The 56727-nt window shown below is 63.8% G+C and carries 58 protein-coding genes (1 of these 58 only partly in view); 46 read left to right on the top strand and 12 right to left on the bottom strand.

Features of this window, described 5'->3' with window-relative positions:
* The 8 genes from ACN0X7_RS16120 to ACN0X7_RS16085 form a co-directional block, all read left to right on the top strand.
* Positions 1-506 carry the 3' end of a carboxyl transferase domain-containing protein gene (locus ACN0X7_RS16120; RefSeq protein ID WP_417519119.1) on the top strand. Its footprint begins 2866 nt before the window's first position, so 506 of the gene's 3372 nt are visible here — the last part of the coding sequence; the start codon falls outside the window, past its left edge; the stop codon is at positions 504-506.
* Between the two features lie 31 nt (positions 507-537).
* Positions 538-819 (top strand): ribbon-helix-helix domain-containing protein, encoded by a 282-nt coding sequence (locus ACN0X7_RS16115; protein ID WP_417519118.1) that lies wholly within the window; start codon positions 538-540, stop codon positions 817-819.
* Complete coding sequence (locus ACN0X7_RS16110) at positions 816-1124, top strand: type II toxin-antitoxin system RelE/ParE family toxin (protein ID WP_417519117.1); 309 nt, start codon at positions 816-818, stop codon at positions 1122-1124. The genes ACN0X7_RS16115 and ACN0X7_RS16110 overlap by 4 nt, the downstream gene beginning before the upstream one ends.
* A 69-nt stretch (positions 1125-1193) precedes the next feature.
* Positions 1194-2429 carry a bifunctional glutamate N-acetyltransferase/amino-acid acetyltransferase ArgJ gene (argJ, locus tag ACN0X7_RS16105; RefSeq protein ID WP_417519115.1) on the top strand — a complete coding sequence of 412 codons (1236 nt, stop codon included), beginning with the start codon at positions 1194-1196 and terminating at the stop codon, positions 2427-2429.
* Positions 2426-2836, top strand: coding sequence for an 8-oxo-dGTP diphosphatase MutT (gene mutT, locus ACN0X7_RS16100; protein ID WP_417519114.1), 411 nt, complete (start codon positions 2426-2428; stop codon positions 2834-2836). Before argJ ends, mutT begins: the two co-directional genes overlap by 4 nt.
* Positions 2837-2893: 57 nt before the next feature.
* On the top strand, positions 2894-3898 hold the full coding sequence (gene trpS, locus ACN0X7_RS16095; RefSeq protein ID WP_417519112.1) for a tryptophan--tRNA ligase: 1005 nt from the start codon (positions 2894-2896) through the stop codon (positions 3896-3898).
* A 46-nt stretch (positions 3899-3944) separates the two neighbouring features.
* Positions 3945-4952: a DUF2333 family protein gene (locus ACN0X7_RS16090; protein WP_417519110.1), complete on the top strand. Its 1008-nt coding sequence runs from the start codon at positions 3945-3947 to the stop codon at positions 4950-4952.
* A 53-nt stretch (positions 4953-5005) separates the two neighbouring features.
* Positions 5006-5488, top strand: coding sequence for a universal stress protein (locus tag ACN0X7_RS16085; RefSeq protein ID WP_417519108.1), 483 nt, complete (start codon positions 5006-5008; stop codon positions 5486-5488).
* A 5-nt stretch (positions 5489-5493) separates the two neighbouring features.
* Here the strand turns inward: ACN0X7_RS16085 and ACN0X7_RS16080 are convergent, their stop codons facing one another.
* A complete protein-coding gene (locus ACN0X7_RS16080; protein WP_417519106.1) occupies positions 5494-6510 on the bottom strand; it encodes a polysaccharide deacetylase family protein in 1017 nt (338 codons plus the stop codon).
* A gap of 95 nt (positions 6511-6605) precedes the next feature.
* Between ACN0X7_RS16080 and ACN0X7_RS16075 the strand changes: the two genes are divergently transcribed.
* The 21 genes from ACN0X7_RS16075 (at position 6606) to pnp (ending at position 27339) form a co-directional block, all read left to right on the top strand.
* A complete protein-coding gene (locus ACN0X7_RS16075) occupies positions 6606-7196 on the top strand; it encodes a malonic semialdehyde reductase (RefSeq protein ID WP_417519104.1) in 591 nt (196 codons plus the stop codon).
* Positions 7181-7879 carry a tRNA (adenosine(37)-N6)-threonylcarbamoyltransferase complex dimerization subunit type 1 TsaB gene (gene tsaB, locus ACN0X7_RS16070; protein ID WP_417519229.1) on the top strand — a complete coding sequence of 233 codons (699 nt, stop codon included), beginning with the start codon at positions 7181-7183 and terminating at the stop codon, positions 7877-7879. Before ACN0X7_RS16075 ends, tsaB begins: the two co-directional genes overlap by 16 nt.
* Positions 7876-8331, top strand: coding sequence for a GNAT family N-acetyltransferase (locus ACN0X7_RS16065; protein ID WP_417519102.1), 456 nt, complete (start codon positions 7876-7878; stop codon positions 8329-8331). The genes tsaB and ACN0X7_RS16065 overlap by 4 nt, the downstream gene beginning before the upstream one ends.
* A 31-nt stretch (positions 8332-8362) precedes the next feature.
* The gene (locus ACN0X7_RS16060; protein ID WP_417519100.1) at positions 8363-8803 is read left to right on the top strand and encodes a Fur family transcriptional regulator; all 441 of its coding nucleotides are present in this window, start codon (positions 8363-8365) and stop codon (positions 8801-8803) included.
* A gap of 3 nt (positions 8804-8806) precedes the next feature.
* The gene (locus ACN0X7_RS16055) at positions 8807-9601 is read left to right on the top strand and encodes a lysophospholipid acyltransferase family protein (protein ID WP_417519098.1); all 795 of its coding nucleotides are present in this window, start codon (positions 8807-8809) and stop codon (positions 9599-9601) included.
* A 98-nt stretch (positions 9602-9699) separates the two neighbouring features.
* Positions 9700-11058: a tRNA (N6-isopentenyl adenosine(37)-C2)-methylthiotransferase MiaB gene (gene miaB / locus ACN0X7_RS16050; RefSeq protein ID WP_417519095.1), complete on the top strand. Its 1359-nt coding sequence runs from the start codon at positions 9700-9702 to the stop codon at positions 11056-11058.
* The gene (locus ACN0X7_RS16045; protein WP_417519093.1) at positions 11048-12076 is read left to right on the top strand and encodes a PhoH family protein; all 1029 of its coding nucleotides are present in this window, start codon (positions 11048-11050) and stop codon (positions 12074-12076) included. Before miaB ends, ACN0X7_RS16045 begins: the two co-directional genes overlap by 11 nt.
* Complete coding sequence (ybeY, locus tag ACN0X7_RS16040; protein ID WP_417519091.1) at positions 12073-12576, top strand: rRNA maturation RNase YbeY; 504 nt, start codon at positions 12073-12075, stop codon at positions 12574-12576. Before ACN0X7_RS16045 ends, ybeY begins: the two co-directional genes overlap by 4 nt.
* A gap of 18 nt (positions 12577-12594) precedes the next feature.
* On the top strand, positions 12595-13545 hold the full coding sequence (locus ACN0X7_RS16035) for a hemolysin family protein (protein WP_417519089.1): 951 nt from the start codon (positions 12595-12597) through the stop codon (positions 13543-13545).
* Between the two features lie 12 nt (positions 13546-13557).
* Positions 13558-15099, top strand: coding sequence for an apolipoprotein N-acyltransferase (gene lnt / locus ACN0X7_RS16030; RefSeq protein WP_417519087.1), 1542 nt, complete (start codon positions 13558-13560; stop codon positions 15097-15099).
* Between the two features lie 249 nt (positions 15100-15348).
* Positions 15349-15804: a helix-turn-helix domain-containing protein gene (locus ACN0X7_RS16025; RefSeq protein WP_417519085.1), complete on the top strand. Its 456-nt coding sequence runs from the start codon at positions 15349-15351 to the stop codon at positions 15802-15804.
* Between the two features lie 167 nt (positions 15805-15971).
* The gene (gene metK, locus ACN0X7_RS16020; RefSeq protein ID WP_417519083.1) at positions 15972-17144 is read left to right on the top strand and encodes a methionine adenosyltransferase; all 1173 of its coding nucleotides are present in this window, start codon (positions 15972-15974) and stop codon (positions 17142-17144) included.
* Between the two features lies 1 nt (position 17145).
* Entirely contained in the window at positions 17146-17808 is a 663-nt protein-coding gene (gene trmB, locus ACN0X7_RS16015) for a tRNA (guanosine(46)-N7)-methyltransferase TrmB (RefSeq protein ID WP_417519081.1), read from the top strand.
* A 179-nt stretch (positions 17809-17987) separates the two neighbouring features.
* Entirely contained in the window at positions 17988-18548 is a 561-nt protein-coding gene (rimP, locus tag ACN0X7_RS16010) for a ribosome maturation factor RimP (protein ID WP_417519079.1), read from the top strand.
* Positions 18549-18553: 5 nt separating this feature from the next.
* Complete coding sequence (gene nusA, locus ACN0X7_RS16005; protein WP_417519077.1) at positions 18554-20122, top strand: transcription termination factor NusA; 1569 nt, start codon at positions 18554-18556, stop codon at positions 20120-20122.
* A 22-nt stretch (positions 20123-20144) separates the two neighbouring features.
* Positions 20145-20768: an RNA-binding protein gene (locus ACN0X7_RS16000; protein WP_417519075.1), complete on the top strand. Its 624-nt coding sequence runs from the start codon at positions 20145-20147 to the stop codon at positions 20766-20768.
* Positions 20761-23394, top strand: a complete 2634-nt coding sequence (gene infB / locus ACN0X7_RS15995) for a translation initiation factor IF-2 (RefSeq protein ID WP_417519073.1) — start codon at positions 20761-20763, stop codon at positions 23392-23394. The genes ACN0X7_RS16000 and infB overlap by 8 nt, the downstream gene beginning before the upstream one ends.
* 38 nt (positions 23395-23432) lie before the next feature.
* Entirely contained in the window at positions 23433-23834 is a 402-nt protein-coding gene (gene rbfA, locus ACN0X7_RS15990; protein ID WP_417519071.1) for a 30S ribosome-binding factor RbfA, read from the top strand.
* A 2-nt stretch (positions 23835-23836) separates the two neighbouring features.
* A complete protein-coding gene (truB, locus tag ACN0X7_RS15985) occupies positions 23837-24742 on the top strand; it encodes a tRNA pseudouridine(55) synthase TruB (protein WP_417519069.1) in 906 nt (301 codons plus the stop codon).
* Positions 24743-24779: 37 nt separating this feature from the next.
* On the top strand, positions 24780-25049 hold the full coding sequence (rpsO, locus tag ACN0X7_RS15980) for a 30S ribosomal protein S15 (RefSeq protein WP_417519067.1): 270 nt from the start codon (positions 24780-24782) through the stop codon (positions 25047-25049).
* A 118-nt stretch (positions 25050-25167) separates the two neighbouring features.
* On the top strand, positions 25168-27339 hold the full coding sequence (pnp, locus tag ACN0X7_RS15975) for a polyribonucleotide nucleotidyltransferase (protein WP_417519065.1): 2172 nt from the start codon (positions 25168-25170) through the stop codon (positions 27337-27339).
* A gap of 83 nt (positions 27340-27422) precedes the next feature.
* Here the strand turns inward: pnp and ACN0X7_RS15970 are convergent, their stop codons facing one another.
* The 3 genes from ACN0X7_RS15970 to ACN0X7_RS15960 all read right to left on the bottom strand — a co-directional run bounded on the left by ACN0X7_RS15970 (position 27423) and on the right by ACN0X7_RS15960 (position 29644).
* Positions 27423-27743, bottom strand: a complete 321-nt coding sequence (locus ACN0X7_RS15970; RefSeq protein ID WP_417519063.1) for a hypothetical protein — start codon at positions 27741-27743, stop codon at positions 27423-27425.
* Between the two features lie 57 nt (positions 27744-27800).
* Positions 27801-29201 carry a sensor histidine kinase gene (locus ACN0X7_RS15965; protein ID WP_417519061.1) on the bottom strand — a complete coding sequence of 467 codons (1401 nt, stop codon included), beginning with the start codon at positions 29199-29201 and terminating at the stop codon, positions 27801-27803.
* Between the two features lie 131 nt (positions 29202-29332).
* Positions 29333-29644, bottom strand: coding sequence for a hypothetical protein (locus ACN0X7_RS15960; RefSeq protein WP_417519059.1), 312 nt, complete (start codon positions 29642-29644; stop codon positions 29333-29335).
* Between the two features lie 134 nt (positions 29645-29778).
* Between ACN0X7_RS15960 and ACN0X7_RS15955 the strand changes: the two genes are divergently transcribed.
* From ACN0X7_RS15955 to ACN0X7_RS15945, 3 genes are read left to right on the top strand one after another with little or no spacing between them, the layout of a single operon-like run.
* A complete protein-coding gene (locus ACN0X7_RS15955) occupies positions 29779-30090 on the top strand; it encodes an integration host factor subunit beta (RefSeq protein ID WP_417519057.1) in 312 nt (103 codons plus the stop codon).
* 25 nt (positions 30091-30115) lie between these two features.
* Positions 30116-30463: a LapA family protein gene (locus tag ACN0X7_RS15950; protein WP_417519055.1), complete on the top strand. Its 348-nt coding sequence runs from the start codon at positions 30116-30118 to the stop codon at positions 30461-30463.
* Positions 30463-31410: an ornithine cyclodeaminase family protein gene (locus ACN0X7_RS15945; protein WP_417519053.1), complete on the top strand. Its 948-nt coding sequence runs from the start codon at positions 30463-30465 to the stop codon at positions 31408-31410. The genes ACN0X7_RS15950 and ACN0X7_RS15945 overlap by 1 nt, the downstream gene beginning before the upstream one ends.
* A gap of 4 nt (positions 31411-31414) precedes the next feature.
* Here ACN0X7_RS15945 and ACN0X7_RS15940 read toward each other — a convergent pair whose 3' ends face one another.
* From ACN0X7_RS15940 to ACN0X7_RS15930, 3 genes are all read right to left on the bottom strand, one after another.
* Positions 31415-33145 (bottom strand): hypothetical protein, encoded by a 1731-nt coding sequence (locus ACN0X7_RS15940; protein WP_417519051.1) that lies wholly within the window; start codon positions 33143-33145, stop codon positions 31415-31417.
* A 67-nt stretch (positions 33146-33212) separates the two neighbouring features.
* Positions 33213-34754 carry a glucose-6-phosphate isomerase gene (gene pgi, locus ACN0X7_RS15935; RefSeq protein WP_417519049.1) on the bottom strand — a complete coding sequence of 514 codons (1542 nt, stop codon included), beginning with the start codon at positions 34752-34754 and terminating at the stop codon, positions 33213-33215.
* Positions 34755-34758: 4 nt separating this feature from the next.
* Positions 34759-35406 carry a TetR/AcrR family transcriptional regulator gene (locus tag ACN0X7_RS15930; RefSeq protein ID WP_417519047.1) on the bottom strand — a complete coding sequence of 216 codons (648 nt, stop codon included), beginning with the start codon at positions 35404-35406 and terminating at the stop codon, positions 34759-34761.
* Between the two features lie 352 nt (positions 35407-35758).
* On the opposite strand from ACN0X7_RS15930, the gene leuA reads away from it, so the two are divergent.
* From leuA to ACN0X7_RS15905, 5 genes are all read left to right on the top strand, one after another.
* A complete protein-coding gene (gene leuA / locus ACN0X7_RS15925; protein ID WP_417519045.1) occupies positions 35759-37450 on the top strand; it encodes a 2-isopropylmalate synthase in 1692 nt (563 codons plus the stop codon).
* A 68-nt stretch (positions 37451-37518) separates the two neighbouring features.
* Positions 37519-39210, top strand: a complete 1692-nt coding sequence (locus ACN0X7_RS15920; protein WP_417519043.1) for an N-acyl-D-amino-acid deacylase family protein — start codon at positions 37519-37521, stop codon at positions 39208-39210.
* Positions 39211-39451: 241 nt separating this feature from the next.
* Complete coding sequence (locus ACN0X7_RS15915) at positions 39452-40357, top strand: TauD/TfdA dioxygenase family protein (protein ID WP_417519041.1); 906 nt, start codon at positions 39452-39454, stop codon at positions 40355-40357.
* 13 nt (positions 40358-40370) lie between these two features.
* Entirely contained in the window at positions 40371-41000 is a 630-nt protein-coding gene (msrA, locus tag ACN0X7_RS15910) for a peptide-methionine (S)-S-oxide reductase MsrA (RefSeq protein ID WP_417519039.1), read from the top strand.
* 98 nt (positions 41001-41098) lie between these two features.
* Positions 41099-42109: a hypothetical protein gene (locus ACN0X7_RS15905; protein ID WP_417519037.1), complete on the top strand. Its 1011-nt coding sequence runs from the start codon at positions 41099-41101 to the stop codon at positions 42107-42109.
* A 13-nt stretch (positions 42110-42122) separates the two neighbouring features.
* Here the strand turns inward: ACN0X7_RS15905 and ACN0X7_RS15900 are convergent, their stop codons facing one another.
* Positions 42123-42608 (bottom strand): flavin reductase family protein, encoded by a 486-nt coding sequence (locus ACN0X7_RS15900; RefSeq protein ID WP_417519035.1) that lies wholly within the window; start codon positions 42606-42608, stop codon positions 42123-42125.
* A gap of 179 nt (positions 42609-42787) precedes the next feature.
* Here ACN0X7_RS15900 and motA point away from each other — a divergent pair, with 179 nt between their 5' ends.
* The 3 genes from motA (at position 42788) to ACN0X7_RS15885 (ending at position 46131) form a co-directional block, all read left to right on the top strand.
* The gene (motA, locus tag ACN0X7_RS15895; RefSeq protein WP_417519033.1) at positions 42788-43645 is read left to right on the top strand and encodes a flagellar motor stator protein MotA; all 858 of its coding nucleotides are present in this window, start codon (positions 42788-42790) and stop codon (positions 43643-43645) included.
* 12 nt (positions 43646-43657) lie between these two features.
* Positions 43658-44692 carry a flagellar motor protein MotB gene (locus ACN0X7_RS15890; RefSeq protein WP_417519031.1) on the top strand — a complete coding sequence of 345 codons (1035 nt, stop codon included), beginning with the start codon at positions 43658-43660 and terminating at the stop codon, positions 44690-44692.
* A gap of 95 nt (positions 44693-44787) precedes the next feature.
* Complete coding sequence (locus tag ACN0X7_RS15885) at positions 44788-46131, top strand: ABC1 kinase family protein (protein WP_417519029.1); 1344 nt, start codon at positions 44788-44790, stop codon at positions 46129-46131.
* A 12-nt stretch (positions 46132-46143) separates the two neighbouring features.
* Here ACN0X7_RS15885 and ACN0X7_RS15880 read toward each other — a convergent pair whose 3' ends face one another.
* Positions 46144-46755, bottom strand: coding sequence for a flavin reductase family protein (locus ACN0X7_RS15880; RefSeq protein WP_417519027.1), 612 nt, complete (start codon positions 46753-46755; stop codon positions 46144-46146).
* Between the two features lie 293 nt (positions 46756-47048).
* On the opposite strand from ACN0X7_RS15880, the gene ACN0X7_RS15875 reads away from it, so the two are divergent.
* Complete coding sequence (locus ACN0X7_RS15875; RefSeq protein ID WP_417519025.1) at positions 47049-47480, top strand: GNAT family N-acetyltransferase; 432 nt, start codon at positions 47049-47051, stop codon at positions 47478-47480.
* Positions 47481-47492: 12 nt separating this feature from the next.
* Here the strand turns inward: ACN0X7_RS15875 and ACN0X7_RS15870 are convergent, their stop codons facing one another.
* From ACN0X7_RS15870 to rnd, 3 genes are all read right to left on the bottom strand, one after another.
* Positions 47493-48866: a cytochrome P450 gene (locus tag ACN0X7_RS15870; protein ID WP_417519022.1), complete on the bottom strand. Its 1374-nt coding sequence runs from the start codon at positions 48864-48866 to the stop codon at positions 47493-47495.
* A gap of 102 nt (positions 48867-48968) precedes the next feature.
* A complete protein-coding gene (locus ACN0X7_RS15865) occupies positions 48969-49727 on the bottom strand; it encodes a sulfite exporter TauE/SafE family protein (RefSeq protein ID WP_417519020.1) in 759 nt (252 codons plus the stop codon).
* The gene (gene rnd, locus ACN0X7_RS15860) at positions 49724-50989 is read right to left on the bottom strand and encodes a ribonuclease D (protein WP_417519018.1); all 1266 of its coding nucleotides are present in this window, start codon (positions 50987-50989) and stop codon (positions 49724-49726) included. The genes ACN0X7_RS15865 and rnd overlap by 4 nt, the downstream gene beginning before the upstream one ends.
* 23 nt (positions 50990-51012) lie before the next feature.
* On the opposite strand from rnd, the gene aspS reads away from it, so the two are divergent.
* From aspS to ACN0X7_RS15835, 5 genes are all read left to right on the top strand, one after another.
* Positions 51013-52806, top strand: a complete 1794-nt coding sequence (gene aspS / locus ACN0X7_RS15855) for an aspartate--tRNA ligase (protein ID WP_417519016.1) — start codon at positions 51013-51015, stop codon at positions 52804-52806.
* A 605-nt stretch (positions 52807-53411) separates the two neighbouring features.
* Positions 53412-54659 carry an MFS transporter gene (locus ACN0X7_RS15850; RefSeq protein ID WP_417519014.1) on the top strand — a complete coding sequence of 416 codons (1248 nt, stop codon included), beginning with the start codon at positions 53412-53414 and terminating at the stop codon, positions 54657-54659.
* A gap of 23 nt (positions 54660-54682) precedes the next feature.
* Positions 54683-55303, top strand: a complete 621-nt coding sequence (locus ACN0X7_RS15845; RefSeq protein ID WP_417519012.1) for a pyridoxamine 5'-phosphate oxidase family protein — start codon at positions 54683-54685, stop codon at positions 55301-55303.
* A gap of 39 nt (positions 55304-55342) precedes the next feature.
* Positions 55343-56242: a 3-hydroxyisobutyrate dehydrogenase gene (mmsB, locus tag ACN0X7_RS15840; RefSeq protein ID WP_417519010.1), complete on the top strand. Its 900-nt coding sequence runs from the start codon at positions 55343-55345 to the stop codon at positions 56240-56242.
* Positions 56242-56655: an EVE domain-containing protein gene (locus ACN0X7_RS15835; RefSeq protein ID WP_417519008.1), complete on the top strand. Its 414-nt coding sequence runs from the start codon at positions 56242-56244 to the stop codon at positions 56653-56655. Before mmsB ends, ACN0X7_RS15835 begins: the two co-directional genes overlap by 1 nt.
* Positions 56656-56727 lie beyond the last annotated feature (72 nt).

The following is a 56727-nucleotide window of genomic DNA, read 5'->3' as shown; positions in this document are numbered from 1 at the left end:
CCTTCGACATCCCCGTCATGTTCCTGGTCGACACGCCCGGCATGATGGTCGGCCCGGAGATCGAGAAGACCGCGCTGGTCCGCCATTGCAGCCGCCTGTTCGTCGCCGGGGCCAATCTGACCGTTCCGTTCTTCAGCTTCGTGCTGCGCAAGTCCTATGGGCTGGGGGCACAGGGGATGGCCGGCGCGAGTTTCCATGCACCACTGTTCACCATCGCCTGGCCGTCGGGTGAATTCGGCGGCATGGGACTGGAAGGCGCGGTGAAGCTGGCTTACCGCAAGGAACTGGCCGCCATCGAGGATCCGGAAGAGCGCGCGGCCAAGTTCGATCAGATGGTCGCGGACTCCTACGAACGCGGTAAGGCGCTGTCGACGGCGACCTATTTCGAGATCGACGATGTGATCGATCCCGCCGATACCCGCCACCGCATCGTCGCCGCCCTGAAAGCGGCTCCTCCGCCGGTTCCGCGCGAAGGCAAGAAGCACGCGTGGATCGATACGTGGTGAGCGCCTGCCGGTGATGTGATAGACTGGGCGCATGACGAAGCACGAAAAGATCACGGTCGAATTGCCCGAAGAATTGGCTTCCGAGGTGCGGCGGCTTGTCGCCGATGGCTCTTTCGAGAATGAGAGCGCGGCACTGCAACAGGGTATCCAGCATCTGCTGGACCATGAGGCGGGGGTCGACGACTGGCTGCGGCGTGAGGTTCTTGCCGGACACAGCGAATATACCAGCGATCCGCGTTCGGCTGTGGACGGGGACCGGTTGCTGCACGCGGTACGCGAGGAGGCAGCGAACCTGAAGCGCAAGCGCGCGTGAAACTGGTCTACACGCGCCGCGCGACGCGACATCTGGCGGAGATCTGGAACTGGATCACCGAGAATGCCGATGAACGTACTGCTGATGGCTATGTCGATCGCATTCACCGACATTGCGAAACACTGATACCATTCCCGCAACGCGGCGATCGGAAGGACCATATCCTGCCCGGCCTTCGCACAATCGGTTTCGAACGACGCGTGGTGATCGCATTTGTGGTAATCGACGAGATGATTGTGGTTGAGGGGATCCTGTACGGCGGTCGCGACATCGAAACCTCCTTCCAGTCGCGGGACGATACCTGAGCGGCCTTGACCCCCGGTGCCCGATGCGGCCAATTGTGGTTGGCCCGTCATTGAGCGAAAGAATCTGCCATGCCTCTCCCCGTCTCGCCCCTCGCCCCTGAGAGTCAGCCCGATCTGCCAGCCATCGCAGGGTGCAAGGTCGGCGCGGTCGCGGGCGGCCTGCGCTACAAGGGCCGTCACGACATGACGCTGTTCCGGTTTGCGCCGGGCACGACCGTCGCCGGGGTGCAGACCACCTCGACCACATGCGGCGCGCCGGTGACGTGGAACGCAAAGCGTCTGCCCGGCGGCACGGCGCGCGCGGTGATCATCAATTCCGGCAATGCCAACGTCTTCACCGGTCGGCAGGGTGACGAGGATGTTGCCGCAACGGCTGCTGCGGTGGCCGAAGCCATAGGGTGTGCTGCCGAGGAGGTGCTGGTCGCCTCGACGGGCGTGATCGGCGAGCGGCTGCCCATCGAGAAGCTGGTCGCCTCCGTACCGGTGCTGGCCGAGCACGTTTCTCCCGAGGGCTGGGCCGAGGCCGCGGCAGGAATCCTGACAACCGACACGTTCGAGAAGCGCGCCACGGCGACGGCGAAGATCGGCGATGCGACCGTGACCATCAATGGCATCGCCAAGGGGTCTGGCATGATCGCGCCCAACATGGCGACGATGCTGGCCTATGTGGTGACGGACGCCGCCCTGCCCGCGACCGTGCTGCAGGCGATCCTGCCACCCATTGCGGACCGGACGTTCAACAGCGTGACTGTCGACAGTGACATGTCCACATCGGACATGTGCCTGCTGTTCGCCACCGGAATGGGTCCGCGACACCCCGAGATCACGAGCCCCGACGACCCGGCCCTGGCCGGTTTCACCGGTGCGCTGGAAGACATGCTGCGCGATCTGGCGATCCAGATCGCACGCGACGGCGAAGGCGCGCAGAAGCTGATCACCATCGACGTCACCGGTGCCGAGGACGACCGGGCCGCGCGCGCCGTGGCCATGTCCATCGGCAACTCGCCGCTGGTCAAGACCGCCATCGCGGGCGAGGACGCCAACTGGGGCCGCATCGTCATGGCCATCGGCAAGTCCGGCGAGAAGGCCGAGCGCAGCCGGATCTCCGTCAAGGTGGGCGGGGTCACGATCGCGCGCGACGGCGGTGCCGATCCGGATTATCGGGAGGCGATGATCATCGATCACATGAAGGGCCGCGACATCCGGATCGAGGTCGGGCTGGGCATCGGAGAGGGCACGGCCCGCGTCTGGACCTGCGACCTGACCCACGGCTACATCGATATCAACGCCGACTACCGCTCGTGAAACTGATACTGGTCGCCGCGATCGCGCTGATCAACGACCGGCGCGAAGTGCTGCTGGCGGAACGGCCCAAGGGCAAGGCGATGGCGGGTCTCTGGGAATTTCCGGGTGGCAAGGTCGAACCCGGTGAAAGCCCCGAAGCCTGCCTGATCCGCGAGTGTGCGGAGGAACTGGGTGTCTCGGTTCGCGCCGGTGATCTGCACCCCCTCACCTTTGCATCGCATGCCTACGACGATTTTCACCTGCTGATGCCCGTGTACGCCTGCCGGAAATGGTCCGGAAAACCTCAGGGGCTGGAAGGCCAGCGGCTGGCTTTCGCATCGACGGATGCCCTGGACGACTACCCCATGCCACCCGCAGACGCGCCGTTGCTGGCGGACATTCGCCGCACACTCGCCGACGCCGGTTGACCGCGCCACCGGCACCGCATACACCACGACGAAATCAATCCAGACGGAACCATCGACATGTCCAAGGGCCGCATTTTTTCAGGCGTCCAGCCGTCCGGGCGACTTACGCTCGGCAACTATCTGGGTGCGATCCGCAACTTCGTCCGCCTGCAGGATGACTACGAATGCATCTACTGCGTCGTCGACATGCACGCGATCACGGTCTGGCAGGATCCGGCTGAACTGAGGCACACGACGCGCGAGGTGGCCGCCGCCTATCTGGCATCGGGAATCGATCCCGCGAAGTCGATCATCTTCAACCAGAGCCAGGTCGGCGCGCACGCCGAACTGGCCTGGATATTCAACTGCGTGGCCCGCATGGGCTGGCTGAACCGGATGACGCAATTCAAGGAAAAGGCGGGCAAGAATCGCGAGAACGCGGCGGTGGGCCTGTTCGTCTATCCGAACCTGATGGCCGCCGACATTCTGGTCTACAAGGCGACCCACGTGCCGGTCGGCGAGGACCAGAAGCAGCATCTGGAATTGTGTCGCGACATCGCGCAGAAGTTCAATCACGACTACGGACAGGAGTTCTTTCCCGTCACCGAACCGCTGATCTTCGGGGCGGCGACGCGTGTGATGAGCCTGCGCGACGGGACGTCGAAGATGTCGAAATCCGACCCGTCGGACAATTCGCGCATCAACATCACCGACGATTCCGACACCATCGCCAGGAAGATCCGCAAGGCCAAGACGGACCCCGAACCGCTGCCGGAAACCGTCAAGGATCTCGAAGGACGCCCCGAGGCAGACAACCTGCTGGGCATCTGGGCCGCGCTTTCCGATATCACCAAGGAGGAGGCTGTGGCCGCCTTCGCGGGCGGCCAGTTCTCCGGCTTCAAACAGGAGCTCGCGGATCTGGCGGTCGCCAGGATGGCGCCGATTGCCGACGAGATGCGGCACCTCATGGACGCACCCGATCATGTCGACAGCGTGCTGGCCGACGGTGCGGCACGGGCCGATGCCATCGCCCGTCCGATCCTGGACGAGGTCAAGGACATGGTCGGCTTCTTGCGCGGCTAGCCTCGCGCCCCCACCTTGAAGCCATGAATGACAGGAAGTTGACGGCATGAGCGATCTGAACGCGGGCACGAACGATCAGATCGGGTCGGAGAAGCACCAGCGCATCGGCGGTCCCGGACGGGTCCGCCGCGTCGTGAAGGCATCCTGGAAACCCCTGCTGATCGCCGTCGTGGTGTTTGCCGCGCTCTACTATCCGGTCGGCATGGCAATCGTGCACAAGATCGACGACGATCTCGACTATCGCGCCGAGCCCGTCGGCATGGAGCCGGGGGCGTCCTACACGGTCGCGACCATGGCCGCGCTGATCGAGCGCGAAGTCGGACAGCACAACTGGACACCGAACGATCCGTGGTTCTTCCCGTCGGCGGGGCTGGATAACATGCCGAACTTCCAGCTTGGCATGATCGAGGCGCTCAGCCGGTTCTCGGTCGAGCTTCTGGACCAGATCGGGCGCGTGCGCGGTTCATCCGCCGCCGACGAAAATCTGAACCGCGCCGTCGGTCATCTGAAGATATCCGGCACCAAGTGGGCCTGGGACTTCTCGGTCTCATGGCTGCCTGCAACGCCTGCCGAAAGCGAATACATGGCCGCGCGCCGCGAGCTGATGCTCTACAATGAACGCCTGGCGGGCGGGTCCGCCGTGTTCGACCGCCGGGCCGACAACCTTCAGGCGACCATCGAACGCGTCGCAAACGATCTGGGCTCCGCCTCGCAGGCGATCGACGACCACGTGCGCGAACACGCGGGCGGCTGGTGGTTCGACTATCAGGTCGATGACGAGTTCTACCGCATCAAAGGCAAGGCCTACGCCTATTACATGATCTTCCGGGACCTGGGCCGCGACTACGAAGCGGTACTGGCCGAACGCAATCTGAACCGTCCGTGGAACGACATGCTGTCGGTCATGCGCACCCTGGCCGGGCTGGATCCGCTGATGGTCATGAACGGCTCTCCGGACGGGTTCATCTTTCCCAGCCACCTGACCAGCCAGGGTTTCTATCTGCTTCGGGCACGGACGAAGCTGAAAGAAATCTCGAACATTCTGTTGAAATAGCGCGCAGCCAAGCCGCACACTGTTCCCTCCATCAACAGTCCGCAGGGCGGAGCATGAGCGAGAAAGACCGGTCGGTCCGCAATTTCCTTGTCGTCGTCGATGACACGCCCGAATGCCGCCTGGCATTGCGCTGGGCCGCACGGCGCGCGGGCAGGCTGGGCGACGGCGGTGTCGTGCTGTTGCGCGTCACGGAACCGCCGGATTTCCAGCACTGGATGGGCGTCGGGGAACTGATGCGCGAGGAAGCGCGCGAGGAAGCAGAACAACTGCTGATCGCGCTGGCGCGGGAAATCCTGATGGATACCAGCCTCACACCGCAGTTCGTGATCCGGGAAGGCGACCTGATCGAACAGGTTCAGAATGTCATCGACGAGGACAAGTCGATTCGCATTCTGGTGCTGGGCGCGGACGCTTCAAGCAACGGCCCCGGCCCGCTCGTCAGAACCTTTGCCGGCGAGCGATCCGGATCGCTGCGCGTGCCCGTGACCGTCGTGCCCGGCACGCTCAGTCAGGATCAGGTGGACATGCTGAGCTGAGGCGGTCAGTCCGTGCCGCCCGGCACCACGAACTGCCTGCCATGCCAGTACCAGCGCCCCTGCCCGGCCGGCGCCGTGCAGTTGTAACGGCTGCGGCCCGGTCGTGCGTCACCCGGCGGCTGGAACGACACCGCCGCACCATCGATGCTCAGCGTCTGTTTCTGACCGCTTGAGGAATGGAAGCAGTTCAGCGTCTTCGCGCGGACGTCGGACAGGATCCGGAATCCGAACCGCGGATATGCCCCCGGCCTGATCACGGTATCCGCCGGTTCGAGGTCGGTGACGTCGAGCGGCAGGCTGCTGGCCGCAAGGCGGAACCTGTCGATCTTGCCGTAGGCCTCGTTCATGGCGAAGCGCGGCAGGGCGAACATGTTCCAGGATCGCGACAGCGCACCGGAATGCTGTCCGAACGCGGCCGAATAGCCCACCTGCCTTGCGACATCGATCAGTGCAGCGCTGTACTCACCATAGGGATAGACCAGCAGATCGGGCTGCGCATCGAGTTCGGCCCGAAACCGGTCGCGGGACCGTTCCAGATCATCCCGGGCTTCTTCGACGGCCATCTCGGCCATGTGTCCGTGGGCTGCCGAATGGGCACCGATCTCCATGCCCTCGGCCTTCAGCCGGCGAATCTCGTCCCAGTTCAGGTAACCGCGGATGCCGCTGTCGACCCCGTCGGTGGCCACGAACAGCGTCATCGTCCAGCCCCGCTGTTTCAGGCGCGGCCAGGCCTCGGTCATCACGCTGCGATAGGCATCGTCCGCCGTCAGCGCCACCGTGCGGTCGGGCAGGTCCGTGCCATCACGCAGGGCCTTCACAATCCTGGACAAGGGCCAGACCGTGAAGCCGCCCTCCTCCAGATGATCCAGATGCGCCTCGAACTGGGCCAGCCGGATGTTCGTCGCCGGCACACCGTCTTCGCCGAACCGGTGATAGGCAAAGACCACGGCATGATCGGCGGCAAATACAGGTGCAACCGCCCCCAGAAGGATCAGCCATGCCAATGCTGCTTTTTTCATCATGTCGGGCCTTCGTCATGCTTCCGGTTGAGGGTGCTATCTAGTATGACATCGCGAAACCAAGCGCCATGGCGTGTCAACGCAGGAGACCCAAGACCGTGACTTCAATCCTCAGCGATGCCGATATGGACCTGATCTTCAGAGACGCCCGAACGCACAATGCCTGGCAGGACAAACCGGTTCCCGAAGTCACCCTGCGCGCGGTCTATCACCTGATGCGCTATGGCCCGACCAGCGCGAACGGCTCGCCGGCGCGGCTGAAGTTCCTGGTGTCGGACGCCGCCAAGCAGCGCCTGAAGTCCTCGCTGTCCGAAGGCAACCTGGCGAAGACGATGGCGGCACCGGTCGTTGCCATCGTGGCCTACGACCTGAAGTTCTACGAGAAGATGCCGCAGCTTTTCCCACACGAACCGGATGCGAAGAACTGGTTCAGCGATCCGGACGTGGCACAGATCACGGCGTTCCGGAATTCCACGCTACAGGGCGCGTACCTGATCATCGCCGCCCGCTCGCTGGGTCTGGACTGCGGCCCCATGAGCGGCTTCGACAATGAAGCGCTGGACGCGGAATTCTTTCCCGACGGCCGGATCAAGTCGAACTTCCTGTGCAACATCGGCTTCGGCGATCCTTCGGGGCTGTTCGAGCGCAGCCCCCGGCTTGATTTCGACGAAGCCTGCGAGATCCTCTGATCGCGTCCCTGCTCGCCATCGACACGGCGACCGATGCGCTTTCGGTCGCGGTGGGCGTCGATGGTCATGTCCGGTTCGCCGCCCACCAGCGGCGAAAGCGCGGCCACGCAGAGGCGCTGGTGCCCCTGATGGCCACCGCCTTGACAGCAGCCGGTCTCAAGGCGTCGGACCTGTCCGCCGTCGCGGTGACCATCGGTCCCGGCACCTTCACCGGTGTCCGCATCGGTCTGGCGGCAGCGCGTGGCCTGCGGCTGGCCTGCGGTATTCCACTGACCGGTGTCACTACCCTGGAACTGATGGCACACACGGCAGCCCGGCGCTGGCCGGACCGCCCGGTCATGGCGGCGCTGGATGCCCGGCGCGATCAGGTCTACGCGCAGTATTTCCGGCGCGGGGACGGCCCCTATGCCGAGGCATGGAGCGCCCCAGCGGCGCTGTCGGCCGCCGGTGCTGCGGCGATGCTGAATCCCGGCAGCGTGATCGTCGGCAGCGGTGCCGCCCTGATCGCCGGGCATCTGGAGACACCGTCGACCATGACAGTGGCGGAGGTCTGGCCCGATGCAGCCGACATGATCGGCCTTGTGTCGGAACGTCCGCTGACCGGCGCGAATGCGCCTGCGCCGAAGCCTGTCTACCTGCGCGCGCCCGACGCGGTGCCCGCCCGGCCGATCCTGAACCTGTGATTGCGGTCGAGCGCACCCGTTCAGCACCCCTCCTGGCGGGTCTGCACGCGGCCTGCTTCGCCGATGGATGGACCGAATCATCCTTCGCCGATCTGCTGTCAATGCCCGGATCGACGGCCTGGATCGCCACCTTCGAGTCCCGACCGTCCGGGCTTCTGCTGCTGCGACAGGCGGCCGACGAGGCTGAGATCATCACGATCGGGGTTCTGCCGCAGCAGCGGCGCACGGGCCTCGGCGGCGCGCTGCTGCATGATGCGACCGGTCAGCTTCAGCAGTGCAAGGCGCTGTTTCTTGAGGTTTCCGAAACCAATGCCGGGGCGCGGCAGTTCTATCTCGATCTCGGTTTCGCCGAAGCGGGACGCAGAAAGGATTATTACGCAGACGGCTCAGACGCGCTGATCATGACCGCCCGCCTGCCGCTTTCTTGCGGCGGGGCCGCGCCGTCGCTATAGAAGCTGTCTGGGAATGCAAGGAAACGATCGAATGCCGGCCGGGGCCAAACCATCACGACTGGAACAGAAATGCGTCGATATCGGCATGCGCATGACCGATCAGCGCAGGGTGATCGCCCGCGTGCTGTCGGAAGCCGACGATCACCCCGACGTGGAGCAGGTCTATCAGCGCGCCGCGGCGGTGGATTCGAACATCTCCATCGCCACGGTCTACCGGACCGTTCGCATGTTCGAGGAAGCCAACATCCTGGAGCGGCACGATTTCGGCGACGGTCGCGCCCGCTATGAAGAAGCGACCGACGATCACCACGATCACCTGATCGACGTGAATTCCGGCGAGGTCATCGAATTCCAGAACGAGCGCATTGAAGAACTGCAGCGCCTGATTGCAGAGGAACTCGGCTACAAGCTGGTCGATCACAGGCTCGAACTTTACGGAACCCGGCTGGATCGCGACGGAAACAAGGGCTGACCCTTGGACGTCATCCGCATCATTTTGGTGATCCTGATCATCATCGCCATGACGCTGGTCCTGGCGATCCCGCATCTGATTGCCATCCTGCTGGGGTCGAGGTTTGCCACCTGGATTCCGATGCTGTGGCACCGCATCGCCCGGCGGTTGCTGCGGCTGAGCATTCGCGTGGTCGGCGAACCCGTCACCGGTGAGCCCGTGCTTTTCGTCAGCAATCACGTCTCGTGGCTGGACATTGTCACGGTGGGCGCGACGCTGCCGGCATCGTTTGTTGCCAAGCGCGAGGTCGGCACCTGGCCGGGCATCAAGTATCTCGCCAACCTGCAGCGCACGATCTACGTCAGCCGCGACAAGAAAACCGCCGACAGGGAACGCCAGGCGATGCTGAAGCGGCTGGAGAAAGGCGACAGTCTGATCCTGTTTCCCGAAGGCACCTCTTACGACGGTCTTCGCATCGGCGAGTTTCGCACGGCGTTCTTCTCGCTCGCCGACATGAATCCGAACGGCAAGAAGCTGAAAGTGCAGCCCTTTTCCATCACCTATACCAAGGTCGACGGCTTCCCCGTCACCCGCCGTTCCATGGACAAGGTGGCCTGGTACGGCGACATGGATCTGGCACCCCATCTGAAGGACTATCTGTTCGGCGGCCCCTACGAAGCCACGCTGAAATTCTACGCACCGGTCACGATCGACCAGATCGGCAATCGCAAGCTGCTGGCGCGTCATTGCCGCGACCAGATCGTGACGGGCAATTCCGAGGCGCTGTCGGGCAGTACGCGTCGGCTGGCACGTACTTGACTCCGTGTCCGTGTGGTCTAGTTTCCGGAATGTGTTTGTGCCGGACCGGCGCGGTAGGCGCGCTGATCCTTTCCTTCGTCCCTGACTGACGGGCCTGAGTGACCAAAAACCTTTTTATCAAGACCTACGGCTGCCAGATGAACGTCTACGATTCCGATCGTATGGCGGATGTCCTCGCGCCGCTCGGCTATCGTACGGTGACCACGCCGGACGATGCCGACATGGTCATCCTCAACACCTGCCACATCCGCGAGAAGGCGGCCGAGAAGGTCTTTTCCGAACTCGGGCGCGTGCGCCAGATGCAGGCGAAGCGCCGCGCATCCGGTGCGGAGATGGTGATCGGCGTCGCCGGATGCGTGGCGCAGGCCGAGGGTGAGGAGATCATCCGCCGCGCACCCTATGTCGATATCGTGTTCGGACCGCAGAGTTACCACCGGCTGCCCGAGATGGTCGCGCGCGCGACCCGCGCCAGCGGCGAGGCCGTTCTGGAAACCGACTTCGAGGTCGTCGAGAAGTTCGATCAGTTGCCGCACACCGCGACGTCGAACGGTCCGGCGGCGTTCCTGACGGTGCAGGAAGGCTGTGACAAGTTCTGCGCGTTCTGCGTGGTGCCCTATACGCGCGGTGCCGAATTCTCGCGCCCGGCGGCGGATGTGCTGGCCGAGGCGCAGCGGCTGACCGGTGCTGGCGTCGTCGAGCTGTCGCTGCTGGGGCAGAACGTGAATGCCTATCACGGCGAGGGGCCGGACGGATCGGACTGGACACTCGGACGGCTGATCCGGGCACTGGCTGACCTGCCCGGCGTCGCTCGCATCCGCTACACGACCTCGCATCCGCTGGAGATGACCTCGGATCTGATCGCCGCCCATCGCGATGTGCCGCAACTGATGCCTTACCTGCATCTGCCCGTGCAGGCCGGGTCCGACCGGATCCTGCAGGCGATGAACCGCCGGCATGACCGTGACACCTATTTCCGCATCATCGACCGCCTCAGGGAAGCCCGGCCCGACCTGGCGCTTTCCGGAGATTTCATCGTCGGCTTCCCCGGGGAGTCGGAGAAGGATTTCGAACAGACCATGGATCTGGTCCGCCGCGTCGGCTATGCGCAGGCCTATTCGTTCAAATACAGCCCGCGCCCCGGCACACCGGCGTCCGCGCTGTCGCTGCAGGTCGATGAGGACGCCAAGTCGGAACGGCTGCAGCGGCTGCAGGCGCTGCTGAACGAACAGCAACTGGCCTTCAACCAAGCCAGCGTCGGCACGACCATGGATGTCCTGCTGGAACGCAGGGGCCGCCACGAAGGGCAACTGGTGGGCCGCAGCCCGTACATGCAGGCGGTTCACGTCGATGCCCCCGACCATCGCATCGGACAGATCGCCCCCGTCACCATCCGGGCGGGCAAGGCGAACTCCATTTCGGGCACGATGTCAGACCGCTTTGACGAGGATGCAGCATGACCGATCGGATCCCCTCTTGAGCGACGTGACCGCAGGAACGCCGGATCAGGGCGGCCTGCTTGTGGATTTTGACGACAATTCGCTGCTGTCCTCGCTGTTCGGCGATCACGACCAGAATCTGGTGCGGCTGGAACAACAGTTGGGCGTCTCGCTGAGCACGCGCGGCAACCGGGTACTGATCGGCGGCGATCCGGAACTGTGCCTGCGCGCCAAGAACATTCTCGACGGCCTTTACCAGCGGCTGGAGCAGGGCCAGACCGTCAGCCGGCGGGAGGTGGACGACGCCATCCGGCTGGGCGAGCAGAGCAGTGCCGCCAGCGGCGTGGTGATCCAGACGCGGAAACGGATGATCCAGCCGCGGTCGCCGAACCAGATCCACTACGCCCGGCACCTGCTGGAACGTGAGATGGTGTTCGGCATCGGTCCGGCGGGCACCGGCAAGACCTATCTGGCGGTCGCCGCTGCGGTGTCGATGATGCTGGCCCGCAGGGTCGACCGCATCGTGCTGTCGCGGCCTGCGGTGGAAGCGGGCGAACGGCTCGGCTTCCTGCCCGGCGACATGCGCGACAAGGTCGATCCCTATCTGCGGCCGCTGTACGATGCGCTGTACGACATGCTGCCTGCCGAACAGGTCGCGAAGAAGCTGGAGACCGGCGAGATCGAGGTCGCCCCTCTCGCCTTCATGCGCGGACGTACGCTGGCCAACGCCTTCGTCATTCTGGACGAGGCACAGAACACGACGCCGGTGCAGATGAAGATGCTGCTGACCCGCCTCGGCGAGAACTCGCGCATGGTGATCACGGGCGACCTGTCGCAGGTGGATCTGCCGCGCGGCATGAAGTCGGGACTGCGCGAGGCGATCGAGGTGCTGCACGACGTCGACGAGATCAAGTTCGTGCATTTCGACGCCCGCGATGTCGTCCGGCATCCGCTGGTGACGCGGATCGTCAATGCCTACGCCCGCCAGCCGGAACTGTTCGAGACCGACACCGCCGGGCAGGAAGCCCCGCGGGGATGACCCGTCCGCAGGCCACGCAGGCGCCCGGACCGATCAGCCTGGAGATCGTTCACGACAGCGGCGACTGGCCGGACGTCTCTCGACTGCTGCAGGATGCCGCCGCCGCCGCATGGCGGATCGTCGGTGACGGCGAAAGCGCCAGCATCAGTCTGGCATTGATGGATTCAGCGGCCATCCGGAGACTGAACGCCGAGTTCCGGGGCAAGGATGCCCCGACCGATGTGCTCTCCTTTCCGGCAGATGAAAGCATGATGCCCGGCGAAGATGACATGCTGGGTGACATCGCCATCGCCGCCGACTATGTCCGCCGGGAAGCAGGCCTTGAGAACAAGACGTTCGAAGCCCATCTAGTGCACCTGTTCATTCACGGCCTGCTGCATCTGCTGGGCCATGATCACGAAGAGACTGAACAGGCGCAGGTCATGGAAGACACAGAGCGCGTAATTCTGGCACAGTTGGGGATCGCGGATCCCTATGCGGGCCGGACACTGGAAAACTGAAGGTATTTTGAAGCGGCCATGAGCGACCCATCCTCAAGTAGCGACCCCGCAGACGGCGGGGACAGTACGGAACAAGCCGACTCATCAGGCATCGGCACCTGGATCGGCGGCCTGCTGAAAGGCCGCAGCCGCAACCGGAACGGCGAGGCCGGCTGGCGGGAAAGCATTGAGGAAATACTCGAGGAACATGACGACGCCGACGAGCGCGGTGCCCTGGGCGATGAAGAGCGGCTGATGCTCGCCAACATCATCGCGCTGGGGGGCAAACGCGTCGATGACGTCATGGTCCCGCGCGGCGACATCGTCGCCCTGGAAGTCAGCCTTTCCCTTTCCGAGATCGTCGCTCGGTACCGGGAGGCCCCGCACAGCCGCCTGCCCGTCTATCGCGAACAGATGGACGAGATTCTGGGCGTGCTGCACATCAAGGATCTGGTGAAGTTCTGGGGCCGCACGGGCGAGATCGACCTGCCCAGCATTCTCAGGCCGCCGGTGGTGGTACCGCCGTCAAAGCCGGTGATCGACCTGCTGGTCGAGATGCGCGCAAGCCGCCGGCACATGGCCATCGTCGTCGACGAATACGGTGGCGTTGACGGGTTGGTCACCATCGAGGACCTGATCGAGGAAGTGGTCGGCGACATTCGGGACGAGCACGACGATGCCGAAGACCCCGGTTTCCTGGAGCATCCTGACGGGACCATCGACGTCGATGCCCGCTTCGAGCTGTCCGAGTTCGAGGAGCGGGTCGGCTGTGACCTGCTGGCCGACGAGGAAGACGAGGAAATCGACACGCTGGGCGGTTTCGTCTTCGTGGCGCTGGGACGCGTGCCGAAGCGGGGCGAGGTGATCCGGCACGATTGCGGTCTGGAGTTCGAGATCATGGAGGCCGACGCACGGCGAATTCACCGCCTGCGCGTGCGTGGAGCCGAACAGAACACCGCGGAAGACATCCACGTCGTGTCCGCCTCCTGACGGGCGGGCCGCATGTCACCGGCACGCAAACGGGTGATCGCACGCCTTTCGGCAGCCTTCATCCTGGGTGCGTTGACCACGCTGGCATTTGCGCCTTTCCACATCTTCCCGGTTGGATTCATCGGCTTTGGCGGTCTCCTGATCCTGATGAACCGGTGCGAACGCGGCGGTTCGGCGTTCTGGACCGGCTGGTTCTTCGGCTGGGGTCATTTCATCGCCGGGCTGTACTGGATCGCATCCGCCTTTCTGGTCGAGCCGGAAAAATTCGCCTGGATGATCCCGTTCCCGGTTCTCGGCCTGCCCGCGCTGCTCGCCGTTTTCCCGGCGATCGCCGTGCTGGCCGCATGGCGCATGGCGCCGGTCGGACCGCGCCGGTTGCTGGCACTGGCTGCGGCCTGGACGCTGATGGAGATGGCGCGCGGCACGGTCCTGACGGGCTTTCCATGGAATCTGATCGGCTATGCCTTCGGATTCCACGTCTATGCGATGCAGCCTGCTGCATGGGTGGGCATCTACGGGCTCAGTTTCCTGGCGGTTCTGCTGTTCGCGCTGCCTGCGCTGCCGGTCACGCACCGGTCGGACCGCCGGACACCCGCAGCCGTCCTCGGCCTGATCGCGATCGTCTTCGGCGCGACCGCTCTCCGGGTGGCACCGAACGTTGCCGATGGCGGACAGTTCACTGTCCGGATCATCCAACCGAATATCGCCCAACGCGACAAGTGGCGGCGCGATCTGCTGCAGGATCACTTTGCGGCGAACCTGCAGCTCAGCGAAGGCGCACGGGACAAAGCCAGGCCCGATGTGGTGGTGTGGCCCGAGACGACGGCTACGTTCCTGCTGGCGAACTCACCCGCCGAGCTCAGGGCGCTGGGCGATGTGGCAGCCCGGCTGGGTCAGGACGGCCAAGGCGGCGTTCTGATCACCGGTGCCCCACGCGCCGAGCAGGGACCCGACCGAGCGGCATTCTTCAACTCGGCGATCGCCGTGGACGGATCGGGCGCGATCGTGGATACCGCCGACAAGCATCATCTGGTTCCCTTTGGCGAATATCTGCCCCTGCGCGGCCTGTTGCAGATGACCGGACTGGAAAAGCTGGCCGTGGGCCGCGGCGACTTCTCACCCGGACCAGCAAACGAGACGCTGGAACTGCCGGGCCTGCCCGATGCGGCCGTGCTGATCTGCTATGAAGCGATCTTTCCGTCCCTCGCCCGGCGCGAGATGCGACCGGGCTGGTTGCTCAATCTCACCAACGACGGGTGGTTCGGAAATCTGACCGGGCCGGACCAGCATTTTTCCATCTCGCGCTTCCGCGCCGTCGAACAGGGCCTGCCGCTGGTCCGTGCAGCGGGTACCGGCATTTCCGCCGTCATCGGACCTTATGGCCGAATCGTCGAACGATTGCCGCTGGGGCAGCGCGGCGCGATTCAGGCTCAGGTCCCGGCACCGGTTCCGGTCACAATATTCTCACAGACCGGATCGGTTCCGTTGGGGGCTGGCCTGCTGCTACTTATGGTTGCCATCGGTTGGGTCAATCGTCGCAAAAGACCCTCCTGATCGGGTCAAGAGCCGCCCTGCCGGGCCATTAACCATAATACAGAACCGTTCGGGTAAGTTGATGCTACTCCGATACATGTCTTCGAAAGAAAAATAGGTGATCAAGCAACCATCAGGTGCACAGCCGAAACTTGCGAACGTTTGTACAGAGCCGTCCCGTTTCTTGTTCACCCCCGACAGAGACTTGACCCGAAACGATCCGCATTCCATAGAGAGCGCGGCGACCGAGGATCACGGGACGTCGCCCCAATGAAGAAAAGACAGATTGCCTCGAGGGGAAGTAGTTTGGCCGAACATCCGCATCCGGTAGATATCTATGTGGGCAGCCGCGTGCGTTTGTGCCGGACCCTGAAGGGCCTGAGCCAGCAGAAACTGGCGCAGGCGCTGGGACTGACATTCCAGCAGGTCCAGAAGTACGAACGCGGTGCCAATCGCATCGGTGCCAGCCGTCTGTTCGAGCTCAGCCAGATCCTGGAGGTTCCGCCTTCCTTCTTTTTCGAAGGCGCGCCGGCCAAGGGTGAAAACGCCTCCGATGCAGTCGCAGGCCTTTCGGAAAACGGACAGACCCCCTTTGATTCAGAGCGCCTGTTTCGCCGCGAGATCCTCGAATTCGTCCGGGCATATGACAAGATATCGGACGCCGCCGTCCGCAAGCGGCTGTTTGAACTGGTCAAGGCGATCGGCGGCCAGTTCGACGACAACTGACCATTTGCCCGCCTGTCGGTCCGCCCCGTGACGGCAGCCACAAACCCGGTGCGCCGCGGGCAGCGTTCAACAGTCACGCTTGACCGCATCGGTCTGGCTTGCCAGAAAGCGCTCAGCCTTGTGATCGGGGATCAGAACCCCAGCAGCCGTCAAATGGGAGGGGCTTGATGCCGCGTCAGAACTATCTCTTTACATCGGAATCCGTCTCGGAAGGTCATCCGGACAAGGTCTGCGACCGCGTATCCGACTCGATCGTGGACCTGTTCCTCGCCGCCGAGCCCGACGCGCGTGTGGCCTGCGAGACGCTGACGACCACCAATCTGATCGTGCTGGCCGGTGAAGTGCGCGGCCCGGCGTCGATCACAAAGGACATCATGGAGGAAACGGCGCGCAACGCCGTGAAGGCCATCGGATACGAACAGGACGGATTCCACTGGAAAACCGCGGAAGTGCAGGTTCATCTGCATGAACAGTCCGCCGATATCGCGCAGGGCGTCGATGCGGCGGGCAACAAGGATCTGGGTGCCGGCGACCAGGGCATCATGTTCGGCTACGCCTGCCGCGAGACCGACGACCTGATGCCCGCCCCGATCCACATGTCTCATCGCATCCTTCGGGACATGGCGGCGGCGCGCCATTCCGGCGAACGCGCGGAGTTCGGACCGGATGCCAAGAGCCAGGTCACGCTGAAATACGTCGACGGAAAACCTGTGGGTGCCACGTCGGTGGTCGTCTCGACCCAGCATGTCGACGGCCTGAGCCAGGAAGACGTGCGCGAGATGGTGCGTCCTTTCGTGGTGAACGCCCTGCCGGAAGGCTGGATGTGCCAGGAAGACGAGTTCTACGTGAACCCGACCGGCAAGTTCGTGATCGGCGGACCCGACGGCGATGCCGGACTGACCGGCCGCAAGATCATCGTCGATACCTACGGCGGTGCGGCCCCGCACGGCGGCGGCGCTTTCTCCGGCAAGGATCCGACCAAGGTCGACCGGTCCGCCGCCTATGCCGCGCGCTATCTGGCCAAGAACGTGGTCGGTGCGGGCCTGAGCGAGCGGTGCACGATTCAGCTTTCCTACGCCATCGGCGTCTCCAAGCCGCTGTCGGTCTATGTCGATCTGTACGGCACCGGCAATGTGGAGGAGGCCAGGCTGGAGAAGGCGCTGCAGGAGGTCATGGACCTCAGCCCGCGCGGCATCCGCGAGCACCTGAACCTGATGCGCCCGATCTACGAGCGCACGGCGGCCTACGGCCATTTCGGGCGCGACGCGACGGCGGATGGCGGGTTCTCCTGGGAACGGCTGGATCTGGTGGATGCGCTGAAGGATGCCTGCGGCGTCTGAGATGAGCGCGTCGAAGGGCCCGCCCTTCAGGTTCTACGGGCGGCGTCAGGGCAAGAAGCAGAGCCGGCGGCAGAACGATCTGCTGGCCGAACTGCTGCCGCGTCTGACGCCCGATCCGGACCACCTGCCCGACGGTGATATCTGGCTGGAGATCGGCTGCGGCGGCGGCGAGCACATCGTCTCGCAGGCCGCCGCGAACCCGGACGTCACCCTTCTGGGGTGCGAGCCGTTCCTGGAAGGCGTCGCGAAGACCCTGACCGAAATCGAGGAACGCGACCTGCACAACGTCCTGCTGCACGGAGACGATGCCCGCCCGCTGCTGGAGGCGATGCCCGAGGCCTGCATCGCGCGGACGTTCATTCTGTTTCCGGATCCCTGGCCCAAGACCCGGCACAACAAGCGCCGCTTCATCAACCCGGAAAACCTGGACCGGCTTGCCCGGGTCATCCGGCCCGGCGCGGGACTGCGCATCGGCACGGACCACATGGATTACGCCCGCTGGATCCTGCGCCACCTGCTGGATCATCCGGCGTTCGAATGGACGGCCGAGCGCGCCGATGACTGGCGGCAGTCGCCGGCCGATCATTTCGAAACCCGGTATGAGCGCAAAGCTCGCGACAAGGGTGACAGGCCGGTGTTTTTCGAGTTCGTCCGCAGGGCTTGATTGTGATCCCAAAATACATATTATCCGCCTCACACCAGTAAACGCTGTTTCAGAGCGTCACAAAGGGTGGGCCACGGGCCCACTTTTTTGTTTCTGCCTTCGGCGTGGTGGCATTTGAATCCGGCACGGAGCACGTCGCAGATCCCATGAGTTCAGGACTGACTGATCGCATTAGAGACATGATCGAGCCCTCGCTTGAGGCGATGGGTTATGATCTGGTGCGCGTGCGCTACATCGGCGGCGGTCGCCCGACCTTGCAGATCATGGCCGAACGCAGCGACGACGGCACCATGGGCATCGACGACTGCGAGGACGTCAGCCGCGCCATATCGGCCCTGATGGATGTCGAGGATCCGATTGCGGAAGCCTATCAGCTGGAAGTCTCGTCGCCGGGTGTGGACCGGCCACTGACCCGGGCAAAGGACTTCGAGCGCTACAAGGGATTCGATGCGAAGATCGAACTCGACCGGCCCATCGATGGCCGGAAACGGTTCAAGGGCATCCTGACCGGTTTCGAAGACGGCATGATCCATATCGAACTGGCCGGCGTTTCGGCGGACGAAGCCGCGATGTCGGTCCCGCTGGCGGATGTCGCCGAGGCAAAGCTGGTGCTGACGGATCGACTGGTCGAGGCGAGCCTGCGCGAGAGCAAGGCGCGGGAAAAGACACGCGGGAAAACCGGCGCGAAATCATCGGGCACGTCGCATGACGGGGCGTCCCATTCAGGACAGACGGAGTAAGGCAGATGGCGGTCACTACGGCAAACAGGCTGGAACTGCTGCAGGTCGCAGACGCGGTCGCACGCGAGAAATCGATCGAACCGGAGATCGTGGTGGAGGCGCTGGAGGAGGCGATCCAGCGTACGGCCAAGGTCACCTACGGCGCCGAGCACATGATCAGCGCCCAGATCGACCGCAAGACCGGAGACATCAGCCTCTGGCGGCTGCGCGAAGCGGTAGAGGAGGTCGAGGAAGCGGCCACCCAGATCTCACTGAAGGAAGCCCGGGAGATGAATCCGGACGCCGAGGTCGGCGACCTGATCTCCGAACCGCTGCCGCCCATCGATTTTGGCCGCGTGTCCGCACAGTCGGCGAAACAGATCATCTTCCAGAAGGTCCGCGACGCCGAGCGCGAGCGCCAGTACGAGGAGTTCAAGGACCGCGCCGGCGAGATCATCAACGGTCTGGTCAAGCGCGCTGAGCATGGCAACGTCGTCGTCGATCTGGGCCGTGCCGAAGCCGTGATGCGGCGCGATGAGCTGCTGCCGCGCGAAACCTTCCGTCCCGGTGACCGGGTGCGCGCCTATATCCACGATGTGCGCCGTGAGAACCGTGGCCCGCAGATTTTCCTGTCGCGGACCCATCCGCGTTTCATGGCGATGCTGTTCGCGCAGGAGGTGCCCGAGGTCTATGACGGCATCATCGAGATCCGGGCCGTCGCGCGCGATCCCGGCAGCCGGGCGAAGATCGCCGTCATCAGCCACGATTCATCGATCGATCCGGTCGGTGCCTGCGTCGGCATGCGCGGCAGCCGCGTGCAGGCGGTCGTGAACGAACTGCAGGGCGAGAAGATCGACATCATCCCCTTCACCTCGGATCCGGCGAGCTTCATCGTCAGCGCACTGGCACCGGCCGATGTGATGAAGGTGGTCCTGGACGAGGACCAGAACCGGATCGAGGTGGTCGTCCCGGACGATCAGCTCAGCCTCGCCATCGGTCGCCGCGGCCAGAACGTCCGCCTTGCCTCGCAGCTCTCGGGCTGGGATATCGATATCCTGACCGAGGAAGAAGAGTCCGAACGCCGCCAGAAGGAATTCCAGGAACGCAGCGAGATGTTCATCGAGGCGCTGGACGTGGACGAGATGATCGCCCAGTTGCTGGTCGCCGAGGGCTTTGACAGCGTGGAGGAAGTCGCCTTCTCGCCGCTGGAAGAACTGGAGGAGATCGAGGGCTTCGACGCGGAGGTCGCCGAGGAACTGGCATCGCGTGCACAGGACCATCTGGTGCGTATCCAGCAGGCACAGGACGAGCAGCGCAAGGAGATGGGCGTCGAGGACGCGGTGGCGGCCATCGAGAAGCTGACGCCGCCCATGCTGGTGAAGCTGGGCGAGGCAGGCGTGAAAACACTGGATGATCTGGGTGACTTTGCGTCGGACGAGCTTATATCGGATTCGGATGCCCCGTTGCGCGAGTTCGACCTGACCGTCGAGGACGCCAACGAGATCATCATGGCGGCACGGGCTCACTGGTTCGATGACGAGGACGAGACCCCTGCTGCTGAAGCGGCAGAACCTTCGGAGGAGGCCGGGGCCTGATGGCGCAGGGCGGAGCCTGCGTATGGCGCGCCGCGACAGCACCGAAGGGCCGGAGAGGCGCTGCATCGTAACCGGCGTCTCCGGCGAAACCGCACCGATGATCCGGTTTGTCCTGGGACCCGGTGACGTCGTGGTGCCGGACCTGGAGGAAAAGCTGCCGGGCCGCGGGGCCTGGATATCTGCGGATCGGGATGTTTTCGCGCGTGCCGCGAAGCGCAACCCGTTTCCACGTGCCTTCAGGACGGCGGCACGGCCGCCGGACGATCTGGCGGAAATGGTCACGGAACTGCTGCACAGGCGCTGCATGAACCTTCTGGGCCTCGCCAAGAGCGCCGGTCAGGTGGTCGCCGGATACGAGAAAGTGCGGGATGCGTCGGAACGCGGTCCGTTCGGGGCCATGATCGTCGCGGAAGACGGCGGCGACACGGCGCAGAGCCGTGCGAGAAAGATGGCCTGGGATGCGCCGCTGGTGACGCATTTCGGGCGCGACGAATTGAGTTTGGCCTTGGGGCGCGAAAATGTGGTACATGCTGCGGTCGCGCCGGGGCGGCTGGCCGGAAAATTTGTTCGGGATGCGGAAAGACACAGGCTCATGATGGGCCTCCCGGACGGCAGAGTAATGGAAAAGCGGATCGTAGATGACTGAACAGAAACAATCTGGCGAGAAAAAGACCCTGACCGTTTCGGGTGGGGGCGGACGGCTTGAGCTGAAGAAGACGGCTCAGGGCGGTGCCGTGCGTGCCGGCGGAGGTCGCGGCGCGCGCAACGTCCAGGTTGAGGTAAAGAAGAAGAAGCGCGGTCAGAAGCGCGACGGGGCGCCAGAGGTGCGGCTGCCCGGTGACGCGCAGGAAGCGCCGAAGCCGGACGTCGCCAAGATCGTCAAGGCGAAGACCGAAGAGCCGAAAGATGCGCAGCGTCCCGACGGACGCGCCCGGCTGGAAGCGAAGAAGGACCGTGTGGTCCTGCCGCGCCTGACCGCCGATGAGAAGGCCGCGCGCCTGAACGCCCTGAAGTCCGCACAGTCTCAGGAAGCCGTCCGCAAGGCCCGCGCCGATGCGGAAGCCAAACGCCTTGCCGCCGCTGAAGAGAAGCGCAAGGCCGAGGAAGAGGCAGCCCGCAAGGCCGAGGAAGCAGCTGAGGCGAAGCGCAAGGCCGAGGAAGAGGCCGCACGGAAGGCCGCCGAGGAAGCGAAGCGCGCTGCCGAGGAAGAGGATGCCCGCCGCAAGGCCGTCCTGGAACGCGCCCAGCAGGCCAGCGGTATCCGCGCCTCCGCTGAAGGCGAACCGTCGCCGGAAAGCGAACGTTCCAAGCGCGGCAAGCCCGGTGCCGCGCCGGCAAAGCCCGGCACACGCGGCAAGCCCGGCGGCAATCGCCGCCGCAGCGGCAAGCTGACGATTTCGCAGGCGCTGGACGACAACGGCGAGAAGCAGCGTTCGCTGGCCGCCATGCGCCGTCGCGCCAACCGGGAGAAGCGTGAAACACGCGGCGGCGGTCAGGAAGCCACCGGCAAGATCGTCCGCGAAGTCGTGGTGCCCGAGGCGATCACCGTTGGCGAACTAGCCAACCGTATGGCCGTCCGGGGCGGCGAAGTCGTCAAGGCCATGATGAACATGGGCGTGATGGCGACCATCAACCAGACGATCGATGCCGACACGGCGGAACTGGTGATCGAGGAATTCGGCCACACCATCAAGCGTGTCGCGGAGTCCGACGTCGAGGACGCGATCGCACCACCGGTCGATGCCGAGGAGACCCTGCGGCCCCGCCCGCCGGTGGTCACCGTCATGGGCCACGTGGACCACGGCAAGACATCCGTGCTGGATGCGCTGCGCAAGACCGATGTCGTCCGCGGTGAAGCAGGCGGCATCACGCAGCATATCGGTGCCTACCAGATCACGACCGACAACGATGCCAAGCTGACCTTCATCGACACACCGGGCCATGCGGCGTTCACGTCCATGCGCGCCCGCGGGGCCGAGGTGACCGACATCGTCGTGCTGGTGGTTGCCGCCGACGATTCGGTGATGCCGCAGACGGTCGAGGCGATCAATCACGCCCAGGCTGCCGGTGTGCCGATCATCATCGCCGTCAACAAGATGGACAAGCCGGAAGCGGATCCGAGTCGCGTGAAGCAGGATCTGCTGCAGCACAACATCATCGTCGAGGAAATGGGCGGTGAGCAGATTGCGGTCGAGATCTCGGCGCTGAAGGGCGACGGTCTCGACAATCTGGTGGAAGCCATCGTTCTGCAGTCAGAGATCCTTGAACTGAAGGCCAACCCGGACCGGTCGGCCAGCGGTACCGTGATCGAGGCGCAGCTTGAACAGGGCCGCGGCCCGGTGGCGACCGTCCTGATCCAGGGCGGCACGCTGAAGGTTGGGGACATCTTCGTGTCCGGTGCGACCTGGGGCCGTGTCCGTGCGCTGGTCGACGAAAGCCAGAGCCGGATGGACGAGGCTGGACCGTCGCGTCCGGTCGAGGTCCTGGGCTATCAGGACGCACCGTCCGCCGGCGACGACTTCATCGTCGTGGACAGCGAGGCGAAGGCCCGAGAGGTCGCCGAATTCCGCCAGCGCCGGGATCAGAACCAGCGCGCGGCGGCCGGCAGTCGCGGCACGCTGGAGCAGATGCTCTCGGCGATCAAGGAAGGCCAGGCCACCGAGGTGCCGATCCTGGTCAAGGGTGACGTGCAGGGTTCGGTCGAAGCGATTGTCGCTTCGGCTGACAAGATTTCGACGGACGAGGTCAAGGCCCGCATTCTCCACGCCGGCGTCGGCGGCATCACCGAAACGGATGTCGGACTCGCGAAATCCGCCGGTGCCGTGATCTTCGGCTTCAACGCGCGCCCCAACAAGCAGGCCCGCGAAGCCGCCGAACGCGATGGCATCGATATCCGCTACTACAACGTCATCTATGAGCTGACGGACGATCTGCGCGAGATGATGGCCGGCGAACTGACGCCTGAATCCCGTGAGATCAATCTCGGTACAGCGGATGTCCGCCAGGTCTTCGCCGTCTCCAAGGTCGGCAAGGTCGCAGGTTGCCTGGTCACCGACGGCGTGGTCCGGCGCGGCGCGCATTACCGCCAGCTGCGTGACGGCATCGTGCTGCATGAAGGCGTCATCGCCACCCTGAAGCACTTCAAGGACGATGTGGCCGAGGTTCGGCAGGGCAGCGAATGCGGCATGTCCTTCGCCAACCATCAGGACATCCAGGAGAACGACCAGATCGAGGTCTATGAAATTCAGGAGATCGCCCGCACGCTCGATTGAGCGGCGGGTGCCTGAAAAGGGCCGAGAACAGGCAGGTAATGCGACACCATCGAAGCAAATCGGACGGGCCGGGCACCCGGCAGTTGCGCGTGGGTGAACTGATCCGGCACGCGCTGGTCGAGGTTCTGCGCCGCGACGAGGTCCAGGACCCCAGCGTGGCCGGCAAATCGATCACCGTGTCCGAAGTCAGCCTGTCGCCGGACCTGCGCAACGCCACGGTTTTCGTCGAACCGCTGGGCGGCGGCGATGTGGACGACCTGCTGGCAGGCCTGAACCGGTCATCGCGGTTCCTGGGCGGTCGCATTTCGCGCGCCGTGAACCTGAAGTACGCGCCGCGGCTGAGCTTCAAGCGCGACCAGACCTTCAATCACGCACAGCACATCGATTCCATCCTGCGGTCGGACGCCGTCAGGAATGACCTCGATGCGGACGAGTCCTGAGCTTGGGACGGCGCAAGAAGGGCGATATCGTGAACGGCTGGCTGGTTCTGGACAAGGACGTCGGCCCCACTTCGACGGACATGGTGAACAAGACCCGCTGGCTGCTGAATGCGCGCAAGGCCGGTCACGCCGGCACGCTCGATCCGCTGGCAAGCGGACTCCTGCCCATTGCCTTCGGTGAGGCGACCAAGTGCATCTCGATGCTGGTGGATGCCGAGAAGACCTATACCTTCACCATCCGCTGGGGCGTCCAGACGGAGACCGACGATCGCGAAGGCGCGGCAATCGCGACCAGCGACAACCGGCCGGACGCGGATCGGATACGCGCTGCCCTGCCTGCCTACCTGGGCACCGTCTGGCAGTCGCCGCCCGCCTATTCCGCGATCAAGATCAACGGTGAACGGGCCTATGATCTGGCACGCGAGGGCGATCCGCAGGACATCCCCGAACGGCAGGTCGAGATACACGAACTGGACCTGCTGGACATGCCGGATGACGATCACGCCCGCTTTCGCATGGTCTGCGGCAAGGGCACATATGTGCGCAGTCTGGCGCGCGATCTGGGTCGCGATCTGGGCACGTTCGGACATGTCGCCGACCTGCGCCGGAATGCCGTCGGCGCGTTCACCGAACAATCGGCAATTTCACTGGCGGAATTCACTGCGCTGTGCGATAAGCGCGCCGGCCATGAGGCCCTTTTGCCCGTCGAGACCGCGCTGGACGACATCCCGGCCCTGGCCCTGACAGGCGAACAGGCGAACCGTTTGCGAAACGGCCAGCCTGTACGGGTCCTCAACTTCACGTCTCCGGACGACCAGACGATCTGTGTGATGCATGATCAGAAACCCGTGGCGCTCGCGCGTTACCGGGCGGAAATGGTCGAACCGGTGCGTGTATTCAATCTCTGAACGGTCAGTACCGTTCGGACAAAAAATGGAGTAACCGATGTCGATCACTGCGGAACGCAAGTCCGAACTGATTTCCGAGTACGCCAAAGCCAATGGCGATACCGGCTCACCCGAAGTGCAGATCGCGATCCTGACACAGCGGATCACCAATCTGACCGAGCACTTCAAGACCCACAAGAAAGACAATCACTCACGCCGCGGGCTGCTGAAACTGGTCAGCAAGCGGCGTCGGCTTCTCGACTACGTGAAGTCGAAGGATGAGGCGCGCTATCGCGACCTCATCGGGCGTCTCGGCATCCGCCGCTGACGCGACGACGCCGGGTACAGAGGTATCCGGCGACGAGACCGGGATTTCGGGGCGCGATCCGCAGGGGCGGACGCGCTGCCCGGTCTCTGGACCAGCCCCGGATGGGCTGAAAGAAGGTATGCAAATGTTCGATATACACCGTAAGGAAATCATCTGGGGCGGGCGCAAGCTTGTTCTGGAAACGGGCAAGATCGCCCGTCAGGCAACGGGTGCCGTGATGGTCACCTATGGCGAGACGATGGTGCTGTGCACCGCGGTTGCCGCAAAGAAGGCCAAGCCGGATCAGGACTTCTTCCCCCTGACCGTCAACTATCAGGAAAAGGCATTCGCCGCGGGCAAGATCCCCGGCGGTTTCTTCAAGCGCGAGGCACGCCCTTCCGACGCTGAGACCCTGACCTGCCGTCTGATCGACCGCCCGATCCGTCCGCTGTTCGCCGACGGCTTCAAGAACGACACCCAGATCATCTGCACCGTGCTGCAGCACGATCTGGAGAACGAGGCCGACATCGCCGCGCTGGTCGGCGCATCGGCCGCGCTGACCATTTCCGGCCTGCCCTTCATGGGCCCGCTGGGTGCAGCGCGCGTCGGCTTCATCGATGGTGAATACGTCCTGAACCCGACCATGAGCCAGATGGTGGACACCCGCCTGGATCTGGTCGTCGCCGGCACGGGCGACGCCGTCATGATGGTGGAATCGGAAGCCGACGAACTGTCGGAAGACGAGATGCTGGGCGCGGTCATGTTCGGCCACAAGGCCTATCAGGACGTGATCGACGCGATCATCAGCTTGGCCGAAAAGGCCGCGAAGGAGCCCTGGCAGGAACCGCCCGCGCTCTACACCGACGGGCTGATGAACCAGGTCTCCGAGATCGCACGCGACGATATCGCCGCAGCCTACGGCATCCGCGAGAAGACGGGCCGCCAGGACGCCGTCAGCGCCGCCAAGTCCAAGGTCATGGAAGCGCTGGGCGACCACGAGGAAGGCAGCACTGCCGTCGGCTATGCGTTCAAGGATCTGGAAAAGAACATCGTTCGCAATTCCATCCTGGACACCGGCACCCGTATCGACGGCCGCGACGGTTCGACCGTGCGCCCGATCGAGTGCGAGGTCGGCGTGCTGCCCCGCGCCCACGGGTCGGCCCTGTTCACCCGCGGCGAAACGCAGGCGCTGGTCGTGACCACGCTGGGCACCGGTCAGGACGAGCAGATCGTGGACGCGCTGGCCGGCGAGAGCCGTCAGCACTTCATGCTGCATTACAACTTCCCGCCCTACTCGGTCGGCGAGACCAGCTTCCGCATGGGTCCGGGCCGTCGCGAGATCGGCCACGGCAAGCTGGCCTGGCGCGCCGTGCATCCGCTGATGCCGGCCAAGGACGACTTCCCCTACACGATCCGTATCGTGTCGGAAGTCACCGAGTCCAATGGCTCGTCGTCCATGGCGACCGTCTGCGGTACCTCGCTGGCCATGATGGATGCCGGTGTGCCCCTGCGCCGTCCGGTTTCCGGTATCGCCATGGGTCTGATCAAGGAAGGCGATCGCTATGCCGTCCTGTCCGACATCATCGGCGACGAGGACCATCTGGGCGACATGGACTTCAAGGTGGCCGGGACGTCGGAAGGCGTGACCTCGCTGCAGATGGACATCAAGATCGCCGGCATCACCGAAGAGATCATGTCCATCGCCCTGAAGCAGGCGCACGGCGGTCGCGCTCACATTCTGGACTGCATGGCCAAGGCCATCACGTCCGAACGTGAAGAACTGCGCGATACCGCGCCGCGCATCAGCGTGATCAAGGTGCCGACCGACAAGATCCGCGACGTCATCGGCACCGGCGGCAAGGTGATCCGCGAGATCACCGAAGTCACCGGCTGCAAGATCGACATCGATGACGATGGCACCGTGAAGGTCGCGTCCAACGACGGCGACGCCGCCAAGAAGGCGCTCGACTGGATCCATTCCATCGTGGCCGAGCCGGAAGTCGGCGCCATCTACAAGGGCAAGGTCGTCAAGCTGATGGACTTCGGCGCTTTCGTGAACTTCTTCGGCAGCCGCGACGGCCTGGTGCACGTCTCGGAACTGCAGGATGGCCGGACCGAAAAGGTCTCGGATGTCGTGGAAGAAGGCAAGGAAGTCTGGGTCAAGCTGCTGGACGTGGACGACCGCGGCAAGGTTCGCCTGTCGATGCGCTACGTCAATCAGGAGACGGGTGAGGAGATCGAGGGTATCGAGCCCCTGCCCCAGCGTGAACGTTCGGGTGGCGGAAACCGCCGTCCGCGCCGTCGCGACTGACCGCTGGCCTGACAAACCATCGAACTGGAAGACCCCGGTCCCGAAAGGTGCCGGGGTTTTTCATGTGAGGGGGGGAGCGCTGTTCAGAAGGGTGCCGCGGCCCCTGTCGGCACGGTGACCACACGCATTCCATCCACGGGTACCGTGAGGGATCGCGCAGAGCTGTTGGTCCCGAACGGATCATCCGACAGGAAACAGTTGACCCGGCCCAGCGTGCGATAGCATTTCATGGACGCCTGCGTCGTCGCGTTGACACACGCGGTCGCCTCCGGCCCAGCCACGTCGCAGACGTGCGCGGCATAGGCGACGGGCGTGTTCAGGACCGGATCGGGATCGACGAACGGGTTGGTGATGCACCCCGTCAGCGCCGTCGCCAGTCCAAGGCAGATAAGCAGGTTTTTCATGCCGGCAGTCTGTCGCGCGGATCCTGAAAGAACCGTAAAGATTCCGGCACCCGGGGCTCAGTTCGGCAGGGTCAGCCGAAAACAGGTGCCGTCGGGGCCGGTATGTTCGACCTCGATCGTGCCGCCGTGCGCCGCGACCAGATCATGGGCGATGGCCAGTCCCAACCCGGTACCGCCCGCACGTGCACGACCGACGAACGGACGGAACAGGTTTTCCCGCGCCTGATCCGGCAGGCCGCCGCCGGTATCGGTCACACGGATGATGGCTGCCGCTTCGGCGTGCCCGCAGGAGACCCGCACCTCACCGTCCGGGCCGGTCGCCTGCACCGCATTGCGTCCCAGGTTCATCAGAACGCGATAGATCTGATCGCGGTCGGCATAGATCTCGAACTCGGCATCGACATTGTTGACCCATCGGGGCGATGTCTCGGGATCCAGGGTTACCGTGCGGCCGACCTCATCCACCAGATCGCGCAGCCGGAAACGCACGGATTCGGGGGGCGGTTCGTCCGCACTGCCATACTTCAGGGACCGGTCGCACAGGCTGATGGCACGATCCAGCGACTGCAGCAATCGCGGGGTCACGCGGCGCACCGTCGGATCAACGGAATCCGACAGCAGCTCCGAGACGAGTTGCGAGGTGGCGAGTATGTTTCGCAGGTCGTGACTGATCTTGCTGACTGCCGTTCCCAGCGCCGCCAGCCGGTTCTTCTGCACCAGGGCCTGACGCAGATTGCGTTCCATCTCCATCAGTTCGTGCGAGGCGAGGCCGATCTCGTCACTGCGGCCGACCGGCAGCGGCGGCAGTTCGGCCGCTTCCGGATTCTTGCGGAAGGCGATCATGTTCTCGGTCATCCGGCGCATCGGCTTCACGAACATCCAGCGCAGCGTGAAGAACAGCAGCGTCGCGCTGACCATCGAGATGAAGAGGCTCAGGGTGAGAATGTTCCATCCATAGTCGAGCAGCGCCAGACGCAGGGGCCGCTCGGACATGATGATCTCGACATGGGCGTCTTGCGCGCCGCTGGCATAGCCGATGATACGGAGCTTTCGATCGCCGCCCCGCATGAGGGTCTCGAACGTGTCCGTGATCATCTCGACAACCGTCGCGTTGCGCAGGTCATAGGTCGTCGCCACGGCAGGCGGCATGTCATCGGCCAGCAACAGCATGCGCCGCTGCGGCAGCTTCATGATGACACTGTCGACGCCGACCGATTCCAGCAGCCTGCTCTTCAGTTCCTCGGAGATCATGTTGTCGGGTGCCGCCAGCACCGAAAGCGATGCCAGGTTCGCCTCGTCCAGAATCTGCGAAAGATAGGTGACGCGGTATCGCGCGACCGAAGGCACGAAGATCATGATCTCGGCAACCATCACGAATAGAACGGTCAGTATCAGCAGCCGTGACGAAAGGCTGCGCCTGATGGATGGCCGGTGTGACCAGTCGGGTTCGGCTGACATGCGCGAACCTTACGACGGGAAATGACGAAAAGAAAAATCAAGAATATCGCTGCGGGCCAATGATCGCGTCTCAACGAAAAGCAAGGGATGGCAGGCGGCCCCGAAAATCGGGACCGCCCGACCCGTCCTGATCAGTTCTTCTTGGCTGCACAGGGGTTGCAGGATTTTGCCGCGCACGGATTCTTGGCTGCACAAGGGTTGCAGGCCTTGGCCGCGCAGGGGTTACAGGCCTTGCACGCCTTGCAGGCACCGCAGGCGTTGCACGATTTCGCGGCACCGCACGACGAATGCGAGGCGGCATAGCTGGCGGGCACGGCCGCGGCCATGGCGACGGTTGCGAGGGCGGCGACGGTGAGAGTTTTCTTGATCATGTGACGTAAAGCCTTTTCGGTCAGAACAGATGAACCGCGGCAATCTTCGCGCGGCCTCATCAAGGTCACCATTCACGCATCAGATTGGAATTAACGGCTACTCACATTTTCGTATGCAACGCGGACGGCATTCGATGCCTTGACGCTGTGCCCTGCCGTTTGGCATTCTCGGCGGGCTGTTTGAACGTAACCGGGACGCGAATGTCATGATCAGGTCAGAGCTTATTTCGCGTATTGCCGAGCGGCACCGTCAGCAGCACGATGAGACCGATCCCGAACGGCAGCTGAGTCACAAGGATTTCGAACGTGTCGTCTCGACGGTTTTCGACGAGATCACCAGTGCCCTGGCAAGCGGCAATCGTGTCGAACTGCGCGGGTTCGGCGCATTTTCGATCAAGCGCCGGCCGGAACGCATCGGCCGGAATCCACGCACCGGGGAAGCTGTGCAGGTGCAGGAAAAATATGTGCCGTTCTTCAAGACCGGCAAGGAGCTGCGGGAACGGCTGAACGCCGACTGAGCAGCACAATGGTGCGGGGCGCCCTGTGAAAATTCTTCGTTTGCTGATGTTTCTGATCGCAGTCGTGATCGGGATCTCGATTGCGATCTCCAACCGTCAGGATGTGAGAATCGGTCTGGAGCCGATTCCGTTTTCTGTCGAGTTTCCGCTTTATATCGTCATGTTCGCCTGCCTGCTGGTCGGCATCCTGATCGGCGGTCTGGTGGTCTGGTGGCGGGACGGTGCCGTGCGCAGGCGCGCCCGCCGTGCCGAAGGACAGGCCGGCGACCTGAAGAACGAACTGACCGTCAAGGAAAAGGCGCTGGACGAAGCCCTGCATCGTGACGCCACACGCAGCAGCCAGCCCGCGCTTCGGGGCCCCGAAGCCGTCTGATGCGGATCATCGACGGCGATACCGTTGACAGGCTGCTGGACGAGACCGGGCTGGCCGACGCCCTGCTGGCCATGTTCCGCGACGGCTGCGAACAGCCCGTCCGCCATCACCACACCGTCAGCGTTCCCGATGATCCGGACGCCACCCTGCTTCTGATGCCCGCATGGCAGCCCGGTGAGTCACTGGGCATCAAGGTGGTCACCGTCTTTCCGGGCAACAGTGCGCAGGGCAATCCTGCCGTCCTGGGACAGTATCTGCTTCTGGATGCGCGCACCGGCGCGCCCGTGGCCCTGATCGACGGCACACGCCTGACCGCGTGGCGCACGGCGGCGGCCTCCGCGCTCGCAGCCCGCTTCCTGGCACGCGCCGACAGCAGGCGGATGGTGATGGTCGGGTCCGGTGCACTGGCCCCGATGCTGATCCGGGCGCACCGCGCGGCACGTCCTGGACTTGACGATATCTGCATCTGGAACCGCAATCCCGACAAGGCAGCGTCACTCGCCGAAACGCTCTCGGCGGAGGGACTTTCCGTCCGGCCGGCGGGCGATCTGGAGACCGAGGTGCGTGCGGCCGACCTGATCTCATGCGCAACGCTGTCGACGGCGCCGATCGTGAGGGGCGACTGGCTGAAACAGGGCGCGCACCTTGACCTCGTCGGCGCGTTCCGCCCCGACATGCGCGAGAGTGACGACCGGGCCGTCGAACGGGCGTCCGTGTTCGTCGATACGCGCCCCGGTGCGAGCAAGGAGGGCGGCGACATCGTCCAGCCGCTGGCGTCGGGCGCCTTGCAGATCGATGACATCCGCGCGGACCTGCACGAACTGTCCTCGGGACAGCATCAGGGCAGGTCGTCGGACGAAGAGATCACGCTGTTCAAATCGGTGGGTGCCGCACTGGAAGATCTGGCGGCGGCGAGACTGGTCGCCGAGAGACTCGCGCCGGCCTGACGGCTCAGGCGGACGCGGCGGACGGGTCGTCGCTTCTGGCGGGCGATGCCGGTGCCGGCGCATCGGCCGGGGGCGTTTCGATCCCGGCCTGCGTGAGCAGCCTGCTCAGCGCATCCAGCTTCATCATCTTCTCTTCCTTGGTGCGCGCCGCACCCAGAAATCCGGAGACGAAGTCCGGAATGGCCAGAGAACGCCGGATCGCCGTCCGGGCCATCTCGTCGGCCTTGCCCCGCGTGAAATAGCCATCGACAACCATGCGCAGCAGGCTGAAGCACTTTTCCACAACGGTCCCCTCGCCCTGCGTCACGCGTTCGATCAGCTGCGTGCTGCGAATCACCTTGCAGGCCAGTTCGTCCAGCTTGATAGCCAGCTTCTGGCGATGCATGTCCGGCAGGCCGCTGCCGATGACGGCATCCTGCATCACTTTCAGCCGCCGCAGTTTCTGGGTGACGGTGCCACCCTCCGTCGTCAGGTACATCTCCCCCTGCGGCGAGATGACGATGGGCATCAGGAACTCGCCCAGCTTCCGCTTGTTCTGATTGCCGAAGACATTGGCTTCAAGTTTCAGCAGGCGGTCGAACTTGACCTTGGGATCTTCGGCGCCGGCAAGCAGTTCCGAGATGGCTTCGGGATGCAGCCATCGGGCACAGCGCCGTCCGATGGCCTCGACCATCGGCAACTTGCCGATCCATTCGCCATCGGGCCGCTTCAGTACGGAAGCCAGTTCACCCACGGCCTTGCTCTCGGCCAGGATATCACCTTCGACCAGCCGGCTCTTGCCCTTGATCGCCTCGATCATGTACCGCGTCAGCGCCTGCTGGGTGCAGGGCAGCTTGCCCGCGGCAATCAACCGGTTGACCATCCGTGCATCGGGTGTGAAGCGCTCATCCTGGGCACTGACCTCTCCGATCGACAGGAAAGCCGCCCCCTCGATCTCGTGCTTGAGCGATGACGTGTTCCCGATCAGAACATGCAGGACCTTGCCGATCGACAGCAGCTCGGCCACGAAGGTGTCCGCCACCTCATGCACCCACGGCGGATGATCGGCCCGCACCATGCCCAGCATGCGGCTCATCTTGTCGTTGAAGTCGCGCGCACCGGCCAGATAGCCCGCGAGGGCGCCGTGCAGCAGATACGAACGGCTTTCCTTTTCGGCGATCTGCACGATCAGATCGTCCAGACCGCCTTCGTTCAGCCCTGGAAACGCTGCGGAGTCACGGCGAAGCGCCGCGACGCCCTTTTCGATCAGTTCGTAGATCTGCTTGATGCGTTCCTGGACGCCCTGTCCGGTCTCCTTGACCTGGGCGATCGCGGTCTGCTGCACCGCGCGCTGCAGGGATGTCCCGTTGTCCTGCAGCCGCTGGACCATTTCGGGGGAATGCAGCAGTTCGGTCGCCGTCAGCCCCCATTCCAGCAGTTCCTGGCGCAGCAGTCGATTGATCGCACGACGGCCTTCATAGGAATAGAAATCCTCGACCCGCCAGCAGATGCTGGGCATTTCCTCGTCGTTGTAGCGGGACGGCTTGGATTCCGCGCCGGAGAAGAAAATCTGACCGGAACGGTAGGTGTTGCTGTCCTTGTCGAACCGCTCCCGCATGACCTTGACCGAGCGGAAGGACACGCGCGCTTCCTGGGCCTTCCTGACCGCGGTCTCCTGATCGTCGACGACAGCCAGAATGGTCCACGCCGCGCCGCGCTGCCCCAGAACCTCGTAATGCACGTTGCTAGAAATCATGCTCGCTCCATCCATCCCGACGGTACCCGAGCACCGGTTAAAATATGCTTATGCGGGTGTGGGTTTTTCAGCCGCGCAACCGGGTCAGACGGGCCATCAGATCATCCGCGTCCGACAGCCCGCCGCCTGCTTCAGCATCCTTCAACTGGGCCAGCTTCACCTGCGCCAGCGACTTGCCGAGTTCGACACCCCACTGATCGAAGGCATTGGTGCCCCACAACACGCTCTGGACGAACGTCTTGTGCTCGTACAGGGCGATCAGCCGCCCCAGCGCGTAGGGCGTCAGCATGCGATGCAGGATCAGGGTCGATGGCCGGTCACCGGGAAAGGTCCGGTGCGGCACCAGCGCCGGATCGATGTACTGCGCACGGACTTCATCCGCCGTTCTGCCGACGGCCAGCGCTTCGGCCTGCGCCAGGCAGTTGGCCAGCAGCAGGTCGTGATGCGCGGCGTCAGTGCCTCGCGGACGGGCCGACACGATGAAATCGACAGGCACGACGTCGGTGCCCTGATGCAGGAACTGGAAGAACGAATGCTGTGCGTTGCTGCCGGGTTCGCCCCAGACGACCGGCGCGGTCGCACGGGCGACGGGGTGACCGTCCGCCCCCATTCGCTTGCCGTTGGATTCCATCTCAAGCTGCTGGATGTAGGCGGGGAACCGCGCCAGCCGCTGGTCGTAGGGGACAAGTGCCGTTGCCGGCCAGCCCATGGCATTCCGCCGCCAGACCCCGATCAGCGCGAACAGGACCGGCAGGTTCGCTTCCAGCGGTGCCGTGCGGAAATGATTGTCCATCGCCGCCGCGCCGGACAGGAAAGCGCGAAACTTCTCCGCTCCGACACCGATCGCCAGCGACAGGCCGATCGCCGACCAGACCGAGTAGCGCCCCCCGACCCAGTCCCAGAAACCGAAAACCCGCTCGGGCGGAATGCCGAATGCGGCACAGCCGGCGATGTTGCCGGATATGGCGGCCATGCGGGCGGTCGCACCATCGCCCAGCCAACGGCGGGCCAGTTCGGCGTTCGCCATGGTTTCCTGTGTCGTGAAGGTCTTGGATGCGACAAGCACAAGCGTCGTCTCGGGGCGCAGGTCGCGCACGCAGTCGGCGAAGGCCGCGCCGTCGACGTTGGCGACAAAATGCAGGCGGGGACCGTCCACATCCGGCATCAGGGCCTGCGCCGCCATGGCAGGCCCCAGATCCGAACCGCCGATCCCGATGTTGACGACATCGGTGACGGGTCCGGATCGGACCCGCTCGGCGTGGTCGAGAAACCGGTCACGCGCACCGGCAACGTCATCTCCGGCGGGCGCGGACGCACCGTCACGCAGGGCCATGTGCAGCGCGGCCCGGCCCTCGGTCACATTGACAGCCTGCCCCTCGAACAGCGCTGCCCGCCGTGCTTCGATGTTCGCCGACCTGGCCAGCGTCAGCAGGCTTCGCAAGGCGGCGGCATCCAGCTTCTCGTTGGAAAAATCGAGGGTCAGGTCGTCCAGGTGAAACGCCAGCAATCGAAAACGGCCGGGATCACGCTCTCGCAAGGTCCGCAGATGAACCGGCTTCAATCGTTCCGCTTCTGCGGCAACGGCGTCCCAGCTTTCGGTCAGATCCATCGGCCTACAATGGCAGGTCGTCCGCCAGGATCAATCGGTCGATGGTGTCGGTCAGTACATCGATCATGCGCGGATCATCGATCAGCACCGGACCGGGGCGGTTGAGCACCGCGTTGTTGATCGTGCCGATGACAAGCTGAAACCCGAACAGGAAGCGCAGCCGCACCTGCTCGCTGTCACAGCTCGGGTCGGAGGTTGCGATGGCATCCCATGTCGCGGCAACGGCCTTCCGCGCCGTCTCGCGCAGGGGCGGAATGCCGTCGGGGTCGCCCAGTTGCCTGTAGGCGATCGCCCGCATGAATCCCTGGTTTTCCAACGCGAATTCCAAGATCAGCTGGACCAGCCGGCGAATGGCGGCCTTGCGCCCGCCCGTCAGCTTTTCCGGCGTCAGTTCGCCGGCGATGATCGCCGCAAGTTCCTGCTGACGCTCCTTCAGCAACGCATCCAGCAGACCTTCCTTGTTGCTGAACCGTTGATAGAGCGTGCCGATGGAGCTGTCCGCGGCATCGGCGATGTCTTCCATCTTCAGTTCGGCATAGCCACGCGTCTCCAGCAGGCGATGCGCCGCATCCAGAATGACGCGCTTGCGCTTCTGACTGCGGGCCTGTTTCGCCGGCAGGACGCCGGTTTCACCATTGTCTTGTACGCTCACCGCGACCACCCTGTAGCAGGAAGTGAATAGGAATTTCATATCTGCCGCCCCCACCGCTCACAAGCGTTGATGACGAAACCCAGCCCGTTTTCGATTGACGGTCTCAGGCGGCGAAGCTAGCTTTAGGTCGATGATTTACGCCGCTCGGCATATCCTGCTAGGCAACGTCCTAGGCAGCCCGGCTCTCAGGTAGAGTCGGGTAAAGCCCCCGCGTGCGTCGAGGCCCTGTCAATTCATCTGATTGAGCGGCCGCCTTTCCTGTCCCATTCGAAGCGCTTGCACAATGCGCCTCAAATCCGCAAAACAGCCGCGGCTTCGACGCCTCACACAAGATTCTACGTCTCTGGAGACGATGACCATGCCGACCATGCCCAATCTTCACAAATATCAGGCCTTTCCGCAGATCGATCTGCCGAACCGAAGCTGGCCGACCAGAACCATCGACAAGGCCCCGATCTGGTGCTCTGTCGACCTGCGCGACGGCAACCAGGCCCTGATCGAACCGATGAACGGCGATAAGAAGACGCGCTTCTTCCGGCATCTGCTTGCCGTCGGCTTCAAGGAGATCGAGGTCGGCTTTCCTGCCGCCTCGGACACGGACTTCGACTTCGTCCGCCACATCATCGACAACAACATGATCCCCGACGATGTGACCATTCAGGTGCTGGTCCAGGCGCGCGAGGAACTGATCCGCCGCACGTTCGAGGCGGTGAAGGGTGCGAAGAACGTCATCATCCACTTCTACAACTCGACCTCGACGGTCCAGCGGCGCGTGGTGTTCGGCCTCGAAAAGGACGGCATCACGCAGATCGCGGTGGATGCCGCGAAGCTGATCAAGGACCTGATCCCGACGCTGGAAGGCAGCAACGTCCGCATCGAGTACAGCCCGGAGAGCTTCACCGGGACCGAACTGCCCTACGCGCGCGACGTGTGCCACGCGGTGATGGACGTGTTCGAACCGACGCCGGAGAACCCGATCATCATCAATCTGCCCGCAACGGTCGAGATGGCGTCACCCAACTATTACGCCGACCAGATCGAGTGGATGCACACCAACCTGAAGGACCGGGACTCGGTCATTCTCAGCCTGCATCCGCACAATGACCGCGGCACGGCGGTGGCGGCGACCGAGCTTGGCGTGATGGCCGGTGCGGACCGCATCGAAGGCACGCTGTTCGGCAATGGCGAGCGGACGGGCAATGTCGATCTGGTGACGCTGGCGCTGAACATGTTCACCCAGGGCGTGGATCCGGATCTCGACTTCTCCAACATCACCGAATCCATCGCGGTCGCCGAGGCCTGCAACCAGTTGCCGGTGCACCAGCGTCACCCCTACGCGGGCGAACTGGCCTACACGGCGTTTTCCGGCTCGCATCAGGACGCGATCAAGAAGGGCATGACCGCCGTGCGCTCGTCCAACGAGGGCCTCTGGGAAGTGCCCTACCTGCCGATCGATCCGCAGGATGTGGGACGCGCCTATGAAGGCATCATTCGCGTGAACAGCCAGTCCGGCAAGGGCGGCACCGCCTATGTGATGGAAAGCGAGTACGGCATCGAACTGCCGCGCCTGCTGCAGGTCGAGTTCAGCCAGGTCGTGCAGAAGATCGCGGACCGCACCGGCAAGGAGATCATGCCCGAGACCATCTGGGAATGCTTCGAGGAGACCTATCTCGACACCACCAGCCCGTTCGATCTGGTCAGCTACAAGGTCACCCAGGGGTCCGAAGACGGAACTTCTTCCGTAACTGCCGAGGTGAGCCGCGACGGCGAGATCACCACCGTTTCGGGCGAGGGCAACGGACCGATAAGCGCTTTCTTCCAGGGCATGAAGGATGCGTTCGGCATTCAGGCCAACCTGACCGACTATCGCGAGCATGCCATCCATGCCAGCGCGGGCGGGTCGCGCACGCGGGCCGTGTGCTTCATCCGGCTGGCGAACAGGCACGGCGAACAGCGCTTTGGCGTCGGCATCAACGAGAACACCACCACGGCCTCGCTGCGGGCCATCGTGTCCGCCGTGAACCGGCTGGCCGCCATTCGGTAACAGCAGTTGCACATCGGCTGACGTCGCGTGTATCTCTTGAGGCAATATTTTCAGGGGAGCGCGACGTCATGCACGATCTGGTCATTCGCGGCGGCAGCATCATCGATGGCACGGGTGCCGACGCCTACACGGGCGATGTCGGTGTCAGGGACGGCATCATCGTCGAGGTCGGCGGCAAGGTCGGTCCCGGCAAACGAGAAGTCGACGCGGGCGGCGCGCTGGTCACGCCGGGCTGGGTCGACATCCACACGCATTATGACGGACAGGCCACCTGGGACGGCGATCTGACGCCTTCCGCCTGGCATGGTGTGACGACGACGGTCTTCGGCAACTGCGGCGTGGGCTTCGCGCCGGTGAAGCCGGGGTCCGAACCCTATCTGATCAACCTGATGGAAGGCGTCGAGGACATTCCCGAAATCGTCTTGTCCGAAGGCATCGACTTCCGCTGGGAGAGCTTCCCCGAATTCATGGACGTGCTGGCGGAGACCCCGCGCACCATGGATATCGGCTGCCAGGTGCCGCACGCGGCGCTGCGATACTATGTGATGGGCGACAAGGGCGCGGACTATCAGTCGCTGCCGACCGAGGACGAGATCGCCAAGATGGGCACCATCCTGGAGGAAGCGCTGCAGGCCGGTGCCATGGGCTTCACCACCTCCCGCACCATCAAGCACAAGGCCGCCGACGGGCGCTTCACCCCGTCGCTGACGGCGCGCGAAGCCGAACTGTTCGGCATGGCCGACGCCATGCGCCGCGCGGGCAAGGGCGTGCTGCAGGTCAATTCGGACTTCGAGGAAGGTGACTTCGACATTCTGCGCGCCGCCGCCGAACGCGCGGGACGCCCGCTGTCGGTGCTGCTGATCCAGGTCGACAATGCGCCCGACCGCTGGAAGGACACGCTGAAGGGCATTCATGCCGCCAACGCAGCGGGCATCCGGGCGAACGGACAGGTCGGCACCCGCCCCATCGGCATCCTGATGGGGCTGGAGACGTCGGTGCATCCGTTCCTGAGCCACAAGACCTGGAAAGACATGGCCGACCTGACACCGGCCGAGCGCTACCAGCGGCTGAAGAACAACCCGGAACTGCGCCAGCAGATGCTGGATGAGAAACCGCAGGGCGGTCACGCCAAGTGGATGGACTTCGCGCTCGACAAGGCGCATCCGCTGGAATACCCGCTGAACTACGAACCGAGACCCGAGAATTCCGTCGGCAACCGCGCCAAACGCGAAGGTCGCGACAAATGGGAGGTCGCACTGGACCTGATGCTGTCGCAGGACGGCAAGGCGATCATGCTCTACCCGTTCGAGAACTACTATCACGGCGATCTGGAAGTCGTGCGCACCCTGATGACCGACGAACACACGGTCGCGGGCGTCGCCGATGGCGGCGCGCATGTGGGACTGATCTGCGATTCCTCCGCCCCGACCACCTTGCTGACGCTGTGGGGCCGGGACCGCGTGCGGGGCGAGAAGATCCCCCTGCCCTATCTGGTCAAGAAGCAGACCCGCGATACCGCCCGCGCCTATGGCATCACCGACCGCGGCACCATCGAGACGGGCATGAAGGCCGATCTGAACGTGATCGACTTCCAGAACCTGTCGGTGACCATGCCGGAGGTCGTCTACGACCTGCCCGCCGGCGGGCGGCGCCTGATCCAGCGCGCCAACGGTTATCGGCACACCTTCAAGGCCGGGCAGGAAACCGTCGCCAACGGCGAACTGACCGGCGCCCGCCCCGGCGGCCTGATGCGGGGGTAACACTCACCGTTCAACACACGGCCTCCTTTGGCCCTCGAATGGCAAGACTCGCGCATTTCCTGCACTCGATCCCCGAGTGGCTGCGCCATCAAGGATGACACTGTTTTCTCTCGTGTGTCATCCCCGTCACCCGCAGGGTGCGCGGGGATCGGGTCAAGAGCGTCCACCGCACGAGACATATCACCTCCGACTTCGCCTCGACGCCTTCCTGTGATCTAATATCGGGCGGGAGGATGAGAACATGGAACTGAACATCTGGCCGGTCACGGACGGCTTTGCCGCCGAGGTCGTCGATCTGGATCTGTCGCAGGCGCTTGATGACGCGACCGTCGAGGCGGTCAAGCAGGCCTTCTGGACTTATGCTGTTCTGGTCTTTCCCGACCAGAAACTGACCCAGGAACAGCATATCGACTTCGCGAAACACTTCGGTCCGCTGGAAACCTCTATCGGCAAGTACCGCAAGGATGTGAAGATGCGCATCCCGCTGGAGCTTGCTGACGTTTCCAATCTGGGCGAAGGCAACAGGATCCTGGATGAAGACAGCCGCCTGCGCCAGTTCCAGCACGGCAACCGGCTGTTGCACACCGACAGTTCGTTCAAGTTCGTGCCGGGCCGGGCCAGCCTGCTGTACGCGCGCGAGATCCCGCCGGCGGGCGGCATGACAGAATTCGCGGATGAACGCGCGGCCTACGCCGCGCTGGACGACGCCACGAAAGAACAGATCGACGGGCTGATCGCGGAGCACTGCATTCGTTATTCGCGCATGCGCATGGGTTACGATCGCTTCACCGAGGAAGAAATCCAGCAGATGCCGCCGGTCCCGCAGGTCCTGGTGCGGACCATCCCGGAGACGGGCCGGAAGAACCTCTACCTCGCCTCGCACGCCCTCAAGATCGTCGGAATGGAGGACGAGGCGGCACGTGCGCTGATCGACCGCCTGATCGCGCACGCGACGCAGCGGCAGTTCGTCTATACCCACCGCTGGCGGGTGAACGACCTCGTGATGTGGGACAACCGTTGCACCATGCACCGCGGCACGCCATTTGATGATCTGAGATACAAGCGCGACGTACAAAGAGCGACGGTCGGCGAGCCGGCGAATTCGGTCGAGATGGCCGGGCTCCCCCTGCCGGAGATCGCAGCATAGGAAGGACTGAATCATGGGACTGTTCGGATCGAAACGCGACGATGGGGCCTTCGGGCTGGTCTCCGGCAGCTTCCCGGATCCCGAAACCGACATCGATCCCGCCAGGGACAGCGGCGAGGCCGTGCTGGCCGGCGGCTGCTTCTGGTGCGTCGAGGCCGTCTATCTGGAGCTGGACGGCGTCCACTCGGTGGTCAGCGGATATGCGGGCGGGACGGCGGAAACGGCGGACTACCGTTCGGTCTGCAGCGGACGGACGGGCCACGCCGAGGTTGTCAAGGTCAGCTACGATCCGGAGAAGATCAGTTTCGGCATGCTGCTGAAGATCTTCTTTTCGGTGGCGCACGATCCGACCCAGATCGACCGGCAGGGCAATGACATCGGCCCGCAGTACCGGTCCTCGATCTTCTACGCCAATGACGACCAGAAGAAGGTCGCCGAAGCCTATATCGCGCAGATCGATGACGCGGGCGTTTTCGACGACCGGATCGCGACGAAGCTGGAAAAGCTGGAAACCTTCTACGACGGCGAGGAGTATCACCAGAACTATGCTGCGCGGAATCCGACCCAGCCCTATATCGCGCATCTCGCCGCGCCGAAGGTCCAGAAGCTCTACAAGCTCTATCCGGAGAAGACCCGGGGCTGAACCGGCGGCGTCGATGCCTGTCGGACGCTCCGATCTTCACATTGCGCTTTGCCAGGCCGCATCCCAGACTGGAGCCACATTCAGTGGGGGACAGTGTTATGGGTCGTGTGGTGTTTCCTGGCCGTGGATTGAAGCTGCTTTGCGGCATCATGCTGGCAGCCGGCCTTGGTGCCTGCACCCTGATCCCGGACGCCGTGTTCGAGACAGCCGGTTCGGCCGCCGCCTCCTCCGCCGCCGGCACGTCGGATGACGGCGGCATCGCCAGCGCGACGCTCGCAACCGGGGCAAGCGGCAAGGACGGACCGGTCGAGGTCGGGTTCGACGAGATCGCCGCCCACTGCACGCAGCCCGCGGGGCCGCAACCTGAATCGCTACCCCTGATCGCGGCCGGCGCGGCGGCGCAGGCGGTGAAACTGGGCCTGGGACAGATCGACAAGGCCCTGAAAGACGAGATCGGCAGGTACACCAGACAGACCAAGCTCGTGCGGCTGCTCGATTTACCGGCCACCGCCGCAGCGTCACGGATGAAGACCGGCCACGCGCCGGCACGCGACTGCCTGATCTTCGCCGACGACAAAGGCGCGCCGGTTCTGGTGCTGGAAGCGGGTTACCTCGCAGGCGGTTCGGTCGATCCGGAAGCAGTACCGCTCCACCGGCTGGGATCGGAAACGCCGGTCGCCCTGAAGTACCGGCCCTTGTGGCTCGACCTCAACGGCTTCCGCCCGGAACGCGGCACCGAAAGATCCCATGCGGTCGTGGTAACGGTGCGCACCGCGCACTTCGTCACCCACGAACGCTACTCCGAGCGCCGACCGCAGCCGAAGTTCGAGCTTGTGAGTTTCAGACTGGACAAGGGTCTGCCCGGGACGGGCGGCCTGTCTCCCGCCCCGCGTGCGGAAGGATACAGCAGACCCTGGTCGGTTTTCCCGGCACTTGGCACGCCCGGCGGATCGCAGCGGCCCGGATCCGGCTTGGTCGAATTCCACTTCGAGATCGGCATCGCCGCGAACCCGCCGACATGGCTGAAGCTTTCGGACCTGCTGTTCACATCGATCACGAAGGGACTGCCGGAGGAAGCGAAAAAGGCGGTCGAGAAACTGCTCGACTAGAGACCTTTGTGGCCTACCACTCACCTTCCAGTCCGGCATATCCACCCTTGAAATAGAGCAGCGGCGCGCCGGACTTCTTCCGGCTCGTGTCCGTCACGCGACCGATGATGATGATATGGTCGCCGCCATCATGCATGGACGTGCAGACGCATTCCAGGTTTGCCAGCGCCTGGACGAGGCGCGGACAGCCGTTCTTGCCGTCAGACCAGACAAATTCGTCACTGGCGAACTTGTCCTCGATCTTGGAGGCGAAATGGTTCGACTGCGCCTGCTGGTCGTGACGCAGGATGTTCACCGTGAAGGCTCCGCCCTCGACGAACGCCGACGCGCAATTCGCCCCGCGTTCCAGGTTGAACAGGATCAGCGGCGGATCGAGCGACACCGAACTGAAGGAGTTCGCCGTCAGGCCGACCGGTGTGCCGTCTGCCTCACGCGTGGTGATGATGGTGATGCCTGTCGCGAAACAGCCGAAGACATCACGCAGTTCCCGTTGGTCCAATACCCCGAATCCCTCGCCCTCTGATCGTTCGGCCCGACTCTAGAACGTCACGGACCGTTTGGGAATCGCTGCGGGCCATTCCGTTGCCTCGTGCCGGACCGCTCTTATCGCTAACGCGTTCTTAACTGTAGAGGTGGCAAAGTCGGGTCAGTTGAAATCCAATCCTCTCGGGTGACCCAATGTTCTTCATTATCGGCGTCGTGGTCGTGATCGGCTCAGTGCTGGGCGGGTATCTGCCTCACGGCTCGTTCGCAGTCCTGATCCAGCCGCTGGAGGTCGTGATCATCTGCGGCTCTGCCCTGGGCGCGTTCATCATCTCGAATCCGAAGACCGTGATCTTCGGCGTCCTCGGGTCGATCAAGAAGATCCTGAAGGGCAAACCCTACAACAAGGACGCCTATGAGGAACTGCTGACGCTGCAGTACACGATCTTCAAGCTGGCCAAGGCCAAGGGGATGCTGGCACTGGAAGCGCATATCGAAGACCCGGAGAAGAGTTCGATCTTCTCGGCCTTCCCGAATTTCATGAAAGACCATCACGCCGTCGAATTCATCTGCGATTACCTGCGTCTGATGACCATGGGCACTGAGAACAGCCACGAGATGGAAGCCCTGATGGACGAGGACATCGAAACCCATCACCACGAGCAGCATGCGATCTCCTCTGCGGTCACGACGGTCGGCGACGGCCTGCCCGCCTTCGGCATCGTCGCCGCCGTGCTGGGCGTCATCATCACCATGCAGTACATCTCGGAGCCGCCCGAGGTGCTGGGCGGCAAGATCGCGGCGGCGCTGGTGGGCACGTTCCTGGGCATCTTTCTCGCCTACGGCTTCGTCGGTCCGATGGGCAAGAGCCTGGAAGCCTACGCGGAAGCCGAGACCAAGTACTATCAGTGCATGAAGGCCGGCATGCTGGCCTATCTGAACGGCTACGCCCCGGCGGTCGCCGTCGAATTTGCCCGCAAGACCCTCTACAGCCACGAACGCCCCAGCTTCAAGGAGCTGGAAGAGGCTGTCGAAAACGCACCGAAGGTCTGATCGGCTCCCGTCATGGCAGGCAATGAACAACCCATCATCGTCAAGAAGGTCATCAAGGGTGGCCACGGCCATCACGGTGGTGCCTGGAAGGTCGCCTATGCCGACTTCGTAACGGCGATGATGGCCTTCTTCCTGCTGCTCTGGCTGCTGAACGTGACAACCGACGAACAGCGCGCCGGACTGGGCGACTATTTCTCGCCGGCCGCCGTCTCGCAGCAGACGTCCGGCTCGGGCGGTGCCATGGGCGGGCAGACGATGGTGCGCGACGGTGCGCGGATTTCCGACGCCGGACTGCCGACGGTGGTCGTCTCGATCGGCGACATCGAGGACGAGGAAGAGAACCACGAGGACGGCAAGAAGTTCGATCCCGCCGGCGACGAGGTCGACGAGGAAGGCATCTCCGACAATGCCTCCGACACGACCGAGCGCGAGGAAGGCCGCCAGGGCAAGCCCAACGAGGAAGATATCGCCGAGGCGCTCGCCCGTCGCGAACAGGAAGCCTTCAACGAGGCGATGGACGCCATCGAGGAAGCCATCAACGAGGCACCGCCGGAAATTCAGGAGCTCGCCAAGAACCTGATGGTCGACATGACCGAGGAAGGACTGCGCATCCAGTTGGTGGATTCGGACGGTCGGTCCATGTTCGAGAAGGGCAGCCCCGATCTGGAAGGCCACACGCAGCAGATCCTGACGCTGGTCTCCGACGTGATCGGACGCCTGCCGAACCAGATCAAGATCACCGGCCACACGGACGCCACACCGTTCCGGTCCACCAATGGATACGGTAACTGGGAGCTCAGCGCAGACCGCGCCAACGCCAGCCGCCGCGCCCTGCTCAACCTGGGCGTCCCCGAGACGCGGATCGATCAGGTCACCGGCAAGGCGGCACAGGAGCTTCTGGTCACCGAAAATCCCTATGCCGATGCCAACCGGCGCGTGGCCATCGTGCTGATGCGCCAGGCGGGACTGGCACAGAAGCAGCAGCCGATCGACGCGCTGAAAGGCCTCGGCCTGAAAGTCGAGGAACCGGAAGACCGCGGGCGCTGATCTGTCCGGCGGGCCCGAACGTAACCTGGCCACGGTTAAATCCGATGCGGAACGCACCACATTGACGGTGTACCGATCAGAAAGTGGCAAAGAACATGGCAGACAGCGAAAACGGCCTCGGCACCCAGATGATGCGCTATGCGCGCGTCGGGCGCTCAATGGGCGGACTCGCGGCCAAGATGGCGGGCGAACGTTATCTGGGCGTGAAGATCGATCGCGACGATCACGCGCGCGACCTGCGGGCGGCACTCGGCGGCCTGAAGGGACCACTGATGAAAGTCGCGCAGATCCTTTCGACGATCCCCGAGGCCCTGCCCAAGGAATACGCCCAGGAACTGGCGCAGCTTCAGGCCGACGCCCCGTCTATGGGCCCGGCTTTCGTGAAGCGCCGGATGATGTCCGAACTCGGCCCGGCGTGGCGCAGGAAGTTCGACAGTTTCGATCGCGAGGCGGCCTCGGCGGCATCGCTGGGTCAGGTCCACCGCGCGACCGATCATGACGGCAACCGGCTCGCCTGCAAGCTGCAGTACCCGGACATGAAATCGGCCGTCGACGCGGACCTGAGACAGCTCAAGCTGATCTTCTCCATCTATCGCCGCTACGACAAATCCATCGACACATCGAACATCCATGCCGAGATCGGCGACCGCCTGCGCGAGGAACTGGACTACAGGCTGGAAGCGAAGCACATGGCGCTCTACCGCCTGATGCTGGCCGATGAGCCGGGCGTGCACGTGCCCGAGGTCTATCCCGATCTGTCCACCGACCGGCTGCTGACCATGAACTGGCTGGACGGCAAGCGCCTGCTCGACTGGAAGGACGCCCCCATCGAGGAGCGCAACACGCTGGCCACCAACATGTTCCGGGCCTGGTATGTGCCGTTCTACGGTTATGGCGTGATCCACGGCGACCCGCATCTGGGCAACTACACGGTGCGCGACGATCTGACGATCAACCTGCTGGATTATGGCTGCATCCGTTCGTTCAGGCCGACTTTCGTGGGAAGCGTGATCGACCTCTATCGCGCGATTCGCGACGATGATCGGGAACTGGCGGTGCACGCCTACGAAAGCTGGGGGTTCGAGGGCCTGAACAACGAGGTCATCGACACGTTGAATCTCTGGGCGGCCTTCGTCTACGCCCCCCTGCTGGAAGACCGGCCCCGGCGGATCCAGGAGTTCGGCGACGACGGCGTCTACGGCAAGGACGTGGCCGAACGCGTGCATCGCGAACTGAAGGAACGCGGCGGCGTGACCCCGCCCCGTGAGTTCGTCTTCATGGACCGCGCAGCCATCGGGCTCGGTGGTGTCTTCCTGCACCTGAAGTCAGAGATCAACTGGTACCGGATGTTCCACGAGATGATCGAGGACTTCGACGCCGACACGATGGCGGAGCGGCAGAAGCAGGCGTTCAACGAAGCCGGTGTGCCGCTGCCCTGAGATGCCGTCTGATCAGTCGGGCCGGTCCATCGAGAAGGTTTCGTTGATCACCGCATAGTCCATGTATCCCAGGCGCGCGACCGGCTGGTAGGAGGCGATATCGATCATCCCGTCCTTGATGATCCGTTCGTCGATATGCACCCCGACGACCTCGCCGACGACCATGTTGTTGATGACCTTCGGGTTGGATGACTTCAACTGGATGACCTGGATCAGCCTGCATTCCAGATTGACCGGCGATTCCTTCACGCGCGGTGCCTTCACGATCTCGCAGTCCACCGGCGTCAGGCCCGCTGCCTTGAACTCGCTCTCGTTGCGCGGCAGATGCGCGGCGGTCTTGTTCATGTGATCCTTCAGATCCCAGGTCACCATGTTGACCACGAACTCCCCGGCTTCGCGCACGTTGTCCACCGTGTGCTTCATGCCGCCCTGCGGATGTGCGCCGTTGCAGCCGAACACGACCGTCGGCGGAAAATCGGTGATGGCGTTGAAGTAGCTGAAGGGCGCGAGGTTCACCTGACCTTCGGCATCGCGGGTCGAGATCCAGCCGATGGGACGCGGCGCGACCAGCGCCTTGAAAGGATTGTGCTTGAGACCGTGATGCTCGTCGGCGCGATAATACATGTGTGTTTTCCCCGGAGAAATATTGAGCCAGAACCTATGGCGGCAGGCCCCGCCGATCAATCACGCAATCAGAAAAGGCTTTGCGCGCGGATATTGCTTCGGTTAGATGGCAGCATGGATGGACAACGGATCATACGACGACGACGCAGCTGACACTGCCCGGACGCCTGCCGCAGACGCAGGCTCCGCCGGACAGCACGATACACCTGCCTGCCAAACGTCCCGATTCGAGAGCCTTCGCCATGTTCACCATTTCCCACCTCGACGCAGCCGCTCGGGCTGAACTTCCCGCCTTGCTTGACGTGTCATTCGGACCCGACCGTCACGCCAAGATCGCCTACCGGTTCCGCGACGATGTGGCGGAGGCTGAAACCTACGGCCTGGCCGCATGGGACGGCGACCTGATGATCGGGGCCATCCAGTACTGGCCCTGTTCCGTCGCCGGCGTGAAGGCCCTGCTGCTCGGTCCGCTCGCCGTCGCGCCGTCATACCGGGGGCGCGGCGCGGCCAAGGCGCTGGTCAACCAGAGCCTCAGGCTTGTCGAGGATGCGGGACTGGATCTGGTTGTCCTGATCGGCGATCCGAAACTCTACCTGCAATACGGGTTCACACCCGCAAGAGGCCAGGACCTCAGCATCGACGGCGAACCGGACGAGCGGGTCCAGATGAAGCCGCTGACCGAGGCCGGACGCAGGGCGACCGGGCTGGTCTCACCCGGCACCTGATCTGCGGCTCCGCTACAGCTTCTCGATCTTCACCGGCAGGCCGTCCAGCGGCTTCGGAATCGGAATGCGTGCCCACTGCGGCTCGTAGCCCGGTTCCAGGCTGATGCGGAAGCGCTGCAGGAACTGGAAGGCAAAGGCCTTCACCTGCATGTAGGCGAAGTGGATGCCGAGGCACTTGTGCGCCCCGCCGCCGAAGGGCGCCCAGGCGAACTTGTGGTTGCGGTCTTCCGCGCGGTTGGGGCTGAAGCGGTCGGGATCGAACTTCGCCGGATCGGTCCAGAGTTCCGGCATCATGTGCACGTAGCCCGGGCTGACAGAGACGTTCGATCCGGCCGGAATCACCTTGCCCTCGAATTCGAAGTCGCGCACCACACGGCGCGGGATGAAGGGCACCGGCGGAATCATCCGCAGCGCTTCCTTGAAGACGCGTTCGGCGTTTTCCATCTTCGCGATGTCTTCATAGGACAAATGCGCGCCGCCGATTTCCGTGATCTCCTTGCGCAGGCGCTCCTGCCACTCCGGATGCGCGGCCAGCGCCCACATCATGGTGGTCAGCGAACTGGTGGTCGTGTCATGGGCGGCCATCAGCAGGAAGTTCATGTGATCGATGATTTCCTGATCGGTCAGCATCTGGCCTTCGTCGGATTCGGCGTAGCAGAGCTGGCTGAACATGTCCTCGCCCTGCTCCCCCGCCGCCCGGCGTTCGACGATCAGGTCGGCGAACAGCCCGTTCAGGAACTTGCGGGCCTCGACGCCCCTGTGCATGGCGAAACCGCGCACCGGCTTGCGGATGACCGCGATGGAGGCCGCCACTTCGTCCACGAACGCCTGATTGATCTTCTGTGCCTCTGGCCCGGCATCGATGCCCAGAAAGACGCTTGCCCCCATGTCGAGGGTCAGCTGCTTGATCTGCGGATAGAACTTGAACTCGGGCGTCTTCCCCCACGCATCCAGACGCTGTTCGATGCCGCCGTTCATGCGCAGCAGATAGTCCTTCATCGGTCCGGGCTTGAAGGCGACCTGCATCACCTTGCGATGGGCGCGGTGATCGTCGAAGTCACGCAGCATCAACCCGTCGGAGAACAGACGGCTGAGCATGTGGTGCCATCCGGCACGCGAGGAGAAATTCTTCTCCCGGTCCATCAGCACCATCTCCAGCGCGTCCGGCCCCAGCATGGACACCGACCACTGCATGAAGGTCTTCGACTTGTAGACATTGCCGTAGTCGGCATGCGCCTTCATCGTGGTGCCCAGCGGGTCCTTGATGAAGCGGATCGTGCCGAGCAGCGGAATCTTCGGCGGATTGCCCGGCAGATGCGCCAGATCCTCGGACCCGGCACGCGGGTATCCACCATTGGATTCCAGTTCCTGATCAATCACAGCCATGATTTCGACTCCCCGAAGTGATGGGTCATTTTGGTTAAGTGAACGATAGTCAGTTACATGTCGTGACGCAAAGGGAAACCTGCGAATCCGGCAACCGGCGTGTCACGACCAGACCGGCATCACCATGATGGCCGCCGCGGTGCACAGGCTGAGGGCAAAGATGCGGAAGGCCCGCTCCGATGCGAAGCCGAACGCCTTGCTGCCCGACCAGATCGCCAGCGCGTAGGCGGGTGCCAGCAGCGCCGCCAGCAACAGCCGTTCCGGCGTGAACAGACCGAACCAGAGATGCATGGCACCTGCCATCATCCCCGTCAGTCCGAAGAAGGCGAAGATGTTCATGCGCATCTGTGCCGGCGTGGTCTCGCTGCCGGCCCAGAAGACGATGACCGGCGGGCCCGAAAGGCCGGCGATGCCGCTGCCCATGCCTGCTGCCGTGCCGACGGCCACGATGCCGGGCACCGGCATGGGTTTCCTGCGCCTGTATCCGCTTGCCAGACCGACGACGGCCCCGAGCACCAGGATCGAAATGATCCATTTCAGCGGTTCTTCCGGCGTCGTGGCCAGTGTCCACACCCCAAGCGGGACGCCGATCACCGCGCCCGCGAACAGGGGTCGGATCTCCGACCAGTTGCAGTTGCGGAAACCCGTGACTGTCAGCGGCAGCACGATCACGAAATCCATCAGCCACAGCGTGATCACCGCCGTCTGCGGCGCAACGAAGATGCTGGCCAGCGGCACGAAGACCATCGCCGCACCGAAGCCGGCAAACCCGCGCACCAGACCCGTTGCGAGGGCGATAATGGCGAGGATCAGTGTCTGTTGCGTCAGCAGCGCGTCGGCCTGGACGGCCAGTTCGTTCATGCCGTCGTGTCGGGCGCGATCTCGACGACTTCACCGTCCCGGATGGCCAGGCCGATCCGTCCCGCCTTCAGATCAAGCGCGGCATCGCCGAAGACCGCGCGTCGCCAGCCCTGCAAGGCGGGAACGTCGGCATCGTCTGCCGCCGCGATCTTTTCCAAATCGGCGGAGGGGCAGACCAATTTCTGCGCCACATTGTGCTGAGCGCATTTCCGCTTCAGCAGAACCTTCAGCAGTTCAACGATGGGTGCCAGCGCCGGATCGGGCGGCATCTGCCTCGGCAGTTTCGGCCAGCTTTCCTTCGGCTGCGACAGCACGTCCTCGGAAAGCTTCAGGATCGCCGAACCGAACGGGCCATCCGCCATCTTGCGATTGAAACCCCGCACCTTCGCCAGCTGATCGAGGCTCTTGGGCGGATCGGACGCGATTTCCATCAGCGATTCGTCGCGGATCACCCGGTTGCGCGGCAGGTTCCGTTTCTTTGCCTCGGTTTCGCGCCAGGCGGCCAGCGCCTGAACCATGGCCAGAAAGCGTGGCTTGTTGGTGCGCGTCTTCAGGCGTTTCCAGGCGTCTTCCGGTTCGACGATATAGGTGCCGCGCTCGGCCAGCACATCCATCTCGCCCTGCACCCATTCGGTCCGCCCGGACTGTTCCAGTTCATCCAGCATGCGCGCGTAGACCGTCCTGAGGTGCGTGACATCGGACAACGCATAGGAAAGCTGCTTGTCGGTCAGCGGGCGGCGCGACCAGTCGGTGAAGCGGCTGGACTTGTCGATATGTTCGCCCGCCAGCTTCTGGACCAGCGCGTCATAGGCGATCTGTTCGCCAAAGCCCATGACCATCGCCGCCACCTGCGTATCGAACAGCGGCAGGGGCACCTCGCCGCCTTCGTGCACGAAGATTTCGATGTCCTGACGCGCCGCGTGGAAGACCTTCACGATCGACGGGTCGTACAGCAGGTCGTAGAGCGGTTTCAGGTCATTGCCCTTGGCCAGCGGATCGACGATGACACCTTCGTCCTCGGGGCCCGCAAGCTGTACCAGGCACAGCAGCGGCCAGTAGGTGCTTTCGCGCAGGAATTCAGTATCGATGGCCACATAGGGCTGTCCGGCCAGCGACGCGACATAGGCCGCCAGTTCTTCGGTTTCGGTGATAATCTGCATCTGCCGCAGATAGCACAGATTCACCGGCACGGCAGTCTTGATCTTGACAAGGCAGGGCGGCAGATGTTCGTTCCGCCGCAGAGACCCGATGCAGTAACTCATTCCTTCCCGAACTGGTCAGACCCATGCACGCCTATCGCAGCCATACCTGCGGCGAACTGCGCCGCGAACACGAGAACGAAACCGTCCGCCTGTCGGGCTGGGTGCATCGCAAGCGCGACCACGGCAACCTGCTGTTCGTGGACCTGCGCGACCATTACGGGCTGACCCAGTGCGTGGTCGAGACGGGCGAGGCCGGTTTCGCCGAACTGGACGGCGCACGTTCCGAAAGCGTGATCACGGTGACGGGCCGGGTCGTGGCCCGTGATGCCGAAGCGATCAACCCGGATCTGCCGACCGGCGAGATCGAGGTCCGGATCGAGCGCATCGACGTGCAGAACGCGACCGGCGACCTGCCGATGCCCGTGTTCGGCGATCAGGAATATCCCGAAGACATCCGCCTGACCTACCGTTTCCTGGACCTGCGCCGGCAGCGCATGCACCGCAACATCACCATGCGCGCGAAGATCATCGCAGACATCCGCCGCCGCATGACCGAGGGCGGCTTCATGGAATTCCAGACGCCGATCCTGACGGCCTCCAGCCCCGAAGGCGCGCGCGACTTTCTGGTGCCCAGCCGCATGCATCCCGGCAAGTTCTACGCCCTGCCGCAGGCGCCGCAGCAGTTCAAGCAATTGCTGATGATCTCGGGCTTCGACCGCTATTTCCAGATCGCACCCTGCTTCCGCGACGAGGATGCCCGCGCCGACCGCAGCCCCGGCGAGTTCTATCAGCTCGACATCGAAATGAGCTTCGTCGAGCAGGAGGACGTCTTCCAGGCCATCGAGCCCGTGCTGACCGGCACGTTCGAAGCCTTCAGCGACTGGCCCGTGACCACCAAACCCTTCCCGCGCATCCCCTTCGCCGATGCCATGCTGAAGTACGGCACCGACAAGCCGGACCTGCGTCTGCCGGAAGCCATGGACATCTGTGACGTGACCGAAAGCTTCCGCGACAGCGGCTTCGGCCTGTTTGCCAAGTCCGTGGCCAACGGTGCAGTCGTGCGCGCGATACCGGCCCCCGGTGCCGCATCCCAGCCGCGCCGCTTCTACGACCAGATGAACGACTGGGCGCGTGCGGAAGGCGCTGGCGGCCTGGGCTACATCATCTTCGGCGAGGACGGGCCGCGCGGCCCCATCGCCAAGAACCTGGACGACGACCGGGTGGCTCAGATCAAGTCCGACTGCGGGCTGTCTGACGGCGACGCCGTGTTCTTCGCCTGCAATAAGGCCGCCGGTGCCGCCAATCTGGCCGGCAAGGCGCGGGTGCGCGTCGGCGACCAGCTGGAACTGCTGGAGCGCGAACAGTTCAAATTCTGCTGGATCGTCGATTTCCCGATGTATGAATGGGACGAGGACGAGAAAAAGGTCGAATTCTCGCACAATCCATTCTCCATGCCCCAGGGCGGCATGGAAGCGCTGGAGACCATGGACCCGCTTCAGATCAAGGCCTACCAGTACGACGTGGTCTGCAACGGCGTGGAACTGTCCTCGGGCGCCATCCGGAACCACCGCCCGGACATCATGCTGAAGGCGTTCGAGATCGCGGGTTATGAGGCCGAGCAGGTGGAGAAGGATTTCTCCGGCATGCTGAACGCGCTGCGCTACGGCGCGCCGCCCCATGGCGGCATCGCCCCCGGTGTCGACCGCATCGTCATGCTGATCCTGGACGAGCCGAACCTGCGCGAGATCGTCGCCTTCCCGATGAACCAGCAGGCCGAAGACCTGCTGATGGGCGCCCCCGCCGAAGCCACGCCACGACAGTTGCGCGAACTGCACATCCGCACGGTGTTGCCCGAGCCCGAGAAGAAGCAGGTCTGACACGAGCGGCAGGGCATCGATGCACGCGGCAACGTGAAACCACCCCGCGCAGCGGGGCTTGATCAAAGTTTACCCCACACTCCGCTGCCAGGCTGCCCGGTGCGGCGTTCCCACCTGCGCAAACCGTGACAGGCTTCACCGCCCGCTAGGTTCCGGGATCGAGTCCCGGAACGGGGGAGAGTGTATGATGGCCTCTCCACAAACCATCACGCGCAGCGGGACTTGATCCCGCTGCCCAGTGCGGCGTCTACATCGGCACAAACTGCGACATGTTTCGCCATCCGCTGGGTTCCGGGATCGAGCCTGTCCCCGCCCCGTGCGGGGATCTCGGAACGCGGAGGAGTGTATGATGGCCTCTCCACAAACCATCACGCACAGCGCCTGCATCGGCACAAACCGTGACAGGTTTCACTATCCGCCGAGGTCGAGATCGGGCCTGTCCCCGCCCTGTACGGGGATCCCGGAACGCGAGAGAGTGTGCGATGATGTCTCAACAAACCGCCACGCGCGGCGACGATCCGGCTGAGCCGACCCCGAGAATAAGTAATCGGTCACCTGCCGAGATGGCATGGCAGCCGTCGCCGGACTGCGGTATATCTGACTCCATGGCTGATATTGCGACATCGTCGGCGGAGACGGCGGAAGACCGGGCGAGCGACCGATCGGACCGGGCGCGGGCGCGGGTCGGGTTCTTCTTTCTGAACATCGGGCATCTGTTCGATCACATGTTCATGCTGATCTTCGCCACCGCCGCGATTGCGCTGGTGGGCATGGACGGCATGACCTACGGGCAGCTGGCCGAACTGGCCACGCCAGCCTTCGTCGCCTTCGGCGCGTTTTCCCTGCCTGCGGGCTGGCTGGCCGGCAAGTGGTCGCGCGAGGGCATGATGTCGGTCTTCTTCATCGGCATCGGCCTGTCGGCCATCGCCATGGGCTTCGCCGACAGCGCCAACCAGATGATGCTGGCCCTGTTCCTGATCGGCATGTTCGCCGCGATCTATCATCCTGTCGGCATTGCCATGGTGGTGCACGGCAAGCAGAAGGTCGGCCTGGCGCTGGGCATCAACGGTGTCTGGGGCAACATGGGCATTGCCGTCGCCCCGCTGGCAACCGGCATTCTGGTGGAACTGTCGGGCTGGCGCGCCGCCTTCATCCTGCCGGGCTGCATCGCCGTCCTGTTCGGCATCGCCTATATCCTGTTCGTGCGCAACGAGGCCCGGATGCCCGCCGCCGCGAAGAAGCCGATCATCGACCCCGACCAGTCCGAGTTGGAATGGAGCGTACTGATCCGCGTCGCCATCGCGCTGATCCTGACCATCCTGTTCGGCGGTATCGTCTTCCACACCGTCAGCTTCGCCCTGCCGAAACTGTTCGAGGAACGGCTGATCGCGGTTACCACGGATCTGAAGAGCATCGGTCTGATCACCGGCGCGGTCTTCGCCATCGCCAGCTTTGCGCAGATCGTCGTGGGGCGGCTGGTGGACCGCTACAGCCCGCGCACAATCCTGCTGATCGTCGCCTTCCTGCAGGTACCCGCCTTCGCCGTCATGGCGACCCTGACCGGCCTGCCCGCGATCTTCGTTGGCATCATCATGATGATGGTCGTCTTCGGCGAGATCCCGATCCATGACACCATCGTCACCCGGCACACCAAGTCGGCCTGGCGCAGCAATGTCTTCGCGGTGAAGTTCGTCATCGCCCTGCTGGTCGCCGCCGTGGTGCCCAAGCTGATCGGCACGGTGCACGATGCCTATGGCTTCGAGACGCTGTTCTTCATCCTGTCCGCGGCGGCGGCCGGTGTCGTGATGTCGGCGCTGATCCTGCCCAGGGCGCGAAAGATCACCGCCACCTGAATCCGGCCCTGAAAGGAGCGCCCATGACCGAGCACCTCATCACCACCGAGGAGGGTCTGCGCGCGCTCTACGGCGAAGCCAGCGGGCGTGCCGCGGCCAAGGCCATCGGCAAGCTGGACAAGCATTGCAGGCACTTCATCTCGCTGTCGCCGTTTCTGATCCTGTCGAGCGCGGATGCCGACGGACGCGGCGATGTCTCGCCGAAGGGCGATCCGGCGGGTTTCGTTCATGTCATCGACGACAGCACCATCGCGATCCCCGATCGGCCCGGCAACAACCGGATCGATACGCTGATCAACATCGTGCAGAACCCGGACGTGGCCTGCATCTTCCTGATCCCCGGCGTGCGCGAGACTTTGCGCGTGAACGGCAAGGCCGAGATTTCCACCGACCCCGAGTTGCTCGCGCAGATGGAAGTGAAGGGCAAGCTGCCCATCAGCGCCATCGTCATCCATGTCGAGCAGACCTTCCTGCATTGCGCCAAATCCATCATCCGCTCGAAGATCTGGGACGAGGAGGCGCAGGTGGACCGCAAGGTGCTGCCGTCCCTGTCGCGCATGATCGCCGACCAGCTGGATCAGCAGATAAACGAGGCGGAAGCCGAGAAGCAGCTTGAGCAGGCCTACCGGGATCGGCTTTATTAGCCACAGATTCTGAAGACAAGCTGCACGGGGAGAGCAAGCATGGCGAAGATCGGATTTGTCGGTGTCGGCAACATGGGCGGGCCGATGGCCATCAACCTCGTCAAGGCGGGGCACGAGGTGAAGTGCTTCGACCTGTCGGCGGACGCGGTAGCCCGTGTCGTCGAAGCTGGCGGCACGGCAGCGGACTCCGCGACCGCCGCAGCGTCAGGCGTCGAGTTCGTCTGCACCATGCTGCCCAAGGGCGACCACGTCCGCGCGGTCTATCTGGGCGAGGACGGGCTGATTGCCTGCTCCGACGACAGCACCGTCTTCATCGATTGCTCGACCATCGACGTGGCGACGGCGCGCGAAGTCGCCGAGGTCGCCCGCCAGGCGGGCAAGGCCATGGTGGATGCGCCGGTCTCGGGCGGTGTCGGCGGTGCCGAGGCGGGCACGCTGACCTTCATGTGCGGTGCGACCGACCAGGCATTCGAGAAGGTGAAACCGATTCTGGACGTGATGGGCGGCAAGATCGTGCATGCGGGTGGCGTCGGCAACGGTCAGGCGGCCAAGATCTGCAACAACATGGTGCTTGGGATCACCATGATCGCAGCCGGCGAGGCCTTTGTGCTGGCCGAGAAGCTGGGGCTGGATCACCAGACCTTCTTCGACATCGCATCGACCTCGTCCGGCATGTGCTGGCCGATCAACACCTATTGCCCGGTCCCGGGTCCGGTGCCGACCAGCCCGGCCAACCGCGACTATCAGGCAGGCTTCACCGCCGAGAACATGCTGAAGGACCTGCGCCTGTCACAGGCCGCGGCCAGCGACACCGGCACGGCCACCCACATGGGCAGCGAGGCGCAGGAACTCTACAGCCAGTACGCCGAGGCCATGGAAAAGGGTGCCATGGACTTCTCCGGCATCATCAACATGATCCGCGAAAAGAGTGGCGGCTGATGAACTACTGGCTGTTCAAATCGGAGCCGAACACCTGGGGCTGGGACGATCAGGTGAAGAAGGGCGACGAAGGCGAAGGCTGGGACGGCGTCCGCAACTATCAGGCCTCCAACAACATGAAGGCCATGAAGGTCGGCGACCTGGGCTTCTTCTATCATTCGGTGAACGAGAAACAGATCGTCGGCATCGTCGAGGTGATCGAGGAATACCGCCCCGATCCGACCGACGAGAAGGGCCGCTTCGGCATGGTCACGGTCAAGGCCGTGAAGCCGTTCCCGCAGCCGGTCACGCTGGCCGATGTGAAGGCTGAGGAACGCCTTGCCGACCTGCCCCTGATCAAGCAGTCGCGCCTGTCGGTGATGCCGATCCCGAAGGACGCCTGGGATATCATCTGCGAGATGGGCGGGCTCTAGAGCGTCCCCATATTTGATTGAATCGATTTAGGATTCCCAAATCAGTCTGGTTCTGATTCAACATGCTGGCTG

It is taken from the genome of Minwuia sp. (genome assembly GCF_048263705.1).
Classification (GTDB): Bacteria; Pseudomonadota; Alphaproteobacteria; order Minwuiales; family Minwuiaceae; genus Minwuia.
This window is presented reverse-complemented; position numbering and strand designations above follow the sequence as displayed.

Coding starts and splice junctions, on each gene's coding strand:
- ACN0X7_RS16115 (WP_417519118.1), top strand. CDS start 538: ATGACGAAGCACGAAAAGATCACGGTCGAATTGCCCGAAGAATTGGCT.
- argJ (WP_417519115.1), top strand. CDS start 1,194: ATGCCTCTCCCCGTCTCGCCCCTCGCCCCTGAGAGTCAGCCCGATCTG.
- trpS (WP_417519112.1), top strand. CDS start 2,894: ATGTCCAAGGGCCGCATTTTTTCAGGCGTCCAGCCGTCCGGGCGACTT.
- ACN0X7_RS16090 (WP_417519110.1), top strand. CDS start 3,945: ATGAGCGATCTGAACGCGGGCACGAACGATCAGATCGGGTCGGAGAAG.
- ACN0X7_RS16085 (WP_417519108.1), top strand. CDS start 5,006: ATGAGCGAGAAAGACCGGTCGGTCCGCAATTTCCTTGTCGTCGTCGAT.
- ACN0X7_RS16080 (WP_417519106.1), bottom strand. CDS start 6,510: ATGATGAAAAAAGCAGCATTGGCATGGCTGATCCTTCTGGGGGCGGTT.
- ACN0X7_RS16060 (WP_417519100.1), top strand. CDS start 8,363: ATGCCGGCCGGGGCCAAACCATCACGACTGGAACAGAAATGCGTCGAT.
- ACN0X7_RS16045 (WP_417519093.1), top strand. CDS start 11,048: ATGCAGCATGACCGATCGGATCCCCTCTTGAGCGACGTGACCGCAGGA.
- ybeY (WP_417519091.1), top strand. CDS start 12,073: ATGACCCGTCCGCAGGCCACGCAGGCGCCCGGACCGATCAGCCTGGAG.
- ACN0X7_RS16035 (WP_417519089.1), top strand. CDS start 12,595: ATGAGCGACCCATCCTCAAGTAGCGACCCCGCAGACGGCGGGGACAGT.
- lnt (WP_417519087.1), top strand. CDS start 13,558: ATGTCACCGGCACGCAAACGGGTGATCGCACGCCTTTCGGCAGCCTTC.
- ACN0X7_RS16025 (WP_417519085.1), top strand. CDS start 15,349: ATGAAGAAAAGACAGATTGCCTCGAGGGGAAGTAGTTTGGCCGAACAT.
- metK (WP_417519083.1), top strand. CDS start 15,972: ATGCCGCGTCAGAACTATCTCTTTACATCGGAATCCGTCTCGGAAGGT.
- trmB (WP_417519081.1), top strand. CDS start 17,146: ATGAGCGCGTCGAAGGGCCCGCCCTTCAGGTTCTACGGGCGGCGTCAG.
- rimP (WP_417519079.1), top strand. CDS start 17,988: ATGATCGAGCCCTCGCTTGAGGCGATGGGTTATGATCTGGTGCGCGTG.
- nusA (WP_417519077.1), top strand. CDS start 18,554: ATGGCGGTCACTACGGCAAACAGGCTGGAACTGCTGCAGGTCGCAGAC.
- ACN0X7_RS16000 (WP_417519075.1), top strand. CDS start 20,145: ATGGCGCGCCGCGACAGCACCGAAGGGCCGGAGAGGCGCTGCATCGTA.
- infB (WP_417519073.1), top strand. CDS start 20,761: ATGACTGAACAGAAACAATCTGGCGAGAAAAAGACCCTGACCGTTTCG.
- rbfA (WP_417519071.1), top strand. CDS start 23,433: ATGCGACACCATCGAAGCAAATCGGACGGGCCGGGCACCCGGCAGTTG.
- rpsO (WP_417519067.1), top strand. CDS start 24,780: ATGTCGATCACTGCGGAACGCAAGTCCGAACTGATTTCCGAGTACGCC.
- pnp (WP_417519065.1), top strand. CDS start 25,168: ATGCAAATGTTCGATATACACCGTAAGGAAATCATCTGGGGCGGGCGC.
- ACN0X7_RS15970 (WP_417519063.1), bottom strand. CDS start 27,743: ATGAAAAACCTGCTTATCTGCCTTGGACTGGCGACGGCGCTGACGGGG.
- ACN0X7_RS15965 (WP_417519061.1), bottom strand. CDS start 29,201: ATGTCAGCCGAACCCGACTGGTCACACCGGCCATCCATCAGGCGCAGC.
- ACN0X7_RS15960 (WP_417519059.1), bottom strand. CDS start 29,644: ATGGTGACCTTGATGAGGCCGCGCGAAGATTGCCGCGGTTCATCTGTT.
- ACN0X7_RS15955 (WP_417519057.1), top strand. CDS start 29,779: ATGATCAGGTCAGAGCTTATTTCGCGTATTGCCGAGCGGCACCGTCAG.
- ACN0X7_RS15945 (WP_417519053.1), top strand. CDS start 30,463: ATGCGGATCATCGACGGCGATACCGTTGACAGGCTGCTGGACGAGACC.
- ACN0X7_RS15940 (WP_417519051.1), bottom strand. CDS start 33,145: ATGATTTCTAGCAACGTGCATTACGAGGTTCTGGGGCAGCGCGGCGCG.
- pgi (WP_417519049.1), bottom strand. CDS start 34,754: ATGGATCTGACCGAAAGCTGGGACGCCGTTGCCGCAGAAGCGGAACGA.
- leuA (WP_417519045.1), top strand. CDS start 35,759: ATGACCATGCCGACCATGCCCAATCTTCACAAATATCAGGCCTTTCCG.
- ACN0X7_RS15920 (WP_417519043.1), top strand. CDS start 37,519: ATGCACGATCTGGTCATTCGCGGCGGCAGCATCATCGATGGCACGGGT.
- ACN0X7_RS15915 (WP_417519041.1), top strand. CDS start 39,452: ATGGAACTGAACATCTGGCCGGTCACGGACGGCTTTGCCGCCGAGGTC.
- msrA (WP_417519039.1), top strand. CDS start 40,371: ATGGGACTGTTCGGATCGAAACGCGACGATGGGGCCTTCGGGCTGGTC.
- ACN0X7_RS15905 (WP_417519037.1), top strand. CDS start 41,099: ATGGGTCGTGTGGTGTTTCCTGGCCGTGGATTGAAGCTGCTTTGCGGC.
- motA (WP_417519033.1), top strand. CDS start 42,788: ATGTTCTTCATTATCGGCGTCGTGGTCGTGATCGGCTCAGTGCTGGGC.
- ACN0X7_RS15890 (WP_417519031.1), top strand. CDS start 43,658: ATGGCAGGCAATGAACAACCCATCATCGTCAAGAAGGTCATCAAGGGT.
- ACN0X7_RS15885 (WP_417519029.1), top strand. CDS start 44,788: ATGGCAGACAGCGAAAACGGCCTCGGCACCCAGATGATGCGCTATGCG.
- ACN0X7_RS15880 (WP_417519027.1), bottom strand. CDS start 46,755: ATGTATTATCGCGCCGACGAGCATCACGGTCTCAAGCACAATCCTTTC.
- ACN0X7_RS15870 (WP_417519022.1), bottom strand. CDS start 48,866: ATGGCTGTGATTGATCAGGAACTGGAATCCAATGGTGGATACCCGCGT.
- ACN0X7_RS15865 (WP_417519020.1), bottom strand. CDS start 49,727: ATGAACGAACTGGCCGTCCAGGCCGACGCGCTGCTGACGCAACAGACA.
- rnd (WP_417519018.1), bottom strand. CDS start 50,989: ATGAGTTACTGCATCGGGTCTCTGCGGCGGAACGAACATCTGCCGCCC.
- aspS (WP_417519016.1), top strand. CDS start 51,013: ATGCACGCCTATCGCAGCCATACCTGCGGCGAACTGCGCCGCGAACAC.
- ACN0X7_RS15850 (WP_417519014.1), top strand. CDS start 53,412: ATGGCTGATATTGCGACATCGTCGGCGGAGACGGCGGAAGACCGGGCG.
- ACN0X7_RS15845 (WP_417519012.1), top strand. CDS start 54,683: ATGACCGAGCACCTCATCACCACCGAGGAGGGTCTGCGCGCGCTCTAC.
- mmsB (WP_417519010.1), top strand. CDS start 55,343: ATGGCGAAGATCGGATTTGTCGGTGTCGGCAACATGGGCGGGCCGATG.
- ACN0X7_RS15835 (WP_417519008.1), top strand. CDS start 56,242: ATGAACTACTGGCTGTTCAAATCGGAGCCGAACACCTGGGGCTGGGAC.